The organism is Mycobacterium sp. M26, from assembly GCF_001494595.1.
Taxonomy (GTDB): Bacteria; Actinomycetota; Actinomycetes; order Mycobacteriales; family Mycobacteriaceae; genus Mycobacterium.
This window is the reverse complement of record NZ_LN929907.1, coordinates 608,518-664,995: the sequence shown is the minus strand read 5'-3', so window position 1 is coordinate 664,995 and position 56,478 is coordinate 608,518. Positions and strand designations below refer to the sequence as shown.

Annotated in this window: 56 protein-coding genes and 4 pseudogenes (2 of these 60 cut by a window edge); 29 read left to right on the top strand and 31 right to left on the bottom strand. The window is 68.0% G+C overall.

The annotated features are described in order from the left end of the window. Positions 1-1,729, top strand: a pseudogene (locus BN3385_RS03265) (PTS fructose transporter subunit IIABC); it begins 421 nt to the left of the window's first position. A gap of 86 nt (positions 1,730-1,815) precedes the next feature. Beyond that, positions 1,816-2,073, top strand: coding sequence for an HPr family phosphocarrier protein (locus BN3385_RS03260; RefSeq protein ID WP_059014983.1), 258 nt, complete (start codon positions 1,816-1,818; stop codon positions 2,071-2,073). A 58-nt stretch (positions 2,074-2,131) separates the two neighbouring features. Here BN3385_RS03260 and BN3385_RS03255 read toward each other — a convergent pair whose 3' ends face one another. From BN3385_RS03255 to BN3385_RS03240, 4 genes are read right to left on the bottom strand one after another with little or no spacing between them, the layout of a single operon-like run. Further along, complete coding sequence (locus BN3385_RS03255) at positions 2,132-3,334, bottom strand: NAD(P)/FAD-dependent oxidoreductase (RefSeq protein ID WP_059014981.1); 1,203 nt, start codon at positions 3,332-3,334, stop codon at positions 2,132-2,134. Positions 3,335-3,352: 18 nt separating this feature from the next. Further along, positions 3,353-4,732 (bottom strand): MBL fold metallo-hydrolase, encoded by a 1,380-nt coding sequence (locus tag BN3385_RS03250; protein ID WP_059014979.1) that lies wholly within the window; start codon positions 4,730-4,732, stop codon positions 3,353-3,355. A 33-nt stretch (positions 4,733-4,765) separates the two neighbouring features. Further along, on the bottom strand, positions 4,766-5,065 hold the full coding sequence (locus BN3385_RS03245) for a metal-sensitive transcriptional regulator (protein WP_502688034.1): 300 nt from the start codon (positions 5,063-5,065) through the stop codon (positions 4,766-4,768). Then, positions 5,062-5,934, bottom strand: a complete 873-nt coding sequence (locus tag BN3385_RS03240) for a sulfite exporter TauE/SafE family protein (RefSeq protein WP_059016328.1) — start codon at positions 5,932-5,934, stop codon at positions 5,062-5,064. Before BN3385_RS03240 ends, BN3385_RS03245 begins: the two co-directional genes overlap by 4 nt. A gap of 197 nt (positions 5,935-6,131) precedes the next feature. On the opposite strand from BN3385_RS03240, the gene BN3385_RS03235 reads away from it, so the two are divergent. Further along, complete coding sequence (locus BN3385_RS03235) at positions 6,132-7,580, top strand: chloride channel protein (protein ID WP_059014977.1); 1,449 nt, start codon at positions 6,132-6,134, stop codon at positions 7,578-7,580. Between the two features lie 40 nt (positions 7,581-7,620). Further along, entirely contained in the window at positions 7,621-8,679 is a 1,059-nt protein-coding gene (locus BN3385_RS03230; RefSeq protein WP_059014975.1) for a cupin domain-containing protein, read from the top strand. Between the two features lie 12 nt (positions 8,680-8,691). On the opposite strand, the gene BN3385_RS03225 is transcribed toward BN3385_RS03230, so the two are convergent. From BN3385_RS03225 to BN3385_RS03210, 4 genes are all read right to left on the bottom strand, one after another. Then, on the bottom strand, positions 8,692-9,234 hold the full coding sequence (locus BN3385_RS03225) for a Dps family protein (RefSeq protein ID WP_059014973.1): 543 nt from the start codon (positions 9,232-9,234) through the stop codon (positions 8,692-8,694). A gap of 78 nt (positions 9,235-9,312) precedes the next feature. Continuing rightward, complete coding sequence (locus BN3385_RS03220) at positions 9,313-10,224, bottom strand: DNA-3-methyladenine glycosylase family protein (RefSeq protein ID WP_059014971.1); 912 nt, start codon at positions 10,222-10,224, stop codon at positions 9,313-9,315. A gap of 5 nt (positions 10,225-10,229) precedes the next feature. Beyond that, a complete protein-coding gene (locus BN3385_RS03215) occupies positions 10,230-10,592 on the bottom strand; it encodes a DUF427 domain-containing protein (RefSeq protein WP_059014970.1) in 363 nt (120 codons plus the stop codon). Positions 10,593-10,631: 39 nt separating this feature from the next. After that, positions 10,632-12,002 carry an NAD(P)/FAD-dependent oxidoreductase gene (locus BN3385_RS03210; protein WP_059014968.1) on the bottom strand — a complete coding sequence of 457 codons (1,371 nt, stop codon included), beginning with the start codon at positions 12,000-12,002 and terminating at the stop codon, positions 10,632-10,634. Between the two features lie 222 nt (positions 12,003-12,224). Here BN3385_RS03210 and BN3385_RS03205 point away from each other — a divergent pair. Then, positions 12,225-12,980: pseudogene (locus BN3385_RS03205) on the top strand (L,D-transpeptidase); the annotation flags it as partial. A 1-nt stretch (position 12,981) separates the two neighbouring features. Here the strand turns inward: BN3385_RS03205 and BN3385_RS03200 are convergent. Genes BN3385_RS03200 through BN3385_RS03190 form a run of 3 tightly spaced genes read right to left on the bottom strand, consistent with a single transcriptional unit; the run spans position 12,982 to position 14,910 of the window. Further along, positions 12,982-13,359: a cupredoxin domain-containing protein gene (locus BN3385_RS03200; RefSeq protein ID WP_059014966.1), complete on the bottom strand. Its 378-nt coding sequence runs from the start codon at positions 13,357-13,359 to the stop codon at positions 12,982-12,984. 31 nt (positions 13,360-13,390) lie between these two features. Next, a complete protein-coding gene (locus BN3385_RS03195; protein ID WP_059014964.1) occupies positions 13,391-14,413 on the bottom strand; it encodes an NAD-dependent epimerase/dehydratase family protein in 1,023 nt (340 codons plus the stop codon). Beyond that, on the bottom strand, positions 14,410-14,910 hold the full coding sequence (locus BN3385_RS03190) for a nuclear transport factor 2 family protein (RefSeq protein ID WP_059014963.1): 501 nt from the start codon (positions 14,908-14,910) through the stop codon (positions 14,410-14,412). Before BN3385_RS03190 ends, BN3385_RS03195 begins: the two co-directional genes overlap by 4 nt. Before the next feature lie 118 nt (positions 14,911-15,028). Between BN3385_RS03190 and BN3385_RS27430 the strand changes: the two genes are divergently transcribed. After that, complete coding sequence (locus tag BN3385_RS27430; RefSeq protein WP_082690257.1) at positions 15,029-16,003, top strand: bifunctional methionine sulfoxide reductase B/A protein; 975 nt, start codon at positions 15,029-15,031, stop codon at positions 16,001-16,003. Between the two features lie 77 nt (positions 16,004-16,080). Here the strand turns inward: BN3385_RS27430 and BN3385_RS03180 are convergent, their stop codons facing one another. Further along, positions 16,081-17,409: a cytochrome P450 gene (locus BN3385_RS03180; RefSeq protein ID WP_059014961.1), complete on the bottom strand. Its 1,329-nt coding sequence runs from the start codon at positions 17,407-17,409 to the stop codon at positions 16,081-16,083. A gap of 113 nt (positions 17,410-17,522) precedes the next feature. On the opposite strand from BN3385_RS03180, the gene BN3385_RS03175 reads away from it, so the two are divergent. Continuing rightward, on the top strand, positions 17,523-18,140 hold the full coding sequence (locus tag BN3385_RS03175) for a TetR/AcrR family transcriptional regulator (protein ID WP_059014959.1): 618 nt from the start codon (positions 17,523-17,525) through the stop codon (positions 18,138-18,140). Between the two features lie 9 nt (positions 18,141-18,149). Here BN3385_RS03175 and BN3385_RS03170 read toward each other — a convergent pair whose 3' ends face one another. Both BN3385_RS03170 and BN3385_RS03165 read right to left on the bottom strand, forming a co-directional pair. Further along, the gene (locus BN3385_RS03170; protein ID WP_231748622.1) at positions 18,150-18,599 is read right to left on the bottom strand and encodes a hypothetical protein; all 450 of its coding nucleotides are present in this window, start codon (positions 18,597-18,599) and stop codon (positions 18,150-18,152) included. Positions 18,600-18,651: 52 nt separating this feature from the next. Continuing rightward, positions 18,652-19,110 carry a PPOX class F420-dependent oxidoreductase gene (locus BN3385_RS03165; RefSeq protein WP_059014954.1) on the bottom strand — a complete coding sequence of 153 codons (459 nt, stop codon included), beginning with the start codon at positions 19,108-19,110 and terminating at the stop codon, positions 18,652-18,654. A gap of 69 nt (positions 19,111-19,179) precedes the next feature. On the opposite strand from BN3385_RS03165, the pseudogene BN3385_RS03160 reads away from it, so the two are divergent. The 5 genes and pseudogenes from BN3385_RS03160 (at position 19,180) to BN3385_RS03140 (ending at position 25,497) form a co-directional block, all read left to right on the top strand. Then, positions 19,180-20,297 (top strand): annotated as a pseudogene (locus BN3385_RS03160) (zinc-binding dehydrogenase). Between the two features lie 88 nt (positions 20,298-20,385). Beyond that, complete coding sequence (locus BN3385_RS03155) at positions 20,386-21,660, top strand: GTP cyclohydrolase II (protein WP_059014952.1); 1,275 nt, start codon at positions 20,386-20,388, stop codon at positions 21,658-21,660. Continuing rightward, complete coding sequence (locus tag BN3385_RS03150) at positions 21,657-22,904, top strand: URC4/urg3 family protein (protein ID WP_059014950.1); 1,248 nt, start codon at positions 21,657-21,659, stop codon at positions 22,902-22,904. Before BN3385_RS03155 ends, BN3385_RS03150 begins: the two co-directional genes overlap by 4 nt. Positions 22,905-22,913: 9 nt before the next feature. Continuing rightward, positions 22,914-23,543 (top strand): uracil phosphoribosyltransferase, encoded by a 630-nt coding sequence (gene upp / locus BN3385_RS03145; RefSeq protein WP_059014948.1) that lies wholly within the window; start codon positions 22,914-22,916, stop codon positions 23,541-23,543. A 67-nt stretch (positions 23,544-23,610) separates the two neighbouring features. Next, positions 23,611-25,497 (top strand): glycosyltransferase family 39 protein, encoded by a 1,887-nt coding sequence (locus BN3385_RS03140; protein ID WP_059014946.1) that lies wholly within the window; start codon positions 23,611-23,613, stop codon positions 25,495-25,497. Here the strand turns inward: BN3385_RS03140 and BN3385_RS03135 are convergent, their stop codons facing one another. Further along, complete coding sequence (locus tag BN3385_RS03135) at positions 25,498-26,595, bottom strand: fatty acid desaturase family protein (protein WP_059014944.1); 1,098 nt, start codon at positions 26,593-26,595, stop codon at positions 25,498-25,500. It abuts the gene before it with no gap. A 19-nt stretch (positions 26,596-26,614) separates the two neighbouring features. Next, on the bottom strand, positions 26,615-27,661 hold the full coding sequence (locus BN3385_RS03130) for a ferredoxin reductase (protein WP_059014942.1): 1,047 nt from the start codon (positions 27,659-27,661) through the stop codon (positions 26,615-26,617). 70 nt (positions 27,662-27,731) lie between these two features. Here BN3385_RS03130 and BN3385_RS03125 point away from each other — a divergent pair, with 70 nt between their 5' ends. From BN3385_RS03125 to BN3385_RS03105, 5 genes are all read left to right on the top strand, one after another. Next, complete coding sequence (locus BN3385_RS03125; protein ID WP_059014940.1) at positions 27,732-28,460, top strand: TetR family transcriptional regulator; 729 nt, start codon at positions 27,732-27,734, stop codon at positions 28,458-28,460. Positions 28,461-28,504: 44 nt separating this feature from the next. After that, positions 28,505-29,206, top strand: coding sequence for an HAD family hydrolase (locus BN3385_RS03120; protein WP_059014938.1), 702 nt, complete (start codon positions 28,505-28,507; stop codon positions 29,204-29,206). Positions 29,207-29,278: 72 nt separating this feature from the next. Next, positions 29,279-29,707, top strand: coding sequence for a hypothetical protein (locus BN3385_RS03115; RefSeq protein ID WP_059014936.1), 429 nt, complete (start codon positions 29,279-29,281; stop codon positions 29,705-29,707). A 93-nt stretch (positions 29,708-29,800) separates the two neighbouring features. Then, a complete protein-coding gene (gene glgX / locus BN3385_RS03110) occupies positions 29,801-31,933 on the top strand; it encodes a glycogen debranching protein GlgX (protein ID WP_059014935.1) in 2,133 nt (710 codons plus the stop codon). 223 nt (positions 31,934-32,156) lie between these two features. After that, a complete protein-coding gene (locus BN3385_RS03105) occupies positions 32,157-33,206 on the top strand; it encodes a glycoside hydrolase family 183 protein (protein WP_059014933.1) in 1,050 nt (349 codons plus the stop codon). 12 nt (positions 33,207-33,218) lie between these two features. On the opposite strand, the gene BN3385_RS03100 is transcribed toward BN3385_RS03105, so the two are convergent. The 6 genes and pseudogenes from BN3385_RS03100 to BN3385_RS03075 form a co-directional block, all read right to left on the bottom strand. Beyond that, the gene (locus tag BN3385_RS03100) at positions 33,219-33,824 is read right to left on the bottom strand and encodes a GNAT family N-acetyltransferase (RefSeq protein ID WP_197415112.1); all 606 of its coding nucleotides are present in this window, start codon (positions 33,822-33,824) and stop codon (positions 33,219-33,221) included. Positions 33,825-33,833: 9 nt separating this feature from the next. Further along, on the bottom strand, positions 33,834-34,727 hold the full coding sequence (locus tag BN3385_RS03095) for an SDR family NAD(P)-dependent oxidoreductase (RefSeq protein ID WP_059014929.1): 894 nt from the start codon (positions 34,725-34,727) through the stop codon (positions 33,834-33,836). Beyond that, positions 34,724-35,524, bottom strand: a pseudogene (locus BN3385_RS03090) (enoyl-CoA hydratase/isomerase family protein). Before BN3385_RS03090 ends, BN3385_RS03095 begins: the two are co-directional and overlap by 4 nt. 31 nt (positions 35,525-35,555) lie before the next feature. After that, on the bottom strand, positions 35,556-37,964 hold the full coding sequence (locus BN3385_RS03085) for a beta-propeller domain-containing protein (RefSeq protein WP_059014927.1): 2,409 nt from the start codon (positions 37,962-37,964) through the stop codon (positions 35,556-35,558). 98 nt (positions 37,965-38,062) lie between these two features. Then, positions 38,063-39,301 carry an NRAMP family divalent metal transporter gene (locus tag BN3385_RS03080; protein WP_059014925.1) on the bottom strand — a complete coding sequence of 413 codons (1,239 nt, stop codon included), beginning with the start codon at positions 39,299-39,301 and terminating at the stop codon, positions 38,063-38,065. Further along, entirely contained in the window at positions 39,298-40,155 is an 858-nt protein-coding gene (locus tag BN3385_RS03075; protein WP_059016323.1) for a PRC-barrel domain-containing protein, read from the bottom strand. Before BN3385_RS03075 ends, BN3385_RS03080 begins: the two co-directional genes overlap by 4 nt. A gap of 57 nt (positions 40,156-40,212) precedes the next feature. On the opposite strand from BN3385_RS03075, the gene BN3385_RS03070 reads away from it, so the two are divergent. From BN3385_RS03070 to BN3385_RS03060, 3 genes are all read left to right on the top strand, one after another. Beyond that, entirely contained in the window at positions 40,213-41,247 is a 1,035-nt protein-coding gene (locus tag BN3385_RS03070; protein ID WP_059014923.1) for an NAD(P)-dependent alcohol dehydrogenase, read from the top strand. An 81-nt stretch (positions 41,248-41,328) separates the two neighbouring features. Continuing rightward, positions 41,329-42,624 carry an acyl-CoA dehydrogenase family protein gene (locus BN3385_RS03065; RefSeq protein WP_059014921.1) on the top strand — a complete coding sequence of 432 codons (1,296 nt, stop codon included), beginning with the start codon at positions 41,329-41,331 and terminating at the stop codon, positions 42,622-42,624. Beyond that, positions 42,625-43,272, top strand: a complete 648-nt coding sequence (locus BN3385_RS03060; RefSeq protein ID WP_059014919.1) for a TetR/AcrR family transcriptional regulator — start codon at positions 42,625-42,627, stop codon at positions 43,270-43,272. Here the strand turns inward: BN3385_RS03060 and BN3385_RS03055 are convergent. Genes BN3385_RS03055 through BN3385_RS03040 form a run of 4 tightly spaced genes read right to left on the bottom strand, consistent with a single transcriptional unit; the run spans position 43,269 to position 46,535 of the window. Beyond that, entirely contained in the window at positions 43,269-44,177 is a 909-nt protein-coding gene (locus tag BN3385_RS03055) for a TIGR03564 family F420-dependent LLM class oxidoreductase (RefSeq protein WP_059014917.1), read from the bottom strand. The genes BN3385_RS03060 and BN3385_RS03055 overlap by 4 nt on opposite strands. A gap of 22 nt (positions 44,178-44,199) precedes the next feature. After that, on the bottom strand, positions 44,200-45,006 hold the full coding sequence (locus BN3385_RS03050; protein WP_059014915.1) for an acyl-CoA thioesterase: 807 nt from the start codon (positions 45,004-45,006) through the stop codon (positions 44,200-44,202). After that, positions 45,003-46,205 carry a CoA transferase gene (locus BN3385_RS03045; RefSeq protein WP_059014913.1) on the bottom strand — a complete coding sequence of 401 codons (1,203 nt, stop codon included), beginning with the start codon at positions 46,203-46,205 and terminating at the stop codon, positions 45,003-45,005. The genes BN3385_RS03050 and BN3385_RS03045 overlap by 4 nt, the downstream gene beginning before the upstream one ends. 24 nt (positions 46,206-46,229) lie before the next feature. After that, the gene (locus tag BN3385_RS03040) at positions 46,230-46,535 is read right to left on the bottom strand and encodes a hypothetical protein (RefSeq protein ID WP_059014911.1); all 306 of its coding nucleotides are present in this window, start codon (positions 46,533-46,535) and stop codon (positions 46,230-46,232) included. 66 nt (positions 46,536-46,601) lie between these two features. Between BN3385_RS03040 and BN3385_RS28505 the strand changes: the two genes are divergently transcribed. From BN3385_RS28505 to BN3385_RS03015, 6 genes are read left to right on the top strand one after another with little or no spacing between them, the layout of a single operon-like run. After that, positions 46,602-46,778, top strand: a complete 177-nt coding sequence (locus tag BN3385_RS28505; RefSeq protein ID WP_197415111.1) for a hypothetical protein — start codon at positions 46,602-46,604, stop codon at positions 46,776-46,778. Positions 46,779-46,790: 12 nt separating this feature from the next. After that, positions 46,791-47,291: a metallophosphoesterase family protein gene (locus BN3385_RS03035; RefSeq protein WP_059014909.1), complete on the top strand. Its 501-nt coding sequence runs from the start codon at positions 46,791-46,793 to the stop codon at positions 47,289-47,291. 25 nt (positions 47,292-47,316) lie between these two features. Then, positions 47,317-47,769 carry a MarR family winged helix-turn-helix transcriptional regulator gene (locus BN3385_RS03030; RefSeq protein WP_082690254.1) on the top strand — a complete coding sequence of 151 codons (453 nt, stop codon included), beginning with the start codon at positions 47,317-47,319 and terminating at the stop codon, positions 47,767-47,769. After that, entirely contained in the window at positions 47,766-48,575 is an 810-nt protein-coding gene (locus BN3385_RS03025) for an ATP-binding cassette domain-containing protein (protein WP_059014907.1), read from the top strand. Before BN3385_RS03030 ends, BN3385_RS03025 begins: the two co-directional genes overlap by 4 nt. Beyond that, the gene (locus BN3385_RS03020; RefSeq protein ID WP_059014905.1) at positions 48,565-49,389 is read left to right on the top strand and encodes an ABC transporter permease; all 825 of its coding nucleotides are present in this window, start codon (positions 48,565-48,567) and stop codon (positions 49,387-49,389) included. The genes BN3385_RS03025 and BN3385_RS03020 overlap by 11 nt, the downstream gene beginning before the upstream one ends. Positions 49,390-49,426: 37 nt before the next feature. Continuing rightward, positions 49,427-49,912, top strand: a complete 486-nt coding sequence (locus BN3385_RS03015; protein WP_059014903.1) for a hypothetical protein — start codon at positions 49,427-49,429, stop codon at positions 49,910-49,912. Here BN3385_RS03015 and BN3385_RS03010 read toward each other — a convergent pair. From BN3385_RS03010 to BN3385_RS03000, 3 genes are read right to left on the bottom strand one after another with little or no spacing between them, the layout of a single operon-like run. After that, entirely contained in the window at positions 49,909-50,721 is an 813-nt protein-coding gene (locus BN3385_RS03010) for a Cof-type HAD-IIB family hydrolase (RefSeq protein WP_059014902.1), read from the bottom strand. The two genes, BN3385_RS03015 and BN3385_RS03010, sit on opposite strands and share 4 nt — an antisense overlap. Further along, complete coding sequence (locus tag BN3385_RS03005; protein ID WP_059014900.1) at positions 50,721-51,467, bottom strand: lysophospholipid acyltransferase family protein; 747 nt, start codon at positions 51,465-51,467, stop codon at positions 50,721-50,723. Before BN3385_RS03005 ends, BN3385_RS03010 begins: the two co-directional genes overlap by 1 nt. 6 nt (positions 51,468-51,473) lie before the next feature. Then, a complete protein-coding gene (locus BN3385_RS03000) occupies positions 51,474-52,247 on the bottom strand; it encodes a lysophospholipid acyltransferase family protein (RefSeq protein ID WP_059014898.1) in 774 nt (257 codons plus the stop codon). Between the two features lie 74 nt (positions 52,248-52,321). On the opposite strand from BN3385_RS03000, the gene BN3385_RS02995 reads away from it, so the two are divergent. Both BN3385_RS02995 and BN3385_RS02990 read left to right on the top strand, forming a co-directional pair. Next, positions 52,322-53,872, top strand: a complete 1,551-nt coding sequence (locus BN3385_RS02995; RefSeq protein ID WP_059014895.1) for an MBL fold metallo-hydrolase — start codon at positions 52,322-52,324, stop codon at positions 53,870-53,872. Further along, the gene (locus tag BN3385_RS02990; RefSeq protein WP_059014893.1) at positions 53,869-54,207 is read left to right on the top strand and encodes a hypothetical protein; all 339 of its coding nucleotides are present in this window, start codon (positions 53,869-53,871) and stop codon (positions 54,205-54,207) included. The genes BN3385_RS02995 and BN3385_RS02990 overlap by 4 nt, the downstream gene beginning before the upstream one ends. A gap of 6 nt (positions 54,208-54,213) precedes the next feature. On the opposite strand, the gene BN3385_RS02985 is transcribed toward BN3385_RS02990, so the two are convergent. Continuing rightward, complete coding sequence (locus BN3385_RS02985; RefSeq protein WP_059014891.1) at positions 54,214-55,029, bottom strand: DUF5718 family protein; 816 nt, start codon at positions 55,027-55,029, stop codon at positions 54,214-54,216. Beyond that, positions 55,026-56,279: a serine--tRNA ligase gene (serS, locus tag BN3385_RS02980; RefSeq protein ID WP_059014888.1), complete on the bottom strand. Its 1,254-nt coding sequence runs from the start codon at positions 56,277-56,279 to the stop codon at positions 55,026-55,028. The genes BN3385_RS02985 and serS overlap by 4 nt, the downstream gene beginning before the upstream one ends. A 130-nt stretch (positions 56,280-56,409) precedes the next feature. Here serS and BN3385_RS02975 point away from each other — a divergent pair, with 130 nt between their 5' ends. Next, positions 56,410-56,478: the beginning of a septum formation family protein gene (locus BN3385_RS02975; protein WP_059014887.1), read on the top strand. It continues 1,350 nt past the right edge of the window; only the first 69 of its 1,419 coding nucleotides appear in the window; the start codon lies at positions 56,410-56,412; its stop codon lies beyond the right edge, outside the window.

Sequence of the window (56,478 nt, the reverse complement as noted above, 5' to 3'; positions counted from 1 at the left end):
ACGAGGTGGTCGCCCTGGTCGACGGGGTGGTCAACCCGGACGGCGCCGCCGCTCCCGCAGCCACACCCGCCCCGAAACCGGCTGCGGCACAGGCGAAGTCGATCGTCGCGATCACGGCGTGCCCGACCGGTATCGCCCACACCTACCTGGCTGCCGACGGGTGGTCAACCCGGACGGCGCCGCCGCTCCCGCAGCCACACCCGCCCCGAAACCGGCTGCGGCACAGGCGAAGTCGATCGTCGCGATCACGGCGTGCCCGACCGGTATCGCCCACACCTACATGGCTGCCGACGCGCTCAAGCTGGCCGCCGAACGGGCCGGAGTGAACCTGGTGGTCGAGACCCAGGGTTCCTCGGGCAGCACGCCGGTGGACGCAGCCACCATCTCCGGCGCCGACGCCGTCATCTTCGCCACCGACGTGGGGGTCAAGGACCGCCAGCGCTTCGCCGGTAAGCCGGTGATCGCCTCCGGTGTCAAGCGCGCAATCAATGAGCCGGACGTGATGATCTCCGAAGCTGTTGCCGCATCGGATAATCCGAACGCCGCCAAGGTCGAGGGCAGCGCCTCGGCCGCCGGCAGCGGTGCGCCGTCCGGCAATGTCGGCTGGGGCACCCGCACCCGCCAGATCCTGCTGACTGGTGTCAGCTACATGATCCCGTTCGTCGCGGCCGGCGGCCTGCTGATCGCACTGGGCTTCTTGTTCGCCGGCTACGACATCGCCAACAAGCCGGAGGGCAAGACCGACTCGCTGGCCCACATCATCGCCACCACCAACTCGCTGACCAACCTGCCCGCAGGCGGGTTCACCCAGTACCTGGGCGCGGTGTTGTTCACCCTCGGCGGGCTGGCCTTCGGCTTCCTGGTGCCCGCGCTGGCCGGCTACATCTCGTTCGCCATCGCCGACCGGCCCGGTATCGCACCGGGATTCACTGCCGGCGCTGTGGCGGTGTTCGTGGGCGGCGGGTTCATCGGCGGTATCGTCGGCGGCCTGATCGCCGGGTTCGCCGCGCTGTGGATCAGCGGCTGGAAGGTGCCGCAATGGTTCCGCGGACTCATGCCGGTGGTCATCATCCCGCTGCTGGCGTCGCTGATCGTCGGCCTGTCGATGTTCTTCCTGCTGGGCCGTCCGCTGGCCGCGATCACCTCGGGTCTGACCAACTGGCTCAACAGCCTGACCGGTGCTTCGGTGATCCTGCTCGGTGTGATCCTGGGCCTGATGATGTGCTTCGACCTCGGTGGCCCGGTCAACAAGGCGGCCTACGCGTTCGCCACCGCCGGACTCAACGTCGCCGATCCCGCCTCGCTGCGCATCATGGCCGCGGTGATGGCCGCCGGTATGGTGCCGCCCCTGGCGATGGCGCTGGCCACCACGATCCGCCCGGGTCTGTTCAGCGAGCCGGAGCGGGAGAACGGTCGCGCGGCCTGGCTGCTGGGTGCCTCGTTCATCTCCGAGGGGGCCATCCCGTTCGCGGCGGCCGACCCGCTGCGCGTGATCCCGTCGATGATGGCCGGCGGTGCCGTCACCGGTGCGCTCATCATGGCCTTCGACGTCACCTTGAAGGCCCCGCACGGCGGCATCTTCGTGTTCTTCGCGATCGGTAACCTGTTGTGGTTCCTGGTGGCGCTGGCCGCCGGCACCGTGGTTGGTGCGCTGGCCGTGGTGGGCGCCAAGCAGTTCGCCAACCCGAAGGCCGAGCAGGAGGCCAACGCCGCCCTGGCCGCCGCGTAACCGATCGCCCAAACCGACGTCTCGGCGTCGATGTTCGAGTAAACATCTCCATAACGTCGAGTTCGACACCAACTGAAGGGGAGTTCATGCACACCAAGACCGTCATCGTCGGCTCGGCGATCGGACTGCACGCCCGGCCCGCGGCGATCATCTCCGAGGCCGTCGTCAACGCCGGTGTTCCGGTGTCGCTGTCACTGGAGGGTGGCGAGCCGGTGGACGCCGGGTCGGCGCTGATGATCATGACGCTGGGGGCCGGCAACGGCGCCCAGGTCACGGTGGCCTCCGAGGACGAAGCCACCTGTGCGGCGATCGCCGAACTGGTTCAGAAGGACCTCGACGCCTGACCTGACTCGGCCCGGGCCTCGCGATCTGCGAGCCCGGGCCGTGTCATGTCCGCGATGCTCAGGCCAGACCCTTGAGCATCAGGTTCCAGTACAGGAACGGCAGCCCGTACTTCTTGAGATACCAATACGCGCGGTGCGGCTTGGTCGGGTCCAGGCCAGGGAACGACGGCGTGAGGTTCAAGTCGTAGTCGAACTCGGCCAGCAGCATGTCGTGTGAGGACGTCACGATCGGACACGACGAGTACCCGTCGTAGGAGCCCCGCAACGGGCGTCCGTCGATAAAGGCGTCGATGTTCTCCACCACCACCGGCGCCTGCTTGCGCACCGCTGCACCGGTCTTGGCGTTGGGTGAGGACGCGACGTCACCGAGGGCGAACACGTTGGGGTAGCGCACATGCTGCAGGGTGAACTTGTCCACCTCGACGTAGCCGGCGGCGTCGCCGGTGGACAGCGGGCTGCGCTTGATCCAGTCCGGCGCCGACTGGCGCGGTACGACGTGCAGCATGTCGTAGGGCAGCATCGTGTCGCTCCCGCTCGGTCCGACCGCCGACACCATCACCTTGCGCCCATCGGCGTCGACCGCCGTCAGCTCCGACTCGGTGTGCAGAGTGATGCCGTAGCCGGCGATCACCTTGTCCAGGCTGTCGGCGATACCGGGGATACCGAAGATCCGCGGCCCGGGCACGACGAGATGGACGTCGATGTCCTTGAGCACACCCTGCTTGCGCCAGTAGTCCGACGCCAGATAGGCGATCTTCTGTCCGGCGCCAGCGCATTTCACCCCGCCGGTGGGCATGGTGAACACCGCGGTGCCCGACCGGGTGTCGCGGATGAACTCCCAGGTCTTGGGGGCGAGGTCGAACCGGTAGTTCGACGACACCCCGCCGGCGCCCAGCGTCTCCGCCAGGCCGTCGGTGGCCTGCCAGTCGAGCTGGATGCCGGGAGCGACCACCAGGACGTCATAGCCGTAGGTGGACCCATCCGAACAGGTCACGGTGTTGTTGGCCGGGTCGAAACTCTCGGCTGCCTGGCGAATCCACCTGGCGCCCTTGGGCATCACCGAGGATTCGGAGCGCTCGGTGGAACCGGCCTTGGCCTGACCGCCGCCGACGAGGGTCCACAGCGGCTGGTAGTAGTGCTTGTCCGACGGTTCGATGATCGCCACGTCGGTATAGCCCATCCGCAGCATGCGGGCGGCCACCGTGATGCCGGCGGTACCGCCGCCGACGATCAGGATCTGGTGTTTGGCTGTCGTGCTCATGATGTACCTCGTTGTCTCTCAGGCGTTCTGGACTGCTTCTTCCCAGGCGTTGTAACCGCCCAGGACATCACTGACATCGGCGAAGCCGCGCTGGCGCAGCAGGCTGGCCGCCACCGAGGAGCGGTAGCCACCGGCGCAGTACACGACGGTGGGCTTGCGCGGGTCGAGTTCGCCCACCCGGTCCGGCAATTGACCCACCGGAATGTTGACGGCACCGGGGATCATGCCGGCGGCGGCCTCGCCCGGGTTGCGCACATCGACGATCTGCAACTCCGGAACGTCGGCCATCCGCTCGCCCATGGCGTTGGAGGTCAGGCGCGACGCCACGTCGACGTCACCCTGGTTGTCCAGCATCACCTGATAGGGGTCCGCCAGGTACCCGATCACGCGGTCGAAACCGATTCGGGCCAAACGGTTCTTGCCTTCCAGCTCCAGACCCGGCTCGGTCATGATCACCAGGTCCACGTCGGGCTTGACCACCGAGCCGGCGAATTCGGCATAGCGGCCGCCGAGGCCGATGTTGATGGCCGAGGTGAGGTGGCCGAGGGCGAACTCTTCGGGCGCACGCCCGTCGATCAGCATGGCGCCCGCGGCGATCGCGTCCTTGACCTGTGCGTAGGTCATCGGTTCGGGCATCTCGGTCTCGTCGAGCAGGTCCCGGTCCTTGCGGTTGAGGATCGCGTTGTAGACGAAGTAGCCCGGGGCGGGCGGCTGTCCTTCGGTGACCATCTCCATGAAGGTGGCCTTGTCCGAGGCGCGCAGCGCGTAGTTGGTCCGGCGCTGTTCGCCCATCGTCGACCACAGTTCGGTCGACAGGTTCTTGCCGCACGCGGAGCCGGCGCCGTGGGCCGGGTACACCCGGGTGGTGTCGGGCAGGGTCATCAGCTTGTCGTGCAGCGAGTCGTAGAGCTTGTCGGCCAACTCCTCACGGGTGAAGCCGATGGAGGCCAGCAGATCCGGGCGACCCACGTCGCCGATGAACAGCGTGTCGCCGGTCAGCACCCCGTAGGGCAGCTCGTCGTCGGCATGCTCGTAGATCACGATGCTCAGCGACTCCGGGGTGTGGCCGGGGGTGTGCCGGAACTCCAGCTGGACATCGCCGAGCGAATAGCGCTGTCCGTCCTGCACGCCCATGAAGTCGAACTCAGGCGCGGCGACCGAGGAGTAGACGATCCTGGCGCCGGTCGCCCTGGCCAGTTCTAGGTGCCCGGACAGGAAGTCGGCGTGGAAGTGGGTCTCGATGACGAGCTCGATCGTCATGCCGAGTTCCTTGGCGTCAGCGAGGTATTCGGAGACATCGCGCTGCGGGTCGACCACGACGGCGCGGCCGGTGGTCTCGTCGCCGATCAGGTAGGACGCGTGGGACAGGCAGTCCAGGTAGTACTGGTTGAACTTCATTTCGGTGTTCCTTTCGTGAGGTTTGGTGGTGGGTCAGGCGAGCGCGAGAAACAACTTCTCGAGTTCGCCTTCGGTCAGCGGGGTCTTGTCGCCGGTGTCGATTCCGGTGGCGCATTCACGCAGGCCGGTGGCGACGATCTTGAAACCGGCCCGATCGAGGGCCTTGGATACGGCGGCCAGCTGGATGACGATGTCCTTGCAGTCACGGCCGTCCTCGATCATCGAGATCACACCGGCCAGCTGGCCCTGGGCCCGGCGGAGCCGGTGCAGCACTTCGGTGCTGTTCTCGTCGTGGGTCACGGGGTTCTCCTCGTTCTTGGGTGCGTTAGTCATGCTGCGGCCGCCGTCCTGGTGGAGTGGCCGATGATGCGGCGCAGCGGGCAGGCGGCAAAGCGGGTGCAGGCGAACATCACGGCTGCGGCGACGAGAGTCATTGCGGCTCCGGCGAACCCGACGGCCGGATGGATCTCCTCACCGAGGATCACCGACGCCATGATGAGGACGAACCAGCCGAAGCCCTTGCGCAGCACCTCCGGGTCGACCAGTCCGGCGAACCGGGCGCCGATCAGCGCACCGGCGACCGCGGCGGCGATGACCATGGCGGCCAGCTGCCAGTTGATGGCGACGGTGGACAGGTAACCGGCGAACCCGGCGAAGGAGTTCATCGCGATGATCACCAGCGAGGTGCCTACGGCGATCGGCATCGGCAGACCGCCCAGCAGCACCAGCGCGGGCACCAGCAGGAAGCCGCCGCCGGCACCGATGAGTCCGGTCACCAATCCGACGCCCAGGCCGACGGCGGCGATCTTCGCCAGCGGCAGGGCCTTCGCCGCGCCTGCGGTGGTGTTCTTGCGGCCTCGAAGCATGGCGATCGCGGTGGCGACCATCATGACCGCGAACGCGATCAGCAGCACGGTGCCCGGGATGAAGGCGGCGAGGTGGCCGCCGCCATAGGCGCCGAGCATCGCGGTCGCCCCGAATAGCAGGGCGGTGCGCCACTGGACCCGGCCGGCGCGAGCATGGGAGAAGGCGCCCACCAGGCTGGTGGTCCCGACCACCAGCAGCGACGTGGCGATGGCCTGCTTGGCATCCATTCCGGCGACGTAGGCCAGCAGCGGGACGGTCAGTATCGATCCCCCACCGCCCAGTAGGCCCAGCGAGATACCGACGAAGACCGCCAGGACGACTGTCGCAATGACCATCGTGGGCACCTCCTCCCTGTGTTCTACATACCACTGGGGGTATGTTCTCGAGTTCCACGATAGATACCTATGGGGGTATGCGCAAGTGTTCTCCGTCATACCCATGGGGGTACTGGCGAGAAAGGGTCTTAGGTCCCATCGCGGCCGACTGTGGCGCAGACCCGAAGAAAGTCTGTTTGCCCAAGTAACATGCCGCTATGGCCGCGGCGGACCTCACCAGCGACAGCACGGCCCTCGGGAAGCTGGGCGCCTTCATCCGCACCTCGGGCTACCTGCGCAAGTGGCTGATCCTCGGGGTATCGATCGGCATCATCGCCGGACTCGGCGCGGTGGTGTTCTACCTGGCGCTGGACTACACCGGCCGGTTCCTCATCGGCTATCTCGGTGGTTATGACATGCCCCAGGCCGTGGAAGCCGGCGGCGGAACAGGCTCGGACGGTTTCGTTCGGCCGTGGGCGATCCCGCTGATCGTGTTCGGCGGCGCACTGGTCTCGGCCATCCTGGTCGCCAAGTTCGCCCCCGAAGCCGAGGGTCACGGCACCGACAGCGCCATCGAGGCCGTCCACACTGATCCGCGGTCCATTCGCAGCCGCGCGGTCGTGGTCAAACTGCTCTCCAGTGCACTGACCATCGGCTCGGGCGGCTCCGGCGGCCGGGAGGGGCCCACGGCTCAGATCTCGGCGGGCTTCGGGTCGCTGCTGACGCGGGCGCTGAACCTGTCCGACAGTGACGGCCGGGTAGCGGTCTCCCTGGGCATCGGCTCAGGCATCGGGGCGATCTTCGGTGCCCCGCTGGGCGGCGCGGTGCTGGCGGCCTCGATCGTCTACCGCGAGGACTTCGACTACAAGGCGCTGGTGCCGGGATTCCTCTGCTCCGGGACCGCCTATGCGATCTACGGCTCGATCATGGGCTTTGATCCGATGTTCGGCTACGTCGCCCCCGACTACCGGTTCGACCCGGCGCAGCTGATCTGGTTCGCCATCATCGGAATCGTCTCCGCCGCAATCGGTTATCTCTACGCGCGAGTGTTCTACGGCACCGTCTCGCTGACCCACCGGCTACCCGGCGGCAAGATCGTCAAGCCCGCCATCGGCGGTCTGCTGGTGGGCCTGCTCGCGCTCGCGATCCCCCAGGTGCTCGCCAGCGGCTACGGCTGGGTGCAGATCGCCACCACCCGGGAAGGGCTGATGACGATTCCGCTGTGGATCGTCCTGGTGCTGCCGGTCGCGAAGATCGTGGCGACATCGCTGTCGATCGGCACCGGTGGGTCCGGCGGCATCTTTGGACCCGGCATCGTCATCGGTGCGTTCGTCGGCGCCGCGATCTGGCGGCTGGCCGAGTTGGCCGGCGCCCCGGCCCTGCCGGCCGGGCCCGCGGTGTTCGTGATCGCGGCGATGATGGCGTGCTTCGGCAGCGTCGCGCACGCTCCCCTGGCCGTGATGATCATGGTCGCCGAGATGACCGGGTCTTTCTCGGTCATTCCCGGTGCGATGGTGGCCGTGGGGGTGGCCTACCTGATCATCTGCCGCACCCCGGTGTCGATCTACCAGGCCCAGCGCCTCAACCGCGAAACCGCCGCCGCCGAACGGGTGACGGTCCCGGCGCCGGAGATCCTGACCGCACGCGACGACGACCCCGACAAGTAGGCCGCAGCACTGCCGCGGTTCGACCAGAGAAAGGCCCACCGTGCCCAGATCCCGCAGTTCGCATGCTGTTTCGCTCACCGAGGGCGAGATCGTCGAGGAGAACGACCTCGGTTCGATCCGCCGGGTCACCGCCGACAACTTCCCCATCCTGCGCGGCCTGTCCATCAAGCGGGTGGTGATCAACCCCGGCGCGATGCGCACCCCGCACTGGCATGCCAACGCCAACGAACTGACCTACTGCGTCTCGGGAACCGCGCTGGTCTCAGTGCTCGACAGCTACAGCAAGTTCGCCTCGTTCGTGGTCACCGAAGGCGACATGTTCCACATCGACTCCGGCTCGCTGCACCACATCGAGAACATCGGCGAGGACGTCGCCGAGTTCATCATTGCGTTCCGCAACGAGCGGCCCGAGGACTTCGGGCTGTTCTCGGCCTTCGGCGCGATGACGGACGCGGTGCTGGGCAACACCTACGATCTGGACGCCTCCGACTTCACCAAGATCCGCCGCAGCACCACCGACCGCCTGCTGGCCAAGCGCACCGGCGACGCGGTGGTGCCGTCGACGGCGTATTTCGGTGATCCGCACAAGTTTTCGCTGGAAGCGCAGTCGCCCGCGATCAGCGCCGCCGTCGGATCGGCGCATCTGGCGCGGGTTCAGTACTGGCCGGCGCTGAAGGATCTGTCGATGTACTCGCTGCGGATCCGCGAGGACGGTATGCGCGAACCGCACTGGCACCCCATCACTGCCGAGATGGGTTACGTCAAAAGCGGTTCGGCGCGGATGACGGTGATGGGACCCGGTGGCGAACTCGACACCTGGTACCTCAATCAGGGCGACGTCTACTTCATCCCGCGCGCCTACCCGCATCACATCGAGGTCGTCGACTGCCCCGGCTGGCACTTCCTGATCTTCTTCGACCAGCCGATGCCCGGCGACATCGGTTACCGGGCCTCGATCAGCGCCTACTCGCGCGAGGTGCTCGCCGCGACATTCAATGTCCACATCGACGATCTGCCGAACTTCCCGTTCACCAATACCGACCCGTTGATCGTCACCCGCAACAACCCGTTGGACGAGCACGCCATGGGAGAGTGCTGATCAGCGGCGGGATCAACGAGCGGCGCGTGCCGCGCCCTTCTCGGTGGACTTGCCCTCGTGGGCCAGCGCTCCGCCGGCGTTCTCCAGGTGCGCGCGCACGAACCACTGGAACTTCTCCAGTTCAGCGGCGTGGCCGATCAAGATGTCCTGGGTGACCGGATCGAGCTCCTCGGTGGTCGAGATGGCCTTGCGCACATCCTCGATCACCCCGTCGTAGACCAGGTCCAGCGCGGCCAGGTGGGCCTGGACGGTGTCGCGGCCCACCGAGTAGTCATCCCAGGTCCGGTCTTTGAGGATCGCGCCGGGGGTGCCCTGCGGGGAGGAACCCAGCGTGGCGATCCGCTCGGCCACCTCGTCGGCATAGCCGCGGACCAGCTCGACCTGCGGGTCGATCATCTCGTGCACGCCGATGAAGTTGGGACCCACCACATTCCAGTGCACATGCTTGAGGGTCAGGTGCAGGTCGTTGTACGTGCTGAGCTGCTTCTGCAGCAGGTCGGCGACCTTACGGCCCTGCTCTTCGGTCATACCGGGAACGGTGAACTTCGTACCCATATGTCGCTCCTTCGTCATCGCTTGTCGCAGCGACGCATACCCGGGTCCCCCGGGCGGTAATCAGGTCAGGGAGCAGCGTCACAAATTGCTAATGTGCTGCACCGGCAGCCGGGCCCCACGGCGGGGCTCATAGGCCAGACCACTGACCTCCAGGAGCCGCACCGCCCGGTAGCGATGCGGCCGAACCGGTTCCAGCAGTTCGACCATCCCGGCATCGTCGACGGGTCGCCCGATCAACGTCCAGCCGATCATCTTGGGAACGTGGTAGTCGCCCACCGACAGCGCGTCAGCGTCTCCGAACGCACGCTGCGCGGTCTCGGCGGCAGTCCACACCCCGACACCGGGAAGTGAGGTCAACGCCTCGCGAGCGTCAGCGGCGGGCCGGTGGGCCAGGCGCTCCAGCGCGTCGGCGCGCTGCGCGCAGCCGATGACCGTGCGGGCCCGGCCCGGATCGACGTTGGCGCGGTGGAACTCCCAGGACGGGATGCGCCGCCACGCCTCGGCCGACGGGGGCACCCGCATCCGCTCGGGAGCCGGTCCCGGTGCGGGGGTACCGAACTTCGTCACCAGCAGCCGCCAGGCACGGAACGCGTCCGCCCCGGGCACCCGCTGCTCGATGACCGCCGGAATCAAGGCCTCCAGCACCCGGCCGGTGCGGCCCAGCCGCAGATGCGGCACCCGCTGCGCGGCGGCGGCGATCACCGGATGGTGGGGGGTGAAGTCGCGGGCGTCGTCGTCGGCGCCCAGCAGCGCGGGCAGCCCCTCGATGAACTCCTCGGCGCCCGGCCCCCAGGCCTGGCAGCTCACCGCGTCCGCGGCGGCCCGCGCGATGCGGGCTGTCACCGGTCCGCTGGCCTGCAGGCTGGTGCGCCAGATCGTCCGCTCACCGTCGATCTGGTAGCACGGATCGCCCGGACCGCGGCGCTGTGGCGCCAGTGTGTGGCCCGGACTGACCGGGCCCGGGAACCGGACCGTGCGCTCGACGGGCAATGCGGTCAGTCCGGGTCGACGGCGATGTCGGCCTTGTTCGGGTAGAACGCCACGTGGCCGGCGATCGCCGCGACCGCCGGGTAGGGCTGCTCGTAGACCCAGACCGCGTCCTCGATGGTCAGGTTGCCCACGGTGACGTTGTAGTAGCCGGCGTCTCCCTTGTAGGGGCAGTAAGTCCGGCTTTCGCTGCGGTCCAACACCTTTGGATCGACATCGCCGATGGGGATGTACTGGACCACCGGGTAGCTGGACTCCTGGAGTCCGAGCGCGGCGCGGGTGTCGGCGACGAGTTCGCCGTTGACCCGAACCCGGACCCGACCGGCGGTCGGGGTGATCGTGATCGGGTGTTCGGCCGTCGGTTCTTTCATCCTTCGAGTATGCGCCGCGCGGCGCTGTGCGGGAGGCGGTTACGGCCGCCGGGCGATGGCGTCGGCGACGACCGCGATCGGCGAGGTCGTGGACCGTCCGCCTTCCTCGTGCCGGTCGGCCACCTTGTAGGCGGTGTACATGCCGCGCACGCCGATCCAGCGGAACGGTTCGGGCTCCCAGGTCTTCGAGTGGTGCCCGACCCACGGCATCGCGGTCAGCGGGGTGGACCGCTTGAGCACGAGGTCGGTCAAGGTGCGCCCGGCCAGGTTGGTGGCCGTGACGCCGTGCCCGACGTAGCCGCCGGCCTCACCAAGTCCGGTGGCCGGATCCAGACTGACGCCGGCCGACCAGTCCCGCGGCACCGCCAGCACTCCGCACCAGCCGTGGGCGATCGGCACTCCGCGGGTCTGCGGCAACACGGTGTTGAGCACCCCGGTCAGGTAGGTGATGGTGCCCTGGCCGACCGCGCCGTCGTTGTCGATCCGGGAGCCGTACCGATAGGGCACCGCCCGGCCGCCGATGGCGATGCGGTTGTCGGCGGTGCGCTGGGCGTAGAAGAAGCCGTGGGCCAGATCGCCCATCGTTTCCCGGCCCTCCCAGCCGATCCGCGCCCAGATATCGTCGGACATCTGTTCGGTGGCGATCATCGCGCTGTTCATCGGCAGCCAGCGCCGCCGCAAGCCCGCCATCCGCGCGGTGAATCCCTCGGTGGCGCGCAGCACGATCGGCGCGCGCACCACACCCATCGGGGTCTCGGCGCGCCCGGCACTGATAGCGGTCACCGGGGTCTGCTCGTAGATCGTCACGCCCAGGCGCTCGACCACATCGGCCAGCCCGCGGGCGAGCTTGGCCGGCTGGATGCGGGCGCAGTGCGGGTTGAACGAGCCCAGCACCAGGTTGTCGACATGGATCCGCTGCGAGGCTTCGGCGGCGGTCAGCAGTTCGACATCCTCGGTGCCCCACTCGCGGTCCTCGTCCAACTCGGCGCGAAGCCGCTTGGCCTGCGCCGCGTTGCGGGCAACCTCGAGGTTGCCGCCCTTGACGATGTCGGCGTCGATGCCCTCCAGTCGCGCCACGTCGATCACTTCGTCGACCGCGTCGTTCAGCGTCTTCTGCCAGGCCACCACGGAATCCCGGCCGTACTGTTTGGCCAGCAGGCCGCGATGGCCCGGCGCCAGCCCGGACAGCCATCCGCCGTTGCGGCCCGAGGCTCCGAACCCGGCGAACCGCGCCTCCAGGATGGTGATCCGCAGGGACGGGTCAGCCTTCTTCAGGTAGTAGGCAGTCCACAGTCCGGTGTAGCCGGCGCCGACGATGCACACATCGGCATCGCGGTCACCCGGCAGAGCGGGACGGGGCTGAGGCAGTTCGGTGAACCAGTGCGAGACGGAGCCGTTGATGGTGGCCATGACTGCCCATCTTCCCAGCCCGAGCTGTGGACGCCTAATGAGTTATCCGCCCCCAGCAAGGACCACTACAGTGTGGCGACGTCGTCAGCCGAGAGACCGGAGTGTTCAGCCATGACCTACCCGCGCCGCATGCTCGCGGCCATCTCGGCCGTCGTCCTGCTCACGTTGGGGGTGCTGAGTGCGCCGGCCGGCCCGTCCCGGGCCGATGAGCCGCTGCCGCCGGTCTCGCTGACCACGACCTCGGGTGCCCCGATCCAGAACGGCGGCACCTACGGCGTGGGCATCGTCGTCGTCGCGCACTTCGCCGGCCCGGTGGATCGCGGCGCCGCCGAGCAGGCACTCGCGGTGACCACCACGCCCGAGGTGGCCGGCGCCTGGCACTGGGTGGACGACCACACGGCGCACTGGCGGCCGCCGCAGTACTACGCGCCAGGCACCGGCGTCACGGTCGGTGCGCTCGACGCCCCGCTGGTGACCTTCACCATCGGCGCCTCGCACGTGTCGGTGGCCGACGACACCACCAAGCAGGTCAGCGTCTTCGACGGCGGAGCGCTGGTGCGCACCATGCCGACGTCGATGGGCCGCGGCGGTACCGAGAAGGTGGGCGACAAGACGCTGAGCTTCTGGACTCAGCCCGGCACCTACACCGTGCTCGACAAGAGCAACCCGGTGATCATGGACTCCTCCACCTACGGCCTGCCGATCAACAACCACCTGGGCTACAAGGAGTCGATCGCCTACGCCGTACGGATCAGCACCGACGGGGTCTACCTGCACGAGCTTGACGCCACGGTGTGGGCCCAGGGCCACACCGACACCAGCCACGGCTGCCTGAACCTCAACGGCGACAACGCCAAATGGTTCTACAACTTCTCAGTGCCCGGCGATGTGGTCGAGGTCCGCAACACCGGCGGGCAGCCGCTGCAGCTGTGGCAGAACGGCGACTGGAGTGTGCCGTGGGATCAGTGGGCCAACTGACTCACTGAACAACCAACTGCCCGTGCATGCTCGGGTGGTAGGAGCAGTGGTAGGCGTAGGTGCCCGGCGCGCTCGGCGCGGTGAACGTGGCGGTGGCCTTGCCGTCGATCTCCACGTTGAACGCATTGCCGGTGTCGGCGGTGACGCTGTGCTCGGCGCTGTCGGAATTGACGACGGTCACCGTTGTTCCGGGGGCGACGGTCAGCGGCGGGCCGAACTGCATGCCGGAGATCGTGATGGTGGGACCGGCCGGGGCGGCGGTGGCCGAGGTGGCCGGCGGTGCCGAGGACGCCTCCGGTGTCGACGGGGTGGAACTGCCTGACGAGCAGGCCGTGCCGAACAGCAGCAGAGCGAAGACGAGAGCGATGAGTCGTGTCATACGCGCAACACGAACTGACGCCCGTGCCGGTTCAGTCCGCGCGAGCGGCCTTCGCCTGCCGCTTGGCGTCGCGCAGTCCGACCCAGAACCGGGCGGCCTCCCGCACGGATTCCTCGACCGGGCGGGGCTGCCAGCCGAGTTCGCGGACAGCCTTGCTGTGGTCGAGCGGCCCTTCAGCGCGCATCAGCCGTAGTGAGCCCAGCGACAGCCGCTCGTCGGTGCCCTTCAGCTTGCCCTTGATGGTGCCGGCGGCGGCGAGCGCGTAGGCCATCGGCAGCGGGATGGTCCGGCCCGGCGGCGCAGCGCCGGCTTCCTGCGCAGCGATCCGTGCCACGTCGGCGTTGCTGATCATCTTTTCGGAGATCAGGTAGCGCTCGCCGACCCGGCCGCGCTCGGCGGCCAGGATCATCGCGCGGGCGGCGTCGTCGACTCCGACGGCTTCGAGGTCGATACCGCCCATGACGAACGGCAGCTTCCCGAACGCAGCGCCGGCGATGATCGCCCCATGCGGGGTACGGCCCCAGTCGCCGGCGCCGTAGGTGGTGGACACGCACATGGCGATGGCCGGCAGGCCGCGCTCGCGGGCGTAGCGCAGGACGAGTTCCTCGGCTTGCACGCGGGACCGGACGTACGGCGTCAGGCCGCGGTCGACGATGGCGTCGGCCTCGCTGACCACCCGGCCCCGGCGCCGGCCCACGGTGACGTAGCTGCTGGTGAAGATGAAGCGGTGTAAATCAAGGTCCTTCGCGATGTCGAGGACATTGCGGGTGCCCTCCACATTGGTGTGGAACAGCGGGGCCGGGTCGCGCAGCCAGCCCCGGGCGTCGACCACGCAGTAGTAGACGTCGTCGCAGCCGTCCATCGCTGCCCGCACGGTGTCGTTGTCCCAGATGTCGCCGACGAACCGCTGGACGTCGAGGTCGTCGATGGCGATGGTGTTGGCGTTCTCGCGCACCATCACCCGCACCTGATGGCCGTCGGCCACGAGCTGACGGGTGACGTGCGAGCCGAGGAATCCGTTGGCCCCGATGACAAGCTTGGGTGCGGCGCTCACTTCTTGCCCCCGTACTGCTCGAACCAGGCGGCGGCTTCGTCGTCGAGGGTGCCGAGTTCCTTGGCCTTCTTGCACCACCGGATGCCGGCCTGGACGAACTTCAGCGGGTTGTAGATGTCCTCCTGCCGCGACCACAGACCGTCACCGGCGTAGGTGATGATCGAGATGTTGGTGGCGGTGATGATGGTGCCGTCGCCCGGGTCGCGCATCGGGTTGTCCAGTTCGCAGATGATCCGGCCGGTGTCCTCGTCGATCACCGACCACAGCGACGGGAAGTCCGTCATGTAGCTGCCGGGGAAGGTGCCCATGGTCCGCTTGATCCAGGTCCGGACCTCGTCGCGGCCCTTCATGGTGCCCATCGCGTGCTCGATGTAGTCCACGTCGGGGGTGTAGTGCCCCACCCAGGCGTCCCAGTCCCGAGTACGGGCGGCCTGGGCCACGGTGTCCTCGAAGGTTGCGAACGCTTCGGTCAGTTCTTCACGGGAGAAACGCGCCACAGCTCAAACTAGAACACGTTCTATCGAGCTTTGTCGAGGGGTTGGCCGCAGGCAGGACGCCTTTCTGACGCTTGTATGACACGGGATTTTCGAGGCACCCTCGATCGTTGAACAGGTCATGCCACGCGACTATCACCGCAATCCCGATGCCGTGAACGCGCTGTCACCCGAGCAGTACCGGGTAACACAGCGCAACGGCACCGAGCGACCCTTCACCGGCGAGTACTGGGACAACCACGAGCCGGGTATCTACGTCGACGTCGTCTCCGGCGAACCGCTGTTCGCCTCGGTGGACAAGTTCGACAGCGGCTCGGGCTGGCCGAGTTTCACCAAACCGATCGAGACATCGAATGTGGTCACCAAGCGCGACTTCAAGCTGCTGGTGCCGCGTACCGAGGTGCGCTCGGCGCACGGCGACAGCCACCTCGGTCACGTGTTCAAGGACGGCCCGCGCGCGGCGGGAGGGTTGCGCTACTGCATCAACTCGGCTTCGCTGAGATTCATCGGTCTCGACGACCTCGAGGCACAGGGCTATGGCGAATACCGGCGGCTGTTCGAGCCCGCCGCACAGAAGGGAGACGACGTGAGCGACACGAAGACCGCAATCCTGGCCGGGGGCTGCTTCTGGGGAATGCAGGACCTGATCCGCAAGCAGCCGGGCGTGGTGTCCACCCGGGTCGGCTATACCGGCGGGCAGAACGATCACCCGACCTACCGCAATCACCCGGGGCACGCCGAGGCGGTCGAGATCGTCTACGACCCGGCCACGACGGACTTCCGGGCGCTGCTGGAGTTCTTCTTCCAGATCCACGATCCGAGCACCAAGAACCGGCAGGGCAACGATGTCGGCACCAGCTACCGGTCAGCCATCTTCTATCTCGACGACGAGCAGAAGCAGGTCGCGCTCGACACCATCGCCGATGTCGACGCCTCCGGGCTGTGGCCGGGCAAGGTGGTCACCGAGGTGACGCCCGCCGGCGACTTCTGGGAGGCCGAGCCCGAGCATCAGGACTATCTGGTGCACTACCCCAACGGGTACACCTGCCACTTCCCGCGGCCGGGCTGGAAACTGCCCAAGCGCGCCGAGGTCTGATAGCCGCCTCGAGTGTGCGGTTTCGTACGCGACACGCCGCGGCGGGCGTATCGGGACGCACACTCGAGGCGCAGACCTCAGCGGCGGCGGTAGACCACCACCCGGCCGCCCTTTTTCGGGACGTAGGCCACACCGCGGTTGTGCCACTTCTCATCTGGAGCATCGGTGGTCCGGATGGTGAAGTGCCGCAACACCGTTCGTAGCACGATGTCCATCTCCATGTTGGCGAATGCCGCGCCGATGCAGCGTCGCGTGCCGCCACCGAACGGCACCCACGCGAAGGTGTTGGGCTTGGCGTCGAGGAAGCGTTGCGGGTCGAACCGCTGCGGGTCGGGGAACATCTCGGGGTTTTCGTGCAGCTGATTGAGGCTGACCATGATCGAAAAGCCTTGCGGGATACGCCATTCACCGAGCTCGTAGATCGGGGCGATGACGTGACGGCCGGAGAAGTCGATCACCGTGCGGTTGCGCTGCACCTCGAACAGGGTGGCCTGCCGGTAGGTGTTGTCGTCGGTATCGACCTCGGCGACCAACTGCCGCAATACCTCCGGATGCCGGGATATCCGCTCGAACGCCCAGGACAGCGTCGAACCGGTGGTCTCGTGGCCGGCGGCCAGCAGGGTCAGCAGTTCATCGCCGACCTCGCTGCGGGTCATCGCCGAGCCGTCCTCGTAGGTGCTGCGCAGGAACAACGACAGCACATCGTCGCGGTTCTCGAAGTTCGGGTCTTGGCGGGCGCGCGAGATCAGGGTGTCGACCAGTCTTTCGTACTGGCGCCGGTATTCGGCGAGCCTGCCCCACGGAGTGAACCGCCATTCCCGTTCCGGGGCGGGCAGCACCGCCAGGCGCGACCCCAGCGTGACCCACTTGGGCAACAGCTCTCGGAGTTGTTCGAACTCCGCACCCTCGGCACCGAAGATCGCCCGCAGGATGACGTTGAGGCTGATCCGCATCAGCGGTTCGAGGGTCTCGAACTCCCTGCCCTCGGGCCAGGACGCCATCTCGCGCAGCGTCTCTTCCTCGACGATCTTCTCGTAGGCCTTGATGCTCTTGCCGTGGAACGGCGGGGTGAGGAGCTTGCGCCGCACCCGGTGGGCGGGCCCGTCGAGCCCAAACACCGAGCCGGGTCCCAGCAGCCGGCTCAGGTTGGGCTGGATGTTGTAGAGCACCTCGGGGCTGGTGGTGAAGATCTGCTTGGTCAGGGCCGGGTCGGAGACCACGACGGTGCGGCCGAACACCGGCACGTCGGCGGTGAAGCAGCGTCCGTACTGCTGGGTCAGCCACTCCACCACGCGCCGGCGCGAGGCCAGGAAGCCCACCTTGAGCAGTGGACTGGGAGTGGTGGGGGCAGGGGGCAGCTTGGGTTCTGTATTGATGAGAACGTCGACGGTGGGCGCTTCGCTCATATGTGTCCGGCCTCCCAGGATTGCGTGGTACTGCGTTGTACCACTGGCTTGTCCGGTACGGTACTCGTTGGTACCAAGCCTGACAAGGGGTCGGTGTGACGAGAGGAGTCCCGGTGAGCGCACCCGCTGCCGAAACCTCCCTCGATTCGCCGCGGGACGGCGATTTCCGCACGCGCCTGCTGGCCGGGCTGGCCGCCTCGATCGACGAGCGTGGCTACCGGGACAGCACCGTCGCCGACATCGTCCGACATGCCCGCACCTCCAAGCGCACGTTCTACGACCAGTTCTCCACCAAGGAGGAGTGCTTCGCAGAACTGCTGATGGACAACAGCGCGCAGATCGTGGCCAACATCCGCGCGGCCGTCGACCCGAGCGCGCCATGGCACGCCCAGATCCGCCAAGCCGTGGTGGCCTACGTGGACACCATCGAAGCCAGTACCGCCATCACGCTCAGCTGGATCCGCGAGCTTCCGGCCCTCGGCGAGAGCGCCCGCCCGACTCTGCGCCGCGGATTCGGGCGGCTGGTCGCGATGATCGTCGATCTGACCGCCAACGACGGGTTCCGCGACGCCGGTATCGAGCCGGTGACCCGGGCGGGTGCGGTGATCCTGGTGGGCGGCCTGCGCGAGCTGACGGCCCAGACGATGGAGGACGGCCACCCGGTGCGCACCATCATCGAGCCCGCCGTCGCCGCGTCGCTGGCGATGCTTGGTCCCAAACCTAAGGTGTGAGAACCCCTTTCACACGTGGGGCAGCACGAAGGCGAACGGACGGCCGAAGCCGAGCCCGGCCAACCGCCCGGCGCGGATGTCCTGCACCGGCACCTGGACCAGGGCGCCACTGGACGGCTCATAACAGCGCATCGTCGAACCGTCGATCTCGGTGAGCAGCACCCAGTGCCGGGGCACCGCCGAACCGATCAGCATCGCCACCGGCCACCCGGCGGCCACGGCGTCACAGACGGCGGGCAGGGTGTGCGGACCCGCCAGATGCCAGCGGTATCGGATGCCGCGGGCGGCACTGTGTGCGGTCAGCGCACGGGCCATCCCCGCGGGCGTGGTGCCCAGGGCGCGGGGCCAGACCGTGTTGACCAGGCGATGCACCCGGGCCTGCTCGGCGTCGAACCACTGCTGCGGGTGTGTCGACCGCAACGGTGCGGCATACGTCTCGTCCAACAACACACCGGCCATCACCGCCACGCTCGGTCCGCAGGTGACGCCGTCGCGCTGCCGAGGCCACATGTCAGTCGGCAGGCGGGAAGCCGCCGGTGGCCACCGGCCCCCACGTCTGCGGCAGCACCCTGATCAGGCACTTGCCCTGGTCCACCATGGCCTGGCGGTATTCCGCCCAGTCCGAGTGCTCGCCGGCGACCGCACGGAAGTAGTCGACCAGCGGTTCGACGGCATCGGGCAGGTCGATCACCTCCGCCGCCCCGTCGAGCTGGACATAGGGCCCGTCGAACTCGTCGGAGAGCACGACCACGCTAGCGCGGCCGGACCGGCGGATGTTGACGGCCTTGGCACGCCTGGGATAGCTGGCGATCACCACCCGGCCCTGGTCGTCGACGCCGCCGGTCACCGGCGAGGCCTGCAACGACCCGTCGGCACGAAAAGTGATCAGCACCATGCGGTGGCGGGGGCGGACGAACTCCAGCAACTGCTCGCGATCCACGGCATCCGCGGTCGCGTACTTGCGCGCCATGTCAGCCACTCTAACCACGCAGCCGCCACGGGGGCGTAGTTTGTCTTCTCGACCCAGGAAGGATGACCGATGGTTGCGACAATGCGCGCGGAACGGTTCTATGCCGACACGAAATCTGTTGTTCTGGAGGATGTTCCGATTCCCGAACCCGGCGAGGGCGAGGTGTTGGTCAAGGTCGCGTTCTGCGGCATCTGCCACTCGGATCTCAGCCTGATCAACGGCACCTTCCCGGCCCAGCGCCCGGTGGTCACCCAGGGCCACGAGGCCTCAGGCACGATCGCCAAGCTCGGTCCGGGTGTCACCGGCTGGAACGCGGGTGACCGGGTGGTGCTGGCGGCCGGCCGGCCGTGCATGCAGTGCCGCAACTGCCTGCGCGGCGGCGGTGTGAACACCTGTCAGTGGGTCCAGCTCATGGCCTTCGCCTATGACGGTGCCTGGGCCGAGTACACCATCGCGCAGGCGGCCGGGCTCACCCTCGTGCCCGACAACGTCCCGCTGGATCAGGCCGCGATCCTGGCCGACGCCGTGTCGACGCCCTACGGTGCGCTCGTCCACACCGGCAAGGTGCGGGTCGGCGAGTCGGTCGGGGTGTGGGGGGTCGGCGGGGTCGGCACCCACATCGTGCAACTGGCGCGACTCATCGGGGCGGTTCCGGGGATCGCCGTCGACATCAACCGGTCGGCACCCACATCGTGCAACTGGCGCGACTCATCGGGGCGGTTCCGGTGATCGCCGTCGACATCAACCCAGCGGTGCGCGAACGGGCCCTGGAACTGGGCGCCGACTACGCGTTCGACTCCCTCGACCCGCAATTGACCGACAAGCTGCTGGAGGCCACCGGCGGACGCAAACTCGACGTGGCGTTCGACGCCGTCGGCTTGAAGGTCACCTTCGAGCAGGCGCTGGACGCCCTCACCGTCGGCGGCCGGCTGGTCGGGGTGGGCATGAGCGACCAGTCGCCGACCGTCGGCCCGACCTCCATGTTCGGCCTGACGCAGAAGCAGGTCCTCGGCCATCTGGGCTACCAGAACACCGATATCGAGACGCTGGCCGCGCTGGTGTCCCGGGGCAGGCTGGACCTGTCCCGGTCGGTCAGCCAGATCATTCCGCTGGAGGACATCCACGAGGGCATCCGGGCACTCGAGCATGCCGAGGGCAATCCGATCCGGATCGTGGTGGCGCCGTAGTGCGATAGCCCGCTGGACGCGGAGCAGCCGGACAGCGCGCTGGGCGCGTAGTGATTAAGCTGGCGCCTTTCCGCGAGGAGGAGCCGACATGTCCGCCGAAGCGCCCTCACCCGCCGCGCCCCAGGGCCCGGCCGGCCATATCCGGCTGACCTCGCACAGCGGCGCCGACGACGCACCGGCGATCCGGTGGGACGCCCCGACGGCCACTGAGCGGGGGCCGCTGATCGGAACGACCACCACCCGTCGCCACCGCAACGTGATCGGCACCCACAGCGGGTCCTACGGCGTCTACCGCGCACTGGCGGTGGCTGCCGGTGCACTGTCGAGGGAGCACCGCGCCGACCTGACCAACACCGCACCGACCGACGTCATCGGTCCCTACCCGCAGTGGAGCCGGCCTGGCGCGATCGTCAGCCTGGACCCGTGGGGCGCCATGGTCGCCGACGCCTTCGCCGCAGAGTTGGCGGCCGGACACGACATTCGCCCGACGATCGCCGTCACCAAGGCCCACGTCATCCTCCCGGAGATCACCGAGGCCATCGACAAGGGCAGGCTGCAACCCGACGGCCGGGTGTTGCTGCCCGGCGGGGCGGCCCTGGTGACCAAGGCCGCGATCGAGCCGGTCTGGTATCTGCCCGGGGTCGCCGAACGCTTCGGGTGCAGCGAGGCACACCTGCGCCGGATGCTGTTCGAGGAGACCGGCGGCATGTACCCGGAACTGGTGACCCGCTCAGACCTGGAGGTGTTCCTCCCGCCGATCGGCGGGCAGACGATCTACATCTTCGGTGCCCCAAGGGATCTCGCCAACCCGGAGGTGGAGCTCACCGCCCGGGTACACGACGAGTGCAACGGCTCGGATGTGTTCGGGTCCGATATCTGCACCTGCCGGCCCTATCTGACGCATGCGATCGAAGAGTGCATTCAGGGCGCCCAGCGCGGCGGTGTCGGGCTGATCGCCTACTCCCGCAAGGAGGGCCGCGCGCTCGGCGAGGTGACGAAGTTCCTGGTCTACAACGCCCGCAAGCGCCAGGAGGGCGGCGACACCGCGGAGGGATACTTCGCCCGCACCGAATGTGTTGCCGGCGTTCAGGATATGCGGTTCCAGGAGCTGATGCCCGACGTCCTGCACTGGCTGGGGATCCGCACCATTCATCGGCTGGTGTCGATGAGCAACATGAAGTACGACGCCATCGTCGGCGCGGGAATCGACGTCGGCGAACGGGTGAACATTCCCGACGAGCTCATCCCGCCCGACGCGCGGGTGGAGATCGACGCGAAGATGGCCGCCGGGTACTTCACCCCCGGCCCGGTGCCGGACGAAGCCGAACTCAAGAAGCCCAAGGGGCGGGGTCTGCACGGGTGAGTTCGGCAACCGGGGTCGATGTGGAGTCGCCGGCGGGAGCGGCCGCTGCACTGCTGAGCACCGCGGCGGTCCGTGACCGCGCCCGCCAGCTGACCGAGCGGGCCCGCGCCGGAGAGTCGGCGTGGTTCCTCGTCGACGACGACGCGATGGCCACGGCGGCAACCGAAGTCGCGGATGTGACCCGCACCCAGTACCCGGACCTGCAGATTCCCTTCCACAGCCGATGGCGTCACTTCGAGGCCGCCGGTGTGGACCGCAAAGCGGCATTGGACCGCCTGCTGGCCGATCGTGACATCGCCGACCGGGCCCGCGCCATGGTCGACCTCACCGTGGTCAGTGTGCTGCTGGATGCCGGGGCTGGCGCCACCTGGAGCTACCTCGAGCCGGACACCGGGATCCGCCTGCACCGCTCAGAAGGGTTGGGGGTGGCCAGCTTTCACGCCTTCCTCGGTGGCATGTTCTCCAGCGACCCTGACGATCCGTTCCGGGTCGACGCGGCCGGCCTGGCCGCACTCACCGAACAGCGGTTGGCCGCTGCTTTCCAGGTCGACGGCGCCAACCCGCTGGTGGGTCTCGACGGGCGGGTGTCGCTGCTGCACCGGCTGGGCCGCACGCTGGCCGCCGCACCCGACACGTTCGGCACCGACGGCAGGCCGGGCGGGCTCCTCGGCGCGGTGTGCGGGCGGGGGCGCAACACGGTGGCCGCCCACGACATCCTCGGTGCGGTATTGGCCTCGTTGAGCGGAATCTGGCCGAGCGGCAACATGATCGACGGTGTAGCCGTGGGTGACTGCTGGCGGCACCCCGCCGTCCATGGCCCCGGTCTGACGAACGGCTGGGTGCCGTTCCACAAGCTGTCGCAATGGCTCACCTACTCGCTGCTGGAACCGTTCGGCTGGGCGGGGGTGACCGTGACGGGGCTCGACGACCTGACCGGCCTACCGGAGTACCGCAACGGCGGACTGTTCCTCGACACCGGAGTGCTGCGGCTGCGGGAAGGTTTCCACGTCGATCACAGCTACCGCGCCTCCGACGAAGTGGTGGTCGAGTGGCGGGCATTGACGGTGGCCCTGCTCGACGAGCTGGCGCCACTGGTGCGCGACCGGCTCGGCGTCGACGCCGAGCAGTTGCCGCTGGCGCGGGTGCTCGAAGGTGGCAGCTGGGCGACCGGCCGGGCACTGGCACAACGGTTACGTGACGGACTGCCGCCGCTGACGGTGATCAGCGACGGCACGGTGTTCTAGGGGCAGATCATGCATGACGTTCATATCGTCGACCATCCGCTGGTGCAGCACAAGCTGACCCTGATGCGCCGAAAAGAGACTTCCACCAACACCTTCCGGCGGCTCGCCAACGAGATCTCGACCCTGATGGCCTACGAGGTCCTGCGCGACACCCCGACCCAGCAGATCGCGGTGCAGACCCCGCTGGAGGCCACCACCGGAACCGTGATCGACGGCAAGAAGCTGGTGTTCGTCTCGATCCTGCGGGCCGGCACCGGGGTGCTGGACGGGATGCTGACCGTGGTGCCGGGCGCCCGCATCGGGCACATCGGCCTCTACCGCGACCCCAAGACCCTGGTCGCCGTCGAGTACTACTTCAAGATGCCCAGCGATCTGCATGAGCGCGAAGTGGTGGTGGTCGATCCCATGCTGGCGACCGGGAACTCGGCGGTGGCCGCGGTGGACCGCCTCAAGGAGTTCGCGCCGCGGTCGATCAAGTTCGTCTGTCTGCTCACCTGCCCGGAGGGCATCGCCGCGCTGCATCACACCCACCCCGACGTGCCGGTCTACACCGCCGCGGTGGACCGCGCGCTCGACGAGCACGGTTACATCGTGCCGGGTCTCGGCGATGCGGGCGACCGTCTGTTCGGCACCAAATAGCCGCGCTCACAGCGATCACACACCGTCCTGCCAGGAAACGGTCGGGCGCGGGTGGGTCAATGGCTGGGTGACAACGACGCTCTCCGACGAGGCGCCGCCGGCCCCGGCTGACCCCACCCCACGACTGCGGCGATCCGACCGCATCGGTCTGGCGCTGCTGCTGGCCGGCACCGCCGTGCTGTACCTGTGGCACATCACCGTCAACGGGATGGCCAACCAGTTCTATGCGGGGGCCACACTGGCCGGCTCGAAGAACTGGGAGGCGTTGCTGTTCGGGTCGCTGGACCCGGCGAACTTCATCACGGTCGACAAGCCCCCGGTGTCCCAGTGGATCATGGGCCTGTCGGGCCAACTGTTCGGGTTCAGCAGCGCCAGCATGCTGATCCCCGAAGCCCTGATGGCGGTGGCCACGGTCTGGTTGGTCTACGCGGCGGTGGCCCGGGTCTGCGGACCGCGCGCCGGGCTGCTGGCGGGAGCAGCGCTGGCGCTGACCCCAGTGGCCGCGCTGATGTTCCGGTTCAACAATCCCGACGCCGCCATGGTGCTGTTGATGACGGCGGCGGCCTACTGCACTGTGCGGGCGATACACCGGGGCAACGGTCGCTGGCTGGCATGGGCGGGCGTGGCACTGGGTTTCGCGTTCCTGGCCAAGATGCTCGAGGGCCTGATGATCGTGCCCGCGATCGGGCTGGCCTATATGGTCGCGGCGCCGATCGATCTGCCGCGCCGGGTGCTGCACCTGCTCGGGACGACCGCCGCGTTCCTGGTCTCCGCGGGCTGGTTCGTCGTGCTGACGCTGGTGTGGCCGGCCTCGACACGGCCCTACATCGCGGGGTCGACCGACAACAACTTCATGAACCTGGTGCTGGGCTACAACGGATTCGCCCGGGTGGCTGGTCGCAACCACGAGGCGTTCGGATCCGCCGATCCGCTGGGCTCCTCGGCAGGAGATCAGCTGCGGCCGGCGCACTTCGGTGGGTTCGGCGGCCAGCACGAGGGGCTGGCCCGCCTGCTGTCCGGGGAGTTCGGCTTCGAGATCGGGTGGCTGGTGCCGGCCGCCCTGCTGGCGATCGTGCTGGTCCTGATCTCCCGCGGTCGTGCACCCCGCACCGACCCGGTGCGCGCCGCGACCCTGTTGTTCGGTGGCTGGCTGGTGGTCAACGGGCTGGTGCTCAGCTTCATGAAGGGGATGGTCCACCCTTACTACTGCCTATCGCTGGCGCCGGCGGTGGCAGGGATGGTCGGCATCGGCGTTCACGAGATGTGGCGGCGGCACGACATGTTCGGCCGGCTCGGGGTGACCTGCCTGATCCTGGTGACCGGGGTGTGGAGTTGGTGGGTGTTGGGCCGCAACGAATCCTGGCTACCGGCACTGCGCTGGGCGGTCCTCGGCGGCGCGGTGATCGCCGCCGCGGCGCTGGCTTTCTCCGGGCCCACCCGACGCCGGGTGGCCGTGGTCGCCGCAGGGTTGGGGGCGGTGGCGCTAATGGCCGGCCCGGCCGCCTACGCGGTGGCGACCATCGGGACCGCGCACCGGGGCGGCGGTCCGATGGTGGGCCCGGCGAGGCCCGAAACCGACGCCGCAGCAAAGGTATTCGGTGGAACTCCCGAGAACCCGAAGCTGGCTGCGCTGTTGCGCGACACCTCGACCCGATGGTCGGCGGCGACCATCGGATCCTCGACGGCCGCCGGCCTCGAATTGTCCAGCGGCACCGCCGTGATGGCGATCGGCGGGTTCACCGGCCGTGACCCGGTGCCGACGACCGAGGCGTTCAAGTCCGACGTCGCCGCCGGGTTGGTGCGCTACTACGTGGTGCAGAAGGACTGGCGCGGCAAGGCCGACGGCTGGCCGTTCGGCGGAGATCACACCGGCATCACCGACTGGGTCACCAGGACGTTCCCGGTGACTCAGGTCGGCAATGCCGATGTCTACGATCTGTCCCGACCCAAATAGTCAGGCAGCCCTGGCCAGTTCGGGAGCGGTCTTGCGCACCCGGTCCGGCAACGCCAGCTTCACGATCTTGCGCACCACCGTCGCGAACTGCTTGGGCAGCGGACCGGAGTTGTAGGGCACTCCGTAGCGGCGGCAGACCTCCCGGACCTCCGGCGCGATCTCGGAGTACCGCCGGGCCGGCAGATCGGGGAACAGATGGTGCTCGATCTGGTGCGACAGGTTGCCCGACAGGATGTGGAACAGCTTGCCGCCGGTCAGATTCGCCGAGCCCAACACCTGGCGGAAGTACCACTGCCCGCGGGATTCGTTGCGGGTCTCCTCGATGGAGAACTCTTGGGTGCCCTCCGGGAAGTGCCCGCAGAAGATGATGGCGTAGGACCACACGTTGCGCATCAGGTTCGCGGTCATGTTGCCGGCGAACACGAACGGTGCGAACGGCCCGGCCAGCAGCGGGAAGGCCACGTAGTCCTTCAGTGTCTGGCGACGGGTCTTGCGCCAGATCTCCTGCAGCACTTCGCGTTTGTCATCCAGCGAGATCTCACCGGCGCGGATCCGGTCGGTCTCCAGCTCGTGCAGGGCAACCCCGTACTGGAACAGCACCATCAGCAGGAACGCATACAGCGGGTTGCCCAGGTAGTACGGGCGCCACGGCTGGTCCGGACTCATCCGAAGGATGCCATAGCCGATGTCGCGGTCCATCCCGACGATGTTGGTGTAGGTGTGGTGGGAGAAGTTGTGCGAGTGCCGCCACTGGTTGGCCGGGCATGCGGTGTCCCACTCGAAAGTGCGGCCGTTCAGTGCCGGGTCACCGGTCCACTCGTACTGGCCGTGCATGACGTTGTGGCCGATCTCCATGTTGTCGAGGATCTTCGACAGCCCCAGCAGGGCGGTGCCGGCCAGCCAGGCCGGCGGGAAGATGCCCGCGAACAGCAGCGCACGGCCGGCGATCTCCATACCGCGCTGGGCCTTGATCACCTTGCGGATGTAGTCGACGTCGGCCTGGCCGAGGTCGGCGATCACCCGGTCGCGGATCGCGTCGAGTTCACGGCCGAAGGCGTCGGCCTGTTCGGGGGTGAGCGTGATGTGTTGCTGGGTCATGGTTTTCCCCTTTCTGGTGTTACAGGGCGAGCTCGACGTCACCGACCGGGACGGACACGCAGATCTGCACGTCCTCCTCGTCGGCGGTCGACACCGCACCGGTGGTCAGGTTGCGCACCGCACCGCGGTGCTTACGCAGCGTGCAGGTGTGGCAGATGCCCATCCGGCATCCATTCTTGGGTGTCAGTCCGGCATCCTCGGCCTGCTCGAGCAGCGGACGGCCGTCATCAGTGGCTTCGATTCCGCTGTCGCGGAAGGTGATCCGTCCGCCCGACGGGCTGTCGGGGACGACGAACGAGACGGGGACGAAGCTTTCCGATCGCACGTCGTCGCAGATTTCGCGGACGGCGTCGATGAGGGCTGGCGGCCCGCAGACGAACACCACGTCGGGATCCGGCATGGCGGCCTGGAGATGGCCGGCGCCGAAGTGCCCGGTCAGCTCGCCGCCCGGCGAGCGGGTGTAGCCGTGCAGCACCGGGTAGGGCAGCGCCGCGAGTTCGTCGCGGTAGTCGGCATCCGCCGGGGTCGGCGCGTAGTGGATGAAGGCGACCTCGCCGTCGAACCCTTCGGCGTGCAGAGTGCGCAGCATGGACATCACCGGGGTGATGCCGCTGCCTCCGGACACCAGCAGGATCCGGCCCGGTCGCTGCTCGGGGAGCACGAAGTCGCCGGCCGGTGCGGAGAGTTCCACCACCATCCCGGGCCGGGCGTGGCGGAACAGATGCTCGGAGACCACACCGCCGTCGTGGCGGCCGATCGTCAGTTCGATCAGAGCCGACCCCTCGGCACTGGCCGGGGAGTAGCAGCGGGTGTGGCGGCGGCCGTCGATCTCGACGGTGAGGTTGAGGTACTGGCCGGCCCGGTGGCCGGCGACGGCCTCGTTCGGTGCGAGGACGAGGGTGACGCTGCGCGGTGTCGACCGGCGCACGTCGACCACCTTGGCGCGTGCGTCGGTGGTCCAGGTGGGGTCCACCAGCTCGGTGTACCGGTCCACGCCGTGCGGCCCGGTGAGCAGATCGACCAGCGGCGAGCGGAGCACCTTCTTGGTCAGAGTTTGAGTGAACATGTGTACACCGTGACTGGTGAAACCCCACGTCGTCAAGAGATCCGCCCAGTCTGTGGTAGGGTTCACAGCAGTGAACAGTCGTACGCCGAAGTCACGGCATGAGCGGTCGTCACGCAGTTCGGCGAAGGGATCCACCTCCCGCGAAGAACGCAAGGAGGCGACCCGCCGGGCCATCATCGACGCCGCGCTGAAACTGCTCGACGAGCGCAGCTTCAGCGGATTGAGCCTGCGCGAGGTCACCCGGGAGGCGGGCATCGTCCCGGCAGCGTTCTACCGCCACTTCGACTCGATGGACGCCCTCGGCCTGGTACTGATCGACGAGTCCTTCCGCACCCTGCGCGAGATGCTGCGCAGCGGTCGTGCCGGAAAGCTCGACCCCAACCGCGTGATCGAGTCCACCGTCGAGATCCTGATCTCCGGAGTGACCGACCAGCGTGAGCACTGGCGGTTCATCGGGCGGGAACGGTCCAGCGGCGTCACGGTGCTGCGCTACGCGATCCGCACCGAAATCCGGCTGATCACCTCGGAACTGGCCACCGACCTGGCCCGGTTCCCCGGGCTGAATACCTGGAGCACCGAGGATCTCAACATCCTGGCGAGCCTGTTCGTGAACTCGATGATCATCATCGCCGAGGCCATCGAGGACGCCTCCGATCAGGCCGCCCTCGAGGAGATCAAACGCACCGCGGTCAAACAGCTGCGGATGATCGTCGTCGGCGTGGCCGGGTGGCGCAGTGATCCGCAGGGCGACTCCGCCCGGCTCGCCGAGACTGAAACCCAGCAGGCGAATCTCGAGTAGCTCGCGGCGTGGCTTCAGTCTCGGCGGAATGGGAACCCCGGGATATGGCCATTTCACGTCCAGCAGTGCTGTTCGACATCGACGGCACCCTCGTCGACTCCAACTATCTGCATGTGCACGCCTGGCAGCGGGCCTTCGCCGAGCTGGATCTGCCAGTACAGGCCTGGCGCATCCACCGCAGCATCGGGATGGACGGATCGCAACTGGTCGACACCCTGTCCGAGCACGCACCGGAAGCAATTCAGAAGCAGCTCAAGGACTTCCACACCCGGTACTACCAATCGGATGCGGCGCTGCTGAGAGTGCTTCCCGGGGCGCGAGCGCTACTGGCCCGGGTCGCCGAGCTGGATCTACAGGTGGTGCTCGCGACGTCGGCGCCGGACAACGAACTGGCCCTGCTGCGCTCGACCCTGGACTGTGACCACCTGGTTTCGGCCATTACGTCGTCGGAGGATGTCGAGAAGGCCAAGCCGCGACCGGACATCGTTCAGGTCGCCCTGGACAAGGCGGGAGTGGGTGCGCACCAGGCCGTGTTCGTCGGCGACACCGTGTGGGACATGAAAGCCGCGAACCGGGCGGGAGTGGAGTGCATCGGCGTGCTGTCCGGCGGGGTGTCGCGCGCCGAACTCGAGGCGGCCGGCACAGCAGCCGTGTACGACAACGCCGAGGATCTGCTGGCGGCGGTGCACAGCAGCCCGATCGAGGCCCTGCTCCGCCAGAACCGGGCGCACGGGGTTTTGCCGTGATCCGGTTCGGGTAGAGACAGGGCCATGGCCCGGCCGGTACCGCCGCGGCACCCGAAGAAGGGAAATCCGACCATGAAAGAGAACGAGAACCTCCTCGAGCGCCGACCGGACGGCGTTGACGACGACACCGTCGAAGCGGTCGGATCCCTCTCGGAGGCACTGGAATACGTGGAACGGGCCCGCGGCCACCTCTACTCGTTTCATCAACTGATGGGCCACGCCGATCTACTGCTCGGTGAAACCTGCGACAAGCTGCGCGACGCCGGTCAGCACGAGGTCGCCGAGACACTGGAGACCGACATGGTGGGCCGCAACGTCCTGCACGGACGGTGGACCTTCCAGATCGTCGAGGAGTTCGACGACGACTACTGGAGCCGGCTGCGGGAGCACGAACGCGCCGTGCGTGACGAGTTGATGGGCGGCCAGCGGCACGTGTTCGAGGCCGAGATGAAGGAGCGCCGCCGCACCAAGGGCCGCGCCGGGCACGAGGCGTCACCCTGATATTTGTCACCACCGTCACACGCCAATCGGGATTGGGGCACCACCCAACCGGGGTACCCGGCACAGTCCACCCGCCGACCGAGGGAGTATGACGTGACCAACTCAGCAGCTTCGGAGGTCTGGCCGGGTAAGGCGTACCCCCTGGGCGCCACCTACGACGGGTCGGGCACCAACTTCGCACTGTTCTCCGAGGTCGCCGAACGCGTCGAGCTGTGTCTGTTCGACGACGCCGGCACCGAGTCGCGGGTGGTGCTGCCGGAGGTGGACGGCTTCGTCTGGCACTGCTTCCTGCCCGGTATCGAACCGGGCCAGCGGTACGGCTACCGGGTGCACGGCCCGAACGATCCGGCCCAGGGCCATCGCTGCAACCCCAACAAACTGCTGCTGGATCCGTATGCGAAGGCCATCGACGGCCACTTCGACTGGGACCAGTCGTTGTTCGGCTACACCTTCGGCGATCCGGACAGCCGCAACGATGACGATTCGGCGGCCAACATGCCCAAGTCGGTCGTCATCAACCCGTACTTCGACTGGGGGGTGGACCGGCCGCCGCAGCGGGAGTACGCCGACAGCGTGATCTACGAGGCCCACGTCAAAGGTCTGACCCAGACTCACCCGGACATTCCCGAGGCGGTCCGCGGTACCTATTCCGCGATCGCCCACCCGGTGATCATCGACCATCTGAAGTCGTTGGGCGCCACGGCAATCGAGCTGATGCCGGTGCACCACTTCGCCAACGACTCGACCCTGATCGACAAGGGCCTGTCCAACTACTGGGGCTACAACACCATCGGCTTCTTCGCCCCGGACAGCAAGTACTCGGCCAGTTCCACCCCGGGCGGTCAGGTGCAGGAGTTCAAGGCGATGGTGCGGGCGCTGCATGAGGCGGGTATCGAGGTGATCCTCGACGTGGTCTACAACCACACCGCCGAAGGCAACCACATGGGGCCAACACTGAGCTTCCGAGGGATCGACAACGCCGCCTACTACCGGTTGGTCGACGACGACAAGCAGTACTACATGGACTACACCGGTACCGGCAACAGCCTCAACGTCGGCCATCCGCATTCGCTGCAGCTGATCATGGACTCGCTGCGTTACTGGGTGACCGAGATGCACGTCGACGGGTTCCGGTTCGATCTGGCGGCCACGCTGGCCCGGGAGTTCTACGACGTGGACCGGCTGAGTGCGTTCTTCGAACTCGTGCAGCAGGATCCGACGGTCAGCCAGGTGAAGCTGATCGCCGAGCCCTGGGATGTCGGGCCGGGCGGGTATCAGGTGGGGAACTTCCCGCCGCAGTGGACCGAGTGGAACGGCAAGTTCCGCGACACTGTGCGCGACTTCTGGCGCGGCGAGGACGCCAGCCTCGGCGAGTTCGCCTACCGGCTGACCGGATCGGCCGATCTCTATGAGCACACCGCCCGCCGGCCGGTCGCCTCGATCAACTTCGTCACCGCCCATGACGGCTTCACGCTGCGCGACCTGGTCTCCTACAACGAGAAGCACAACGAGGCCAACGGCGAGGACAACAACGACGGCGAGAGCAACAACAAATCGTGGAACTGCGGCGCCGAGGGGCCGACCGACGACCCGGAGATCAATGCGCTGAGAGCGCGTCAGCAACGCAATCTGATCGCCACCACCGTGCTCTCCCAGGGGGTGCCGATGCTCTCCCACGGTGACGAACTGGGCCGTACCCAGGGGGGTAATAACAACGGGTACTGCCAAGACAACGAGATCACCTGGATCGACTGGGCCAATGCCGACGCCGCACTCCTGGAATTCACCGCGACCGTGTCCGCGCTCCGTGGCGAACATCCGGTGTTTCGCCGGCGCCGTTTCTTCAATGGGCGGCCGGTGCGCCGACGCGGTAGCGAAGGCCTGCCCGACATTTCCTGGTTCCGTCCGGACGGTTCGGAGATGAGCGACGAGGACTGGGACTCGGGCTTCGGAAAGTCCGTCGCGGTGTACCTCAACGGCCAGGGCATCCCCGACCTGGACACCCGCGGCCAGCGCGTCGTCGACGACTCTTTTGTGCTGTGCTTCAACGCCCATCACGAGCCCATCGAGTTCACCCTGCCACCGGCCGAGTTCGGGAAAGCCTGGGACATCGTCGTCGATACGGCGGCTGGACCTGGGGAAACAGACGAAGCGCCGGTTATCAAGGCCAGCGGGCCGGTGCGCGTGGAGTCGCGGGCGATGGTCGTTCTCCAAGCCCAGACCTAGCCCCGGTCCGGGCGGGTGGGGCGGCCAAAAAGATAGCCATGGCCGATCCCCTCCCCTCCGGGGGACCCGCCATGGCTCTTGCCGGAATTATCACAATCCGACTCCGGCCACGGTGCGATTTCGGCGATTTGAATTCAATTTTTTGCAAGTACCCAGCAAACAGCCAGAAACTGTTTGAAACGGGTAGTTTTCAGATTCCGGATGAGCGTGATGGACTAGCTCCATGGCGGCCGTAAACCGACCAGCGGACGGTTTTGTGGGCAAGGTCAAAGACGTGACAGGCCCCGGTCTGACCGACGCCTGGGGCATGGCGTGTACCGACCTCGGCGCCTCGGTTGCAGCGGCCGACGGCAGCCTCGTCTCGGTCTTCGGGGACACCTTCTCCGGCGGTCGCGTCGGCGTCGGCGACTGGCGCTCACCGGTGATCCTGATCGGATCCGGGGACGCCACCCACGAGGTCGTCTACCGACGGGCCGGCGGCCCTGACCCGTCCTACGCGCATCAGCTCTGGCGCTACCGGCACTCCCCCGACGGTGGTCTGCTGCGCCGCGGGATCAGCACCGTGATTCCCTCGGACCTGCTACGCGTGGGCGACGACCTCTTCCTGCATGCGATCGTCAACCGCGGCTTCGGCAATGTGGTGTGGACCGAGATCTGGCGCTCCGCCGACAACGGACGTTCGTGGCGCAATCTGGGCGCCAAGTTCCCGGCCCGGCTGCACTCCGGCCACGGCCAATGCTGGTCGTGGGACTTCAATCCTGACGACGGCTGGGTGTACGTCGTCTCCACCGGTTTTCAGCGCAACAAGGGCATCGTCCTGCACCGGGCGCGCCCACATCACCTCGCCGACGGCAGCCGCTATGCCGCATGGGATCCGTACCGCCGCAGCTGGGGCTCAACCCCGGGGCCGATCACCCCACCCGGGGAGACCTGGGGTGAACTGTCGCTGCGCCGGTTGGCCGCCGGGCAGTGGGTGCTCGGGGGCTTCGTCTCATCGGCGTACGCGCTGGGCTACCGGACCATCGCCGACCCCACCGCCGACCTCACCGGCGTTCCGCTGCAATACCCGGTGACCGGCTGCTCGTGGGACGACGAGGATCACGGGTCGTGCCGGGTCGCCCAGTTGTACGGCGGCTACGTGCTGCCCGGGAGCCGACTCGGGGTGCGCGGCGGCGTGGGTCTGATGGTGTCGCAATGGAATACCGCCCGCGGCTGGCCCTATCGGGTGATGCAGTTCCGGGTGACCCTGCAGGACACCACCGCGGACCGCTGACCCGTAGCGGTCTCAGCGGGGCCGGCGCCACATCGGCCACAGGGTGGGCCCACCGTCGGGGACCACGATCTCGCCGGTGACCTCGAACCCGAACCGCTCGTAGTACGGGACGTTGTCGGGGTTGCTCGACTCCAGGTAGGCAGGGGCGAACTCGGCGTCGCACCGCTGCAGCCGGGATTGCATCAGTGCCCGGCCGAATCCGGTACCGCGCACGGTCGGGTCACTGCCCAGGACCGCGAGGTACCAGTGCGGTTCCTCGGGGTGATTCTCTTTCATCAGGTCGGTGACGATCCGGCTGACGGCCAGCCGGCCGCGCACGGCGCGCAGCACGGCGGGCAGCATCGCGATCTGTTCCCGCGGCGACTGCTGCCAGCGGCCCGGCGGGTCCCACAGCGCCACACCTCCGATGCCGTCGTCGCTGGTGGCGACCTCGACACCGCGGCCGGGCAGGAAATGGTGGCGGGCCAGCGCACCGAACAGGCCGGGCAGCGCAGCGGTGCGGCGTTCCGGGTCGGGTTGCAGCCAGGTGATCACCGGATCGTCGTGGAATGCCCGGCCCAGCACCCGTGCCATGGCCGGGATATCGGATCGGCGCGCGGGACGGACATCGGTGGCCACCCCGCAAGGTTAGTCACCCAAATGAAGTTCGGCCTGTCGCTGCGACCAGTCCCACAGCCGGGCGGCCTGCTCGGGGTCCACGGCGAACGCGGCATAGCCGCCCTCCATACCGGGGACGAACGGCTCGGCGATCCGGCAGTCCTCCAGATACAGCCCGCCGCGCCCGTCCAGTTCCGGCGACGTCGCCGCCCAGACGGTTGTCGCGGCGCCATGCGCGACGTCGGTGACCTCCAGGTTGGCCAGCCTGCCGCTGTAGTCATCGCGCGTCATGTGCCGGGCAAGTTCGGTGACCACCACGCCGGGATGGACCGCGAAGGAGTGCACCCCGCGCGGTCCCCAGCGCCGCTCGGCCTCAACGGTGAACAACACGTTGGCGGTCTTGCTCTGACCGTAGGCCTGCCACTTGTCGTAGGCCGACTCGTCGTCGTAGTTGGGGTCTTCCCAGCGGATACCGCCGTAGAGGTGGCCGCGGCTGCTGAGGTTGACGATGCGGGTGCCCTCGACAAAGCTGTCCACCAGACCCGTAGTGAATACGAAATGGCCGAGATGGTTTGTGCCGAGCTGCATTTCGTAGCCCTGCGCGGTGCGCGACAGCGGCGGGGCCATGATGCCGGCATTGTTGATGAGCACATCGATGCGGCCGTGCCGGTGTGCGATCGCGTCGGCGGCGGCCTGCGCGGTGCGCAGGTCGGTCAAGTCCAGCGGCACCACTTCACAGTCCAGCGCTGCACGAGTCTTCTCCAGATCGCGTACCGCGGCGACGATCTGGGCACCGGCGCCCTGCATGGCCTGCGCGGTCTGCAGACCGAGTCCCGAGGATGCGCCGGTGATGACCACGACGCGTCCGCTCAGGTCGACTCCGTCGAGTACCTCGGCTGTGGTCTTGGCACTGGCCGCCGTCATGCGGGATCTCCTGTCTCCCCGGCCGTCGACCGCCACCGGGGCGGCCGTCGTTCCCGCCAGGCGGCCGGCCCCTCGGCGGCGTCCGGACCGCCCATCAACATCAGATGCACCGTAGTCTCCCGGGCGGCCACCTCGTCGATGTTCGTCCCACTCCACAACAGTCGCTTGCTGTAGGCCACCGAGGCGGGGTTGGCGTTCACCGCGACGTCGCGGGCCAGCTCCAGCGCGGCGGGCAGCACCTCGGCGGCAGGCAGCGCTCGGCTCGCGATACCGAGCGCGGCGGCCTACGTCCCGGTGAACGTGCGGCCGGTCAGCAGGATGTCGGCGGCCACCGCCAAGCCCGACGCATGACGCAGGGTGTAGTGCACCGCGCAGTCGCCGATCATGCCCCGACGGACCTGTGGGATGGCCAATTTGGCGTCCTGGGCCACCAGGCGCACGTCGCACTGCAGTGCCAGCGTCAGTCCGATCCCGATGGCCGGTCCGTTGATGGCGGCGATCACGAGTTTTCGCACCCGGTAGGCAGGCGGCTGCACCGGTGAGGCGCTGAAGTTCTCGCCCGGGGTGTCGAAAGATGCTGCCGCCGTGGACATATCGGCACCCGAACAGAACGCCCGACCGGCCCCGGTGAGAACCACCGCGCGCACGGCGTCGTCACTGTCGCAGCGGCGGTAGGCCTCGCTGAGTGCGCGCGCCGTCGCACCGGAAAACGCGTTGAGACGTTCGGGACCGTCCAGAGTGAGCACGGCGACCCCGGCATCGTCGATGTCGACGCTCACCGTCGTGTCAGTGCCCACTCAGCGATCCTGACATATCGCTGCTGCGGTTCTACAGCGGCGACGGGATACCGAAGTCGGCCAGATCGTAGGCGGTGACCGTGGTGTCCGATACGGCGTAGAGCACGTCGCCGATGCGCACGGTGCGGATCACCGGCTCGTCGGTGGCGATGGAGCCCAGTTCGGTGATGCCGTCGGGCCCGACCCGCAGCAGTTTCAGCGTCTGGCCGTAATGCCAGGTGCCGGTCTGGTCGTATCCACTGGCCTGAACCGGCAGGACCAGCAAGCCGTCCTCGGGTGAGAAGAGCACCGCGTGATGGTCGAATTGCGCCTGGCTCCAGGACCATTGGCCGTCCTCGTCGAGGAACTGCCGGTCGACCTGGATGGGGTTGGCCGGGTCGGTGACGTCGAACAGCGAGGCGTGCACATGGTTGCGCCAGGTGCCGGCCTCCTGCTCCTGGCCGATGCCCAGGAGCAGTCCGTCGCCGACGGGCTGCAGGTAGTTGGAGAAGCCGGGGATCACCAGCTCACCGCGCACCACCGGGGCCGTCGGATCGCTGAGGTCGATCGCGAACAGCGGGTCGGTCCGCAGGAAGGTGACCAGATAGGCCATGTCCCCGATGAAGCGCACCGCGTACAGCTGCTCGCCGGGCGCCAGCCCGGTCACCTTGCCGACCTCGGCCAGGGTGGCGGCGTCGAGCACGTAGACGCCGTTGTCGTTGCGCGAGCTCCACACCCCGCCGGCCCAGGAGTTCGACGTGGTGTGGGTGGCCACCCGCAGGTGCCCGTCGTATTCGTCGAGCGCGAACTGATTGATCAGGGTGCCGGCCACCACGGCGCCGGCCTGCCATGTCACCGAGGTACCCGCAACGGCGAAACGGTCCAGGCGGGTATCACTGGCGGATCCGGAGTCGGTGTAGGTGTAGTGCGAGGACGCGATATAGAGCGCGTCTCGGGTCATGTAGACGGTCTCGCCGCTGGCTTCCACCATCGCGGTCGACCCGTCGGCGCCGGCAGTCGCGCCGAGCGTATGCCCGGAGTCGATGGACACCACCGTCACCAGCGACTGGTTGACCTTCTCCTTCGGCCGAACGATCTTGCCGGCCTTGGTGAGCACGCCGAGGTCGACGAGGTTGCCGGCCGCGTCGACGCTGTAGGCGTGCGGCAGTGAGGTGCTGACGATCGTGGCGGCCACCCGCGCGGAGTACTCGTCCCACGTTTCGTAGGTCCGGTTGGCGGCGATGGTCGGGTTGCCCCACCGGATCATCAGATCGGTGACCCCGGCGGGCCCGGCGGTCACCGGGATGCCCTTGACCGGGGTGTCGGTGTAGAGCGGTTCAGGCAGCTTGATCGTGGCGTCGAGCACCAGGTGCACCACACCGTCGACGGCCCGCGAATCCCGGTAGGCGCCATCGAAAACTCGCCGGGTGACCGCCGTGGGCGCCGTCGGGTCGGTGATGTCGTAGACGGTCACGGTGGTCTGCGGATTCCACTGGCCCCACGGCGAGAACGGACCGGCCGGCTTGGCGTAGAGCACGCAGCAGCCGCCGTAGCCGGACTGGGTGATGACCGTCAACCGGTTGCCGGACAGGTACTGGCCGACGACGGAGCCGGACAGGCTGACGGTGGACACCACGGTGGTGTCGGTGCCGATGATCTTCAGCTCACCGTTGCGGGCCACATACAGGTAGTGCCCGTCGGTTTCGACGAAGTCGGCCTCGTCGACCCCGTCGACCTGGGTGTTGGTGTCGGAGACGGGAACGGGGACACCGTTGGCCTTGAGGTACATGACATCGAACAGCCACGGGTAGCCGTAGTCGTAGACCGGGACGGTCTGGCCGAACAGTCCCTCGTAGCGCTGCTTGGCCAGGGCGAGCAGATACTCCCGCAACTCCTGCTGGGTGAAGTAGGTGGCGGTGTCGGGTAGCGACAAACCGCGACGCACCAGCAACAGTGCGCCCTGCAGAAACTCGGTGACCGGGCTCGCGGGCAGCCCGTCCAGGCGGTTGGCCGCGATGTCGATCAGGCGGGCGAACTCGGTCTTGAGCGCGATCATCTGGTCGGGTACGGGCACGCCGGCCTGCTCCGCCGGACGTGCAGACCGGGCCGCCGGAGCCCGGGTGACCGCGGATTGTGTTGCGGCCGTCGCTGTTTCGGCGGGTTCGTCGGCGGCAGCGCTGAACAGGGGGATCCGCCGGGCCGGGGCGGCGGCCTTGGGCCGCGTCACCGCGGCGGCCCGTGGGCTGCCGGCCGCACTGCTGGTATGGGCGGATGTGCTGCCGCGGGGGGCGTGCCGGCCGGCCGAACCGCGGGCCGTCGACCCGGTGTCGCTGCTCGCCCCGGTGGACGCCGACGATGTGTCGTCGTCGGCCGAGGCGACGCCGAGCGCTTGCGGCCCCGCCAGGGACAGTCCCAGCGCGAAGGCGGCCGCGCCTACCCGAGCACCATGTTTTCCGGCCAAGACCCCAACCCTTGTTCGTCCTCGTCGTTCACAGCGAGCTCACACTATCTGCACAGGACGGCCCGCAGTGGGGTTTGCTGGTTACTTCTCGGCGTCGATCATGCGACCAGCGTGGTGATGCCCAACGCAACCACACACAGCACCACCACCGCGGTCGTGAGGCCATAACCGATGGTCGCGGCACGACCCATTGCGAAGCGGCCCATCAGGGAGTGGTCCCGGCCGAGCCCGATCATCGCGATGAGCAGCGGTATCAGCAACACCGCGTTGAGCACCTGGGTGCCGACCAGGATGGCGATCAGCGGGACGTTCGGTGCCAGCACGATCGCCGCGCCGATGAAGGTCACGATGCCGTAGGTCATGTAGAAGGTGCGGGCGTCGCGGTACGGGTCGTCGATGGCGGCTTCGAGACCGGCGTACTCGCACACCGAGTACGCCGTGGACAGCGGCAGGATCGAGGCCGCCAGGAACGCCGCACCGATCAGACCGATGGCGAACAGTGTCGAGGCGGCCTCTCCGGCCAGCGGTTGCAGGGCGATCGCGGCGTCAGCGGCGTCGGTGATGCTGCGGCCGTCGCGGTGCAGGGTGGCCGCACACGCCACCACCACGAAGAAGCCGATGACTCCGGTGAGCACCGCGCCGGTCACCACGTCGATGCGCTCGGCGGGCAGGTCCTCGGTTCGCAACTTCTTGTCGACGGCGTAGGACTGCATGAACGACAGGCCCCACGGTGCCAGCGTGGTGCCCAGCGTGGCGGTGACGATGGCGATGGCCTGACCGGTCATCGGCATGGTGGGCACCAGAGTGCCGTGCAGGGCCGCACCCCAGTCCGGCTTGGCCAGGAATCCGGAGGCGACATACGCCAGGAACACCGTGGACAGCAGCAGCAGGAACCGCTCGACCCGGTGGAAGCTGCCCCGCAGCACGAGCAGCGAGACGATCACCCCCGCAGCCGGAACGCTGACGTAGCGGCTGATACCGAACAGCTCGAAACCTGCTGCGATGCCGGCGAATTCAGCGCAGGTGGTGCCGATGTTGGCGATCACCAGCGCGGCGAGCACGGCCCCGCCGATCGCGACGCCGTAGCGCTGGCGCACCAACCCGATCAGGCCCTGCCCGGTGACCACACCCATGCGCGCGGCCAGGGTGTGGAAGACCACGAGGGCCACGGTGGACAGCAGCAGCACCCACAGCAATTGGTAGCCGTGGTCGGCGCCGAGAACCGAGTAGGTGGTGATACCGGCCGGGTCGTCGTCGGACAACCCGGCCAGCAGACCCGGCCCGACAACGGCGAGCAGCGCGGCCAGCCGGGTGCGGTTCCCCCCCGGTGCGCTCACGCGGTCGGCCCCCCGACATGGTGACGACGCCGCGGCCACACCCGAAACCGCAGGAAGGGACGCCCGCGCAACGCGGGTGCACGGGCCAGCAGTTCCCGCCATCGGCCGGCGTGCTCGGCGGGCATGGCCGCCACGATCCGGGCCGCCGCCGGGTCGGGCATGGCGCGCAGCACCCGCTCACCGACCGCGGGGTGCGCGGCACGCACCACATCGGCGGCCACACCCGGCCCCTTCGTGGTGAGAATCTCGGCAGCCGACTCGGTGTCCAGCCTGCTGACCAGGTTCGCCAGCGCGCGGGGATCCAGGCGGTGCACCGCCGAGCGGGGGGTGGCGAGTTGCACGGTGTGACCGCGCTCGGAGGCCAGGTGCAGATCCGACCAGGCGATGATGTCTTCGCGGTGCCGGTCGAACGTCGGGAAGCGCAGCCGCTGCATCACCGCGCCGAAACCCACTTCGACACCGACCAATTCGAGGTGACCGTCGGTGGTACGGGTCAGCACCACATCGGCCACCCGGGCCAGGCGCTGACCCACCACGTCGACGACCTGGGTGTCGAGGACGTCGCGCACCAGCAGGATCTCCCGCTCGCCGAGCGCAGCGGACAGGTCCTCGACGGCGTAGCGCGCGGCGCCGGCGGCATCGAGGGCCAGCACCAGCTGGTGATGGCCGAGGCTGGCCACCTGATCCCACGGCACGACGAGCTGTGTCGTACGGCCGGATCTGATCACCAGCCGGTCGACGAGATGCGGGCCGGTCTCCTCGACCAGATCGGCCGTCAGGTCGGCGAGCCGGCCGACGATGCGGCCGTCCCCGGTGACCACGTCCTGGCCGGCGAGCCGGCTGAGCAACAGCACAGTCGCAGCATGCCGCATTCGGCCGCTGCCGCCGGGCAGACCCGGTGTAATCGATGGATGCGCGCGCTACGGATGGTGGGGTTTCAGCAGGATCCGCAACTGGTCGAGGTCGCCGACCCGCAGCCCGGGCCGGGCGAGGTCGTGGTCAAAGTCGGTGCGGCCGGGGCCTGCCACTCCGACCTGCACATCCTCTACGAGTTCGACGCCGGCCTGGTGCCGTGGCAGCTGCCGTTCACCCTGGGGCATGAGAACGCCGGATGGGTGCATGCGATCGGCGCGGGGGTGAGCGGGGTTGCCGTCGGTGATGCCGTCGCCGTCTACGGGCCGTGGGGGTGCGGCACCTGCGCGCACTGCGCCGTCGGTGTCGAGAACTACTGCGAGCGCGCCGCGGCCGCGGGCGGCGGCGGCCTTGGCCTGGACGGCGGGATGGCCGACTTCCTGCTGGTGCCCCACGAACGGTTCTGCGTTCCGCTGCCCGACGGCTTGGACCCGGTCACCGCAGCGCCGTTGACCGACGCGGGCCTGACCTCCTATCACGCCATCCGGCGGTCCTGGTCCAAGCTCACCCCGGACGCCACGGTGGTGCTGATCGGTGTGGGCGGGCTGGGACATGTTGCGGTACAGATCGCGCGGGCGACCACCGCAGCGCAGGTGATCGCCGTCGACGTCAAACCGGAAGCTCTCGAGTTGGCCGCCAAGGTCGGCGCCCACCACACGCTGGTGTCGGATGAGACTGCCGCAGCAGCGATTCGGGATCTCACCGGCGGCCGGGGCGCCGATGTGCTGATCGACTTCGTCGGCGTGACCCCGACGATGAACCTGGCCCGTAGTGCGGCACGGACCATGGCCGACGTGACAATCGTCGGGATCGGCGGCGGCGAGATTCCGGTGTCGTACTTCTCCCAGCCCTACGAGGTGAGCATCACCGCCACCTACTGGGGAACCCGGCCCGAACTCGTCGAACTGCTGGCGGTGGCCGCACGCGGTGACGTCGGCGTCGAGTCCACCACCTATTCGCTGGACGACGCCGTGACCGCCTACCACGATCTGCACGAGAGCCGGATCACCGGACGGGCGGTCATCGTTCCGTGACAACTGATTGAGCGTTGATTAATGCAGTTGCATCAAGTTATGCTCGCGCCGCCTTAACGCAGCGAAGCAGAGGATGACCTGATGTGGGATTTCGAGACCGACCCGGAGTACCAGAACAAGCTCGACTGGGTCGAGGAGTTCATGCGCAACGAACTCGAGCCGTTGGACTTCGCCCCACTGGACCCGTACGAGAAGAAGAACCCGCAGGTGCTCGAGGTGCTGCGGCCGCTGCAGCAGCAGGTCAAGGAGCAGGGCTTGTGGGCTGCGCACCTGAGCCCCGACCTGGGCGGGCAGGGCTACGGCCAGGTCAAACTGGCCTTGCTGAACGAGATCGTCGGCCGCTCCCGTTGGGCCCCATCGGTTTTCGGCTCCCAGGCGCCGGACTCCGGCAACGCCGAGATCCTGGCCCTGTTCGGCACCGAGGCGCAGAAGCAGCGCTACCTGCAGCCGTTGCTCGACGGTGAGATCTCGTCGTGCTATTCGATGACCGAACCACAGGGCGGCTCTGACCCCGGCCTGTTCACCACCCGCGCGCAGCGTGACGGGGACTCCTGGGTGATCAACGGCGAGAAGTGGTTCTCCTCCAATGCCCGCAATGCGGATTTCTTCATCGTGATGGCGGTGACCAACCCGGAGGCCCGCACGCACCAGAAGATGTCGCTGTTCATCGTGCCCGCCGAGACCCCGGGCATCGAGGTGATCCGGCACGTCGGTGTGGGTGGGGAGTCCGACGAGCGGGCCGGCCACGGCTACATCCGCTACAACGACGTGCGGGTGCCCGCCGACCACGTGCTCGGCGGTGAGGGCCAGGCCTTCGCGATCGCTCAGACCCGTCTCGGCGGGGGCCGCGTTCATCACGCGATGCGCACGATTGCGTTGGCGCGCCGCGCTTTCGACATGATGTGCGAGCGGGCGGTATCGCGGCAGACCCGCAGCGGCCCGCTCGGCGACTACCAGATGACCCAGGAGAAGATCGCCGACAGCTGGATTCAGATCGAGCAGTTCCGGCTGCTGGTGCTGCGCACCGCGTGGAAGATCGACAAGTACCACGACTACCAGAAGGTGCGCCGCGACATCGCGGCGGTGAAAGTCACGATGCCGCAAGTGCTTCACGACGTGGTGCAGCGGGCCATGCATCTGCACGGTGCGCTCGGGGTGTCCGACGAGATGCCGTTCGTCAAGATGATGGTGGCTGCCCAGTCGCTCGCCATCGCCGACGGCCCCACCGAGGTGCACAAGCTGACGGTGGCACGGCGCACCCTCAAGGAGTACGAACCGGTGCACTCGCTGTTCCCGTCCCAGCACATCCCGACCCGGCGGGCGGCGGCGCAGGCCAAGCTGGCCGCCCTGATCGAGCACGAAGTCGCCGAACTCTAGATGGCGCTCGACACCCGTCCCAATCTTGTGGCGGCGGCCGAGACGCTGTTCGCCGAGCGGGGGGTGGATGCGGTCAGCCTGCGTGAGATCGCCAGGGCGGCCGGCACCCGCAATGTGATGGCCGTGCAGTACCACTTCACCGATCGGGCCGGGGTGCTGGCGGCCATCGCCGCCAAGCATCTGCCGGAGGTCGACGCTCGCCGCAATGCGCTGCTCGACACCGCGGATGCCTCGATGCGGTCGATGGCCGCCGCGCTGGTGCGGCCGCTGGCGGCCAAACTCGACGACCCCGACGGCGGCCCGGCGTTCCTGCGCATCCACGCCGACCTGTTGAACCGGCCGGTGCCGGCGTTCGATTTCACGGGTGGTCCGGGCAGCAGCATGCAGCGCTGGCGCGATGCGGTGGAGCCGCTACTCGATCCGGTGGCAGTGGCGCTGCACACCCGGCTGGCCGCACTGATCTACACCGCCGTCGAACTGGGCAGGCGCGCCGCGTCCGCACCGCACACCGATGACCGGCTGTTCACCAGCCATCTGATCGACACGGTGGCCGCGATGCTGGCCGGTGCGCCGTCAGCCGAGACCAGGGAGCTGGCCGGGGAGCGTCAGGCGCGCCGCGCCCGCCGCGCGCGTGCCGTTCGCGGTTAGGGCAGAAGGCCTTTGAGTGCGGCGCGGGTGTCGGCGGCCTCATCAGGGGTCGCTGCGACTTCCACCGCCGCGAAGTCGGTGACCCCGATATCGGCCAGCGCCGCCACCCGGTCCTGCACCTCCGAGGCGGTGCCGATGATCGCGATCTCGGCCGGACCCGCCACACCTTCCCGGTCCAGCATCGCGCGATAGCTCGGCAGCGAGCCGTATACCGAGAACTCCTCGGCGGCCCGCGCGGTGGCTGAATCGATGTCCTTGGTGACGCAGACCGGCAGTGCGGCGATGACGCGCGGAGCCGGCCGGCCGAACTCTTCGGCTGCCCGGTTGATGGTCGGGATGGTGTGCCCGGCCAGGGTGGCCGGGCCGGTGCACCAGGTCAGGGTGCCGTCGGCCAGGGCCGCGGTGACGCGCAGCATCTGCTCGCCGAGCGCGGCGACCACCACACCGAAACCGTCGGAACCCTTGGCGCTGACGGTGGCGTGCACGCGGTACACCTCGCCGTCGAGGTTGGCCGGTTCGTTGTGCGCCAGCGGCATCAGCACCTTCAGGTACTCGCGCATGTGGCGCACCGGCTTGTCGTAGCTCAGCCCGAACAGATCCTCGATGACGAGTTTGTGGCTCAGGCCGATGCCCAGGGTCAGGCGATTGCCGGTCGCGGCGTTCACCGTGTGGGCCTGCTGGGCCAGGGCGTGCGGATGGCGCGGGAAGGTGGGCACCACCGAGGTACCGAGTTCGATGCGGGGCACCTTGATGCCCACCACGGCCAGCGCGGTCAGGGCGTCGTGGCCGAAGATGTGGGGCGCCCAGAAGGAGTCGAAGCCGTCGCGCTCGGCTGAGGCCGCCTCGGCCACCACATCGTCGAGTGTTCCGGTGTTGACGGCGCCGCCGAAGATTCCGTACTTCATCCGGTGACGGTACCGCGCCGGTTCAGGTGCGCGGCAGGGCCAGTCCCTCTTGGGCCAGGGTGGCGGTCAGCACGCCATCGGCGTCGTAGAGACCGCCGGTCATCAGGCCGCGTCCGCGCGCCGCCGCCGGCGACCGCGATTCCAGCAGATTCCACCGGTCGGCCCGGATCGGCCGGTGAAACCACACCGAGGAGTCGGTGGTGGCGGTGCGGTGGCTGCGGTCGACCATCGAGTGGCCGTGGACCTGCAGGACCGGGTCGATCCCGTAGATATCGGTGACGTAGACCGCGGCGCAGGCGTGGACCAGTGGATCCGCCGGCATCGGCACGGTGATCCGCCACCACAGCCGGCGCACGAATTCCCCTGTGCTCCAGTCATCTTCGGACCGGATGTCGATCTCGTCCAACGGCAGCGACGGCGCCGGGCCCAGCGGGCCGTTGGCCGCCAGGGCCTCCGGGTTCCCGGCGGTGATGCGGTGCGCATGTTCGGGGCCGTCGACGGTCGCCGAGAACGAGGCGGTCACGGTGACCAGTAGCCGGCCGTCCTGGCGGGCCAGCACCCGCCGAGACGCCGAGGTGCGGCCGTCATAGACCCGCTCCACCTGGTAGTCGACGGGGGCGCCGGCATCGGCGCCGCGCAGGAACTGGACGTGCAGGCTGGTCGGTGCCAGTCCGGGGTTGAGCGTGTGACAGGCGGCGGCCAGGGCCTGCGCGGCCAGATGCCCGCCGTAGGCGCGTTTGTCGGGCGGTCCGGCGGCCGCCCCGGTGAACAGGTCGTCGGCCGACGTCTCGGGTGTGACATCGAGTAAGTCCGGCAGCACATGGGTCATGTTGTGACCGTGCCGGATTCGACCAGATCGGCGATCTGCGCCGGGCTCAGCCCCAGGCACTCGGACAGGACGGCGGCGGTGTCGTCACCCAGCGCCGGTGCCGGTCGGGCCGCGACGTGGGCGCCGTCGACCGACATCGGCAGACCGGGAGCCAGATAGGTGCCGATGCGCGGTTGCTCCAGCGGGGTGAACAGTGGGTTGGCCGTGACACGGGGGTGCTCGGCGACTTCGGCGAAACTCAGGTACCGGTCCCACAGCACCGAGCTGGCCGACAGTGCCTCGGTGACCTCCTCGGCGGTGTGGCTGCGGAACCAGGCGGCGAACAATCCCGACAGCAGGTCACGGTGCTCGTAGCGCTGGCCCTCGTCGGTGAGGTCGGCACCCAGTGCCTCGCCCACGGCGGCAACGGCTTTCGTGGTTCCGGTGAGCTCCGCGAGGTCGCGGAAGTGCCGGGTGGTCAAGGCGACGATCATGAACGACACCCCGTCGCTGCTGGTGAAGTTCTGCCCATACTGGCCGAAGAGGTTGTTGCCCAGCCGCGGCCGCTCGGTGCCGTTGACCATCACCTCGGTGAGGAAGCCGAGATTGGCGGCGGTGGCCAGGGCGACATCGTCCAGCGGTAGCCGGATGGCGCTGCCCTGCCCGGTGGTGTCGCGGCGGCGCAGCGCGGTCAGGACCGCCAGTGCCGCGTAGAGCCCGCAGCTGACATCCCAGGCGGGCAGCACATGATTGATCGGACCGCGGTGTTCGGCCGGCCCGGTGACCAGCGGGAAGCCGGTGGCGGCGTTGACGGTGTAGTCCACTCCGGTGGATCCGTCGGCGCGGCCCACGACTTCCAGGTGGATCAGGTCGGGCCGCTGCGCACTCAGCGTCTCGTAGGAATGCCACTGGCGGCCAGCGACATTCGTGATGAGGATGCCGCTGTCCACGATGAGCGACGCCACCAGACACTGACCCTCGGGCGAGCGCATATCGACGGCGACCGAGCGTTTACCCTTGTTCAACCCGGCCCAGTAGATACTGTCCCCGGCGTCGGTCAGCGGCCAGCGGTGATAGTCGGCCGCCCCGCCCACGGGGTCGACCCGGATCACGTCGGCACCGAGTTGGGCCAGCGTCATGCCGGCCAGCGGCACGGCCACGAAGCTGGAGATCTCGACGATGCGGACGCCGGCCAGCGGGAGGTCGGGTGATGCGCTCACCCGATGAGTATGGCGGGCGCCGGGCTAGGCCACGGCGACCGGTACGCCCAGGCAGATCAGCGTGAGCATCAGCAGGAACCAGCCCGCTGCCTGCCAGATGGGCCAGGCTCCCTCGCCCTTCCACACCCGGTAGGTCTGGACCAGCGCCCCGACGCCGCCGCCGAACAGGCTCACCGGGACCAGGATGCCGGCGATCAGCGAGTGCCAGGCGACCGCGGCTGCGAACGCCACCCCGGCCACCGCGACGACGCTGACCACATAGGTCACCGCCGACCGGAACATGGCCGGGTCGTGCCAGCGCTTCTCGACATCGTTACTGGACATGGTCATCTCGTTCCCAGCTTAGGCCGCGATAAACGGGGTTGGCAGCCTGCCCGCCGGGGTAGTCGGGCTGACATGACGCACCCGACAGACGAGAACAGCGAAGACGTCGCATCCGACGAGCACGTCGCCTCCTCGCGGGCAGGCAAGCACGGTGACAGCGGTACCTATGTCGGTGCGACCGGACCCGACGACGACTTCGACGCCGGCCAGACGGGTGCGGAGGCACGCGCCGAGCGCGGCGGGCGGTGAGAGGATCGGGCCATGCGTCTGCTGCTGCTGGCCGACACCCACATCCCCAAACGGGCCAGGGATCTTCCCGGACCGGTCTGGGACGAGGTGGGACGCTGCGACGTCGTCATACACGCCGGTGACTGGATCGATGTGGAGCTTTTCGACGAGCTCTCCGACCGCTCACAGCGGTTGGTCGCCTGCTGGGGCAACAATGACGGCCCGGTGCTGCGGGAACGGCTGCCAGAACGCGCCGACGTGACCCTCGACGGGGTGCGGTTCACTGTGGTTCACGAAACCGGTGCGGCCTCAGGCCGGGAGGCCCGGATGGCCCAGCTCTATCCCGACACCGACGTGCTGGTGTTCGGGCACAGCCACATCCCCTGGGACACCACCGCGCGTACCGGTCTGCGGTTGTTGAATCCGGGCTCGCCCACCGACCGTCGCCGCCAGCCGTTCTGCACCTACATGACCGCCGTCACGGGTGCGGGCAGCCTGCGTGAGGTCCGGCTGCACCAGATCGAGAAGCATTAGCTCTGTTACAGAGGTATTCTTGGGTGTGGACACCCGCACCGACCTGGTCACCGACCTGTTCCGGACGGTGGGCCGGTTTCGGCGCACGCTGCGCCGGTCGGCAGGCAGCCCGTTCGCCGCACCCGGTCTCACCGAGTCCCAAGCCGAACTGCTGCGCCTGATCGGCCGCCAGCCCGGCATCTCGGTGAGCGAGGCCGCCACCGAACTGGCCCTGGCACCCAACACTGCGTCCACCCTGGTCTCGAAGTTGTCGGCCGACGGGTTGCTGGTTCGCACGCCCGATCCGGCGGACCGGCGGGTGGGCCGACTGGCGCTGACCGAGCCGGCCCAGCACCTCGCCGACGCGTCGCGCGCCGCCCGTCGTGCCGCGCTGGCCGAGGCGCTCGAGCAGTTGGACCACGAGGACGCGCAGGCCCTGACCGCCGGGCTTCGGGTGCTCGCCCAGATCACCGACACCCTGCAGGAGAAGCGATCATGACCACACCCGCCATCGACTGCCGGCACCTGACCCATCGCTACGGCGACTTCACCGCGGTAGACGACTTCTCGCTGGAGGTGCACAGCGGCGAGACGCTCGGGCTACTCGGGCCCAATGGCGCGGGCAAGACCACCGTCGTCCGGCTGTTGACCACCCTGACCCCGATCCAGCGGGGTGACGTCCACATCTTCGGCCTCGACGCCCGCCGGGACACCATGGACATCCGCTACAACCTTGGCTATGTGCCCCAACAACTTTCCATCGAACCCGCGCTGACCGGCAAACAGAACGTCGAATGGTTCGCCCGCCTCTACGACGTGCCACGGTCCAGGCGCGCTGAGCGGGTACGCGAAGCGCTGGAGGCCATGCAGCTCGCCGAGGTGGCCGACCGGCTGGCGGGCACATACTCCGGCGGTATGGTGCGCCGCCTCGAATTGGCTCAGGCGTTGGTCACCCGCCCCTCCCTGCTGATTCTCGACGAGCCCACCGTGGGCCTGGATCCGATTGCGCGCGACGGGGTGTGGTCGCAGGTGCAGCAGATGAAGCGGGACTTCGGGATGACGGTCCTGTTGACCACGCACTACATGGAGGAAGCCGACATGCTGTGCGATCGGGTGGCCTTGATGCACCACGGTTCGCTGCGGGCGGTCGGAACCCCGGCCGAACTCAAGGGCAAGGTCGGGCCGGCGGCCACGCTGGAAGATGTGTTCCGCCATTACGCCGGTTCGGATCTCGCCGAGGACACTGCGCGCGCCGGGCTGGGCGAGATCCGGGCGGGACGGAAGGCGGCACGTCATGCCGGTTGATTCGGTGACCTCCCCCGGCATGCTGCGCGCACCCCACGGATGGCGTCGGGCCCGCAGCCTGGCGGTCCGCATGGAGACGTTCGCGTGGGTGGAGTTGCAGAAGCTGCGCCACGACCGCACCGAGCTGTTCACCCGGCTGGTGCAGCCGGCCCTGTGGCTGCTGATCTTCGGCACGACGTTCAACCGGTTGCACGTCATCGACACCGGGTCGGTGCCGTACCTGGCCTTCCTGGCTCCGGGCATCATCGCGCAGTCGGCGCTGTTCATCTCGATCTTCTACGGCATCGCGATCATCTGGGACCGGGACGCGGGGATTCTGGCCAAGCTGATGGTCACCCCCGCGCCGGCCTCGGCATTGGTCACCGGCAAGGCCTTTGCGGCCGGGGTGCGGTCGGTGGCGCAGGTGGTCGGGGTGCTGGCCCTGGCCTATGTCATGGGTATCCACATGACGCACAACCCGCTGTGGATCTTGGCCGCGATGGGGGTGGTGATGCTGGGCTCGGCGTTCTTCGCCTGTCTGTCGATGACACTGGCCGGACTGGTGCGTAACCGGGACCGGCTGATGGGTATCGGTCAGGCGATCACCATGCCGCTGTTCTTCGCCTCCAACGCGTTGTACCCGGTGTCGGTCATGCCGGAGTGGCTGCGGTGGCTGAGTCGGGTGAATCCGCTGAGCTACGAGGTGGATTCACTGCGGCTGCTGCTGGTGGGCATTCCCTCGGCGCATCCGTGGCTGGACATCGCGGTGCTGGTAGTGGCCGCGGTCGTGGGGGTCGCCGCGGCCTCGGCGCTGCTGCGCAGGCTGGTGGCGTAGCTGTAACGCGCAGCCGTCGTGCTGACACCACGATGACATGGCTTCTCCCACATCCTCGGCTGTTCCCGGTTGGTGGCTCACCTTCGTCGCCGGCTTCGTGCCGCTCACCGCCGGTGTCATGACGCTCCTGACCTTCTGGACAGCCGCGGCCAACCCGCAGTCACCCGTGTGGACAGGCTTGGGCCACCTGAACTTTGACTACGAGTCGCTCACCTCGGCGGGGACCGACGCCGACGCATGGCTGAGCCTGCTGGCCTCGGTCGGCGGCGTCAACGTGGCGGCCGCAGCGGTGGCGGTCATCGTCGTCTCGCGGTTCGCGCTACGCGAGGGTCAGCGGTGGGCCTGGTGGTTCCTCGCGTTCTGCCTGGTGTGGGTGGGCATTCACGACGCCGTCATGGCCACCCGGTTCTTCCTGGCGACCGGATCCCCGGTCATGGTGATGCCCTACGCCTACGTGATGCTGATGGCGGCGGGGCTGCTGCGGACCCGCACGGTGTTGCGCGGCGGTGCGTCCGCGGGCTAGAGCCACCAGCGTTCGAGAACCCGCGCCAGACCATCGTCGGTGTTGGGCGCGGTGACCTCATTGGCCGCCGCGATCGCGTCGGGGTGGGCGTTGCCCATGGCCACTCCGTGACCGGCCCAGCGCAGCATCGGCACGTCGTTGGGCATGTCCCCGAAGGCCACCACGTCCTCGGCCGTGATCTCCAGCGGCCGCGCCAGTTCTTCGACGCCGGTGGCCTTGCTGGTCCCGATCGGGTTCACCTCGATTAGGCCGTTGTTGGTCGAGTAGGTGATATCACCTTGGACGCCAATATGTTTGATGAGGATCTCGGCCATATCCGAGCTGCGGGCACCGGCCTTACGGATGAGCAGTTTGACCGCGGGAGCGCTCAGCAGGTCCTCGATGGAGACCTCGGTGTTGTCGGGGTTGAGCCAGGCGTGCTCGTAGCCGGGTGAACTGACGAACTGCGGTGTGGCCGAGTCGTGCGCGCTGCGGCCCACCCGTTCCACCGCCAAACCGACACCGGGAATGACCCGCGTCGCGATCTCGGCCAGTTCACCGAGGACGTCGACCGAGAGGGTGCGAGCCGAGATCACCCGATCCTGATCGGGGTCATAGATCACAGCACCGTTGGCGCACACCGCCATCGGCGCGAACCCGAGCGCCTCGACAATGGGCGGGATCCAGCGCGGCGGCCGGCCGGTCGCGAGCACGAACTGGGCACCGGAGGCCACCGCGGCCTGCACCACGTTGCGGGTCCGGTCGGTGACGCGCTCGTTGTCGTCGAGCAGGGTGCCGTCGACGTCGGTGGCGATCAGAGCGGGCAGCATCAGTGGCGCTCCTTGGCCCGACGGGCCCGCTCGGCGAGTTCGATCTCGTCGAGTCGCCTGGCCTCGTCCAGCGTCGGAGCGCCGCCACCCAGGCTCTGCGGCACCCACCACTGGCCCTCGGGGTGCGGGTAGGCCAGTTGCACGTCCCGCAGCAAGGCGCTCATCCGGTCCTTGAGCGCGGCATCAAGCTCGGTCACCGATCCGACGGGGAGCAGCGCGGCACCGTACCGAACGATAAAGGGAATCTTGTTGCGGCCCAACTGCTTAGGGTGATCCTTGGTCCAGACCCGGTGCGCGCCCCAGACGATGCAGGGGATGATCGGGACGTGGGCCTCCAACGCCATCCGCGCCGCCCCGTTCTTGAAATCCTTGAGCTCGAAGGCCCGGCTGATGGTCGCCTCCGGGTAGACACCCACCAGTTCACCGGCACGTAGTTGGCGCACGGCCTCGGAGTAGGCGTATCCCCCCGCCTGGCGATTGACCGGGATGGCACCGCAGCGGCCGATCAGGTAGTTGACGATCCGCACGTTCTGCATCTCGGCCTTGATCATGAACCGGATACGCCGCTTGCGCTGCTTGGTGCCCAGCGCTGCGGGCAGGAAGTCGATGTAGCTGGTGTGGTTGATCGCGACGACGGCACCGCCGCGCGGCGGGATGTTCTCCAAGCCCTGATAGGTGATCTTGGTCCCGGCCGCCCTGACCGCGTTGCCGGCGATGATCTCCAGAGTGCGGAAGACGGGTTCCATGCCCGCCTACCCCGGCGGTCCTGTCCCGTCGCGCTGCGCACGGCGAGCGGCCTTTTCGGCGGCCTCGGCCGCTTCGAGTTCGGCGGCCTGCGCCGGCGTCGGCGCACCCCCACCCAGCCTGTGGGGCACCCAGAACTCACCCGGCGGGTAAGGACCGTAGGCGTCCTGGACCTGCTCGAGCAGGTGCTGCATGCGGGAGCGCAGCAGTGCGGTCAGCTCGGTGGGTGGCAGCGTCGGCTGGATCGGCTCACCTACCGCGATGGCGATCGGCACCTTCGGCCGCCACATCTTCTTCGGATGATCCTTGGTCCAGATGCGCTGAGCGCCCCACACGATGTGCGGGATGATCGGCACGTCGGCGGCGATGGCCATCCGCGCGGCGCCGGACTTGAACTCCTTGAGCTCGAAGCTGCGGCTGATGGTCGCCTCGGGATAGACACCGACGAGCTCGCCGGCCTTCAGCGCCAGGCACGCCGCGTCGAACGAGGCCGCGCCGCTGTCCCGGTCCACCGGAATGTGGCGCAGGCTGCGCATGATCGGGCCGGTGATCTTGTGGTCGAAGACCTCCTGCTTGGCCATGAAGCGCACCTTGCGACCGCGCTTTTGCAGGTAAGCGGGCAGACCGGCGAAGGTGAAGTCGAAATAGCTGGTGTGGTTGATCGCTACGACGGCACCGCCGGTGACGGGCAGGTTCTCCACACCGGACACGGTGAACTTCAGCCCCTGCGTACGCCAGACCAGGCGGGCGAGCTGAATGACTGTTCCGTAGACCGGCTCCACAGCGGCAAGCCTAGCCGTAGCGGAGGCTGCGGCTAAGCTCGTATCGGGTGCCACGACCATTGGAGAGGGTATACGTGCAGGTCACATGCGTCGGTCACGCCGGCTTTCGGATCGACACCGAGGCAGGAAGCATCCTGTGCGACCCCTGGCTGAACCCGGCGTACTTCGGCTCGTGGTTCGTCTTCCCGGACAACAGCGGCCTGGACTGGGCGGCGATCGGGGACTGCGACTACCTGTACGTCTCGCACCTGCACAAGGACCATTTCGACCCCAAGCTGCTGGCTGCGCACGTCAATAAGGACGCCGTCGTCCTGCTGCCCGATTTCCCGGTGCCCGATCTCAAGCGCGAGTTCGAGAAGCTCGGCTTCCACCGGTTCTACGAGACCACCGACGGCGTCAAGCACCGCATCAGCGGGCCCAAGGGCGACCTGGACGTGATGATCATCGCGCTGCGGGCCCCGGCCGACGGGCCGATCGGTGACTCCGGACTGGTGGTGTCCGACGGCACCACCACGGTGTTCAACATGAACGACTCACGTCCGCTGGCCGTCGACGTCCTGGCCGAGGAGTTCGGCCACATCGACGTGCACATGCTGCAGTACTCCGGGGCGATCTGGTACCCGATGGTCTACGACATGCCCGAGCGGGCCAAAGAATCGTTCGGCACCCAGAAGCGTCAGCGCGGGATGGACCGCTGCCGCCAGTACATCGCCGACACCGGCGCGACGTGGGTGATTCCGTCGGCCGGCCCGCCCTGCTTCCTGGATCCCGAGTTGCGCGATCTCAACGACGATCACGGCGACCCGGCCAACATCTTCCCCGACGAGATGGTGTTCCTGGATCAGATGCGCCAGCACGGCCACACCGGCGGTCTGTTGATGATCCCCGGATCGGTCGCCGATTTCACCGGCTCGCAGTTGAATTCGCTGACGCACCCGATGCCCACCGACGAGGTGGAGGCGATCTTCACCACCGGCAAGGCCGAGTACATCGAGGCGTATGCCGAGCGGATGGCCCCGGTGCTGGCCGCCGAGAAGGCCAGTTGGGCACCGGCCACCGGCGAGCCGTTCCTGGAGCCGCTGCGCGCGCTGTTCGAGCCGATCATGCTGCAGAGCGACCAGATCTGCGACGGCATCGGCTACCCGGTGGAGCTGCGTATCGGGCCGGAGACAGTGGTACTGGACTTCCCGAAACGTGCGGTGCGCGAACCTATCCCGGATGAGAAGTTCCGCTACGGGTTTGGGATCGCCCCGGAGTTGGTCCGCACCGTGCTGCGCGACCACGAGCCGGACTGGGTCAATACGATCTTCCTGTCGACCCGGTTCCGGGCCTGGCGGGTCGGCGGGTACAACGAATACCTGTACACCTTCTTCAAGTGCCTGACCGACGAGCGGATCGCTTACGCCGACGGCTGGTTCGCCGAAACCCACGATGACACCAGCGATATCACGCTGGACGGCTGGAGCATCCAGCGCCGGTGCCCGCACCTCAAGGCGGATCTGTCCAAGTTCGGCGTGGTGGAGGGCTCGACGCTGACCTGCAATCTGCACGGCTGGCAATGGAATCTGGAGAACGGGAAGTGCCTGACCACCAAGGGCCACGAGATTCGGTGTTCACGAACGTGAGCGGTCCGCCGCGGCAGTACTACGACGACGGTCTGGTGCAGCTGGACCGGCACGCCCTGACGTTGCGGCGCTACCACTTCCCGTCCGGGACCTCGAAAATCATTCCGCTGCAGTCGATCCGGGGCTACAAGGCCGAACCACTGGGCGTCCTCACCCAGCGGTTCCGGTTGTGGGGCAGCTCGGATCTGCGGCGCTGGCTGCCGCTGGACATCTACCGGCCCATCAAGTCCACACTGGTGACGTTGGATATCCCCGGGACCCGTCCGAGTCCGGCCTTCACCCCGGTCAAGCCGCGGGAGTTCCTCGCGGTGCTCGACGAGCTGCTCGAAGGCTAGGGCTCCCTACGGCTCCCAGACCAGCTGGCGCAGTTCGGATGCGGCGTCGCTGGCGGTGTCGTACACCCGCACGATCGCCTCGTCGCCGGTCTTCAGGTAGGTCGTCTCACCGAGCTTGGTGTACTTGGTGGCACCGATGCCGATGAGCACGTTCTTGGGCCGCCCGGCCGCCACCATCAGCGCGCCCACATCCTCCAACGGGGTGTCGGGCGAACCCTTCTGGTTGGCCAGCCGCTCGACGATCCAGTCCAACAGGACCTCGCCGTAGTAGGAGTAGCCCAGCAGCGGGCTGTCGACGCCGTACTCGTGATGTACCCCATCGGCGGTACGCAGATGGCAGAGCAGACGCAGCGTGGCCGTCGGGCCGTCGGGGGTCAGGTCGCTGATATCGAAGAACTCGTGCGCGACGCCCTTGGACGCCGGTCCCCAGTTCTTCTTGTAGCTGATCTTCGGCGCGTTGGGCCGCCGGATCGAGCAGTCGTTGAACGCACCAAGGGCGAAGGGCCGCAACGTGACTACGGTGTCGGCCTCCCACACCACCTCGCAGGCCAGCCCGACCTCGGGCTCGATCTGCAGGTTCAGCGGGCCGTCGGCCTCGGTGGTCTCCGGCACGATCAGCGCGTCGTGCGACAGCGGGAACTCGCCGAGGAAGCTGTCGTGGCCCGGGGCGTACCAGGGGAAGATGCCCTTGGGCGCCGCGCCGACACTGGCCACGTTGACGAAATCGACTGCCTCACCGGCCTGTTCGAGGTGACCGGCGAAGTTGCCTGCGACACCGAAGCCGAACCAGCCGCGCAGCTCGTCGAGGTCGAGTTCGATCACGGTTGCAGGACCTCCGTCCCCACATAAGGCACCAGGGCGGCGGGCACGCGCACGCTGCCGTCTGGCTGCTGATGGTTTTCCAGGATCGCGACCAGCCACCGGGTGGTGCCCAGAGTGCCGTTGAGCGTCGCCGCGATCTGCGGCTTGCCGTTCTCATCGCGGTAGCGGGTGGCCAGGCGGCGGGCCTGGAATGTGGTGCAGTTCGACGTCGAGGTCAGCTCGCGATAGGTCTGCTGGGTGGGCACCCACGCCTCGCAGTCGAACTTGCGGGCCGCCGACGAACCCAGATCCCCGGCGGCGACGTCGATCACCCGGTAGGGCACGTCGATGAGCGCGAGCATCTCGCGCTGCCAGCCGAGCAGCCGCTGATGTTCGGCCTCGGCCTCCTCGGGACGGCAGTAGACGAAGCCCTCGACCTTGTCGAACTGGTGCACCCGGATGATGCCGCGGGTGTCCTTGCCGTAGCTGCCTGCCTCGCGGCGGAAGCACGACGACCACCCGGCATACCGCAGCGGACCACCGGACAGGTCGAGGATCTCGTCGGCGTGATAGCCCGCCAGCGGCACCTCCGAGGTACCGACCAGGTACATGTCGTCGGCCTCGAGGTGGTAGATCTCGTCGGCGTGGGCGCCCAGGAAGCCGGTGCCCGCCATTACCTCGGGGCGAACCAGCACGGGCGGGATCATCAGGGTGAAACCGTTGTCGACGGCCACCCGGACGGCCAGTTGCAGCAGGCCCAGCTGGAGCAGGGCGCCGCGGCCGGTCAGGAAGTAGAACCGCGAGCCGGACACCTTGGCGCCGCGTTCCATGTCGATCAGGCCGAGGCGCTCACCCAGTTCCAGGTGGTCCTTCGGGTTCTCGATCACCGGAGGTTCCCCGACGACGTCAAGCACCGCGAAGTCGTCTTCGCCGCCGGCTGGGACGCCCTCGATGATGACGTTGCCGATCGCCATGTGCGCGGCGGTGAACGCCGCCTCCGCCTGGGCTTGCTCGGCTTCGGCGGTCTTGACTTGGGCGGCAAGCTCTTTGGCCTGCTCGAGCAGGGCGGGCCGGTCCTCCGGGGCGGCGCCGCCGACCTTCTTGCTGGCGGCCTTCTGGTCGGCCCGCAGGGTGTCGGCGGTGGAGATCGCCGCGCGGCGGGCCGAGTCGGCGGTCAGCAGAGCGTCGACGAGACCCGGATCCTCGCCACGGCTGAGCTGGGACCGACGCACGGCATCGGGGTCTTCGCGCAGCAGTTTCAGGTCGATCACGACCTGAACCCTACTTTCGTCGGTCCGACCCCGCGTCAGCCCCTCCGGCTGTCAGGGTGTGGGCCGCACAGCACAACCCCATAACATTACTTCTGCATCACTTGTCACAGCGCTCGGCGCGCCTGACACAATGGACGCGATGTTGGAGTTATCCGAGCGCGAGGACACGCCCCCCGCGGAGGCCGAACCGGCCCCGTCC

Bases quoted from the DNA above. Each gene is read 5' to 3' on its own strand.
- BN3385_RS03260 (WP_059014983.1), top strand. From the start codon at position 1,816: ATGCACACCAAGACCGTCATCGTCGGCTCGGCGATCGGACTGCACGCC.
- BN3385_RS03255 (WP_059014981.1), bottom strand. From the start codon at position 3,334: ATGAGCACGACAGCCAAACACCAGATCCTGATCGTCGGCGGCGGTACC.
- BN3385_RS03250 (WP_059014979.1), bottom strand. From the start codon at position 4,732: ATGAAGTTCAACCAGTACTACCTGGACTGCCTGTCCCACGCGTCCTAC.
- BN3385_RS03245 (WP_502688034.1), bottom strand. From the start codon at position 5,065: ATGACTAACGCACCCAAGAACGAGGAGAACCCCGTGACCCACGACGAG.
- BN3385_RS03240 (WP_059016328.1), bottom strand. From the start codon at position 5,934: ATGGTCATTGCGACAGTCGTCCTGGCGGTCTTCGTCGGTATCTCGCTG.
- BN3385_RS03235 (WP_059014977.1), top strand. From the start codon at position 6,132: ATGGCCGCGGCGGACCTCACCAGCGACAGCACGGCCCTCGGGAAGCTG.
- BN3385_RS03225 (WP_059014973.1), bottom strand. From the start codon at position 9,234: ATGGGTACGAAGTTCACCGTTCCCGGTATGACCGAAGAGCAGGGCCGT.
- BN3385_RS03215 (WP_059014970.1), bottom strand. From the start codon at position 10,592: ATGAAAGAACCGACGGCCGAACACCCGATCACGATCACCCCGACCGCC.
- BN3385_RS03210 (WP_059014968.1), bottom strand. From the start codon at position 12,002: ATGGCCACCATCAACGGCTCCGTCTCGCACTGGTTCACCGAACTGCCT.
- BN3385_RS03200 (WP_059014966.1), bottom strand. From the start codon at position 13,359: ATGACACGACTCATCGCTCTCGTCTTCGCTCTGCTGCTGTTCGGCACG.
- BN3385_RS27430 (WP_082690257.1), top strand. From the start codon at position 15,029: ATGCCACGCGACTATCACCGCAATCCCGATGCCGTGAACGCGCTGTCA.
- BN3385_RS03180 (WP_059014961.1), bottom strand. From the start codon at position 17,409: ATGAGCGAAGCGCCCACCGTCGACGTTCTCATCAATACAGAACCCAAG.
- BN3385_RS03170 (WP_231748622.1), bottom strand. From the start codon at position 18,599: ATGGCCGGTGTGTTGTTGGACGAGACGTATGCCGCACCGTTGCGGTCG.
- BN3385_RS03165 (WP_059014954.1), bottom strand. From the start codon at position 19,110: ATGGCGCGCAAGTACGCGACCGCGGATGCCGTGGATCGCGAGCAGTTG.
- BN3385_RS03155 (WP_059014952.1), top strand. From the start codon at position 20,386: ATGTCCGCCGAAGCGCCCTCACCCGCCGCGCCCCAGGGCCCGGCCGGC.
- upp (WP_059014948.1), top strand. From the start codon at position 22,914: ATGCATGACGTTCATATCGTCGACCATCCGCTGGTGCAGCACAAGCTG.
- BN3385_RS03135 (WP_059014944.1), bottom strand. From the start codon at position 26,595: ATGACCCAGCAACACATCACGCTCACCCCCGAACAGGCCGACGCCTTC.
- BN3385_RS03130 (WP_059014942.1), bottom strand. From the start codon at position 27,661: ATGTTCACTCAAACTCTGACCAAGAAGGTGCTCCGCTCGCCGCTGGTC.
- BN3385_RS03120 (WP_059014938.1), top strand. From the start codon at position 28,505: ATGGCCATTTCACGTCCAGCAGTGCTGTTCGACATCGACGGCACCCTC.
- BN3385_RS03115 (WP_059014936.1), top strand. From the start codon at position 29,279: ATGAAAGAGAACGAGAACCTCCTCGAGCGCCGACCGGACGGCGTTGAC.
- BN3385_RS03105 (WP_059014933.1), top strand. From the start codon at position 32,157: ATGGCGGCCGTAAACCGACCAGCGGACGGTTTTGTGGGCAAGGTCAAA.
- BN3385_RS03095 (WP_059014929.1), bottom strand. From the start codon at position 34,727: ATGACGGCGGCCAGTGCCAAGACCACAGCCGAGGTACTCGACGGAGTC.
- BN3385_RS03070 (WP_059014923.1), top strand. From the start codon at position 40,213: ATGCGCGCGCTACGGATGGTGGGGTTTCAGCAGGATCCGCAACTGGTC.
- BN3385_RS03065 (WP_059014921.1), top strand. From the start codon at position 41,329: ATGTGGGATTTCGAGACCGACCCGGAGTACCAGAACAAGCTCGACTGG.
- BN3385_RS03060 (WP_059014919.1), top strand. From the start codon at position 42,625: ATGGCGCTCGACACCCGTCCCAATCTTGTGGCGGCGGCCGAGACGCTG.
- BN3385_RS03055 (WP_059014917.1), bottom strand. From the start codon at position 44,177: ATGAAGTACGGAATCTTCGGCGGCGCCGTCAACACCGGAACACTCGAC.
- BN3385_RS03050 (WP_059014915.1), bottom strand. From the start codon at position 45,006: ATGACCCATGTGCTGCCGGACTTACTCGATGTCACACCCGAGACGTCG.
- BN3385_RS03040 (WP_059014911.1), bottom strand. From the start codon at position 46,535: ATGACCATGTCCAGTAACGATGTCGAGAAGCGCTGGCACGACCCGGCC.
- BN3385_RS28505 (WP_197415111.1), top strand. From the start codon at position 46,602: ATGACGCACCCGACAGACGAGAACAGCGAAGACGTCGCATCCGACGAG.
- BN3385_RS03035 (WP_059014909.1), top strand. From the start codon at position 46,791: ATGCGTCTGCTGCTGCTGGCCGACACCCACATCCCCAAACGGGCCAGG.
- BN3385_RS03025 (WP_059014907.1), top strand. From the start codon at position 47,766: ATGACCACACCCGCCATCGACTGCCGGCACCTGACCCATCGCTACGGC.
- BN3385_RS03020 (WP_059014905.1), top strand. From the start codon at position 48,565: ATGCCGGTTGATTCGGTGACCTCCCCCGGCATGCTGCGCGCACCCCAC.
- BN3385_RS03015 (WP_059014903.1), top strand. From the start codon at position 49,427: ATGGCTTCTCCCACATCCTCGGCTGTTCCCGGTTGGTGGCTCACCTTC.
- BN3385_RS03010 (WP_059014902.1), bottom strand. From the start codon at position 50,721: ATGCTGCCCGCTCTGATCGCCACCGACGTCGACGGCACCCTGCTCGAC.
- BN3385_RS03005 (WP_059014900.1), bottom strand. From the start codon at position 51,467: ATGGAACCCGTCTTCCGCACTCTGGAGATCATCGCCGGCAACGCGGTC.